Below are 56652 nucleotides of genomic sequence, written 5' to 3'. Positions count from 1 at the left end.
GCGCGGGTATCCGGATCGGCCGCGATCACATCGCGTCGGTCGTCAACACGCTCGTCCTGGCGTACGCGGGAGCCGCGCTGCCGCTGCTGTTGCTCTTCTCGATCGCGCAGAGCAGCGTCGGCGCGGTCGCCAACAGCGAACTGGTCGCCGAGGAGATCGTGCGGACCCTGGTCGGTTCGATCGGCCTGGTCGCCTCGGTCCCGGTCACCACCGCGCTGGCGGCCCTGGTGGTCTCCGCGGACCGCACCGGGACTCCGGGCGTCCCCACGACGGCCACAGGGCCCGTGGCGCCCGTACAGGAGCCCGTGGGGGCCCGGGGACCGGTCCGGGGCGGCAAGGGCCGTCGTCGCAAGCACTGAAGCCACCGCACGCCCGCCCCGGGCGTGCAGAAGCGTTCCTCCACGGAGTGAGGAAGCGTTCCTCCGCGAAGGTGCGGGAACGTTCAGCCCGCGCTCTGCTCCTCCGCGAGGATGCGGTCCAGCGCCTCGTCGAGATGGGTGTCGAAATCCGCGAGGGAACGCTCCTGCCCCAGCGGTACGAGCTTGTCGGTGCGGTCGAGGAAGGCCACCAACGGCGCCGCGCCGGACCGGAACAGAGCGTGGTCGCCGCCCACCTGAAGCCGGATCAGCACCTCCCCGAACGCGTCCGGATCGGCGGGCGCGATGTGCACATCGCCGTCGCCGCACGGCCGGCCCACGCCGTCGATCAGCAACTCCCGCCCGAAGGCCCAGGTCACGGGCGCGTCTCCGGGCAAGTGGAAGGTCAGCCGCACGGCGTACGGATCACAGGTCTCGTAGCGCAGCTCCACCGGGATGCGGAAGGACAGCTCCTCCGACACGAGGAAGCTCATCATGACCTCTGCCTGTACCGACTCGCGCATCGCCTACCCCGTCGTTTGCCGTCGACTGGCCAGGAATCGTCCCCCTGACACTGCTGGAATCTTGCTCAACGTACACAAGAGATCACAAGGAGTGAGTTTTCAGATGCTGATAGAGATCGCGAGTGTCCCCAGTAGTCTTCCGATCTCACCTTGCAATTGTCGTGCCGCCGGTAGCAGTCGATCGGCCTGGTGGACAGGGAGAGAAATGGCCATTGTCGCGGCGGTCGCACCCGCGGTGATGGGCAGTGCGGCACACACCGTGCCCAGCGCGTACTCCTGGCGCTCGGTGACGGGATCCATCCGTCCCGTCCGCTCCAGACGCCGCAGCAGGCCGGCGTTGTCGCGCACCGTGTACGGAGTGAGCGACTGCACCGGATAGCGGTCGAGGTGATCCCGGCGGGCCCTCTCGTCGAGCTGCGACAGCAGACACTTGCCGATCGCGTGGGCGTGCCCGGTCTCCCTGAAGTCGGCCCACTCCTCCACCGCCGGGTTCCCGGGGGTGTCCGCGACGCACATGACCTCGATCTCACCGTCGCGGTAGACCGCGTAGTACACGGGCGCACCGATCGCGTCGCGCCACCGGGCGAGCGCGTCGCTCAATGTGCTGCGACGTTTCTGCTGGGCTCCGCTGCTGCTCAGCCGCTCGGCGGCCTCGCCGAGGAAGAACAGGCCCTTCTCCCGGCACAGATAGCCCTCGTGGACCAGGGTGCGCAGCAGGTGGTAGGCCGTGGGCAACGCGAGTCCCGCCTCCCGGGCGAGCTGTTTCGCGGGGGCCCCGTGTTCGCGCGCGGCGACGGCCTCCAGGAGCCGCATCGCCCGTTGCACGGAGCCGATCAGGGTTGTCGGGTGAGATTCCGGGGGCGCGGTCTCCAGCCCGTCGGTGCGCGCGGCCGGCAGGGGGGCACGGATCTCCGCGGGTGAGGAACGCGGCTGGGCCGGCGGTGCGTAGGACGCGGCGGAGGCACTGGACCGCTGGAGGGGTGGCGTGAGTGATTCTGTGGGTGCGGTGTCAACCGTGGCCAAGGGGCACTCCCGAAGCGCGAGGGGGACCGCCCGTGCGGGGGGACACGGGAGGGGGCTGTGCGCTGCCCGCGGGGAGTCAGCCCCGCGTCGAATTCCGGACTTTAACCGCCTGCCACCGCTCGCAGACCGCCCCGCCGGAAAACTTCCCTCGGGCGAGGGAACCTGAGGTTCCCTTTGCCCACCCGCCCGTTACCCGCGACTCACCCGGTTGTGCGTCACCAGTCGCCGCGGGAGGACGAACTCGACGTGAACTTCCGCACCACGTAGATCAGGCCGCCGACGAGCGCGACGAAGACCAGCGCCTTGAAGAGCAGGCCGATCACCACCGTGAGCACACTGACTATCACCGTGCCGAACACGAACAGGGCGATGACCGGCACCGCGATCCACTTCACCCACCACGGCATCCCGTTGAAGATCTCTCGCATCGCCGTTGTCCTTGCCTCTCTTCGCCCGTCGGTCCCAAGTCCGGGACTCCGATTCCGGGTTCTCCGACTGTCCTGCGTTCGATGCTAGGGCCCAGGAGGGGGACTGCGGGCGTCTCGCACCCCTTGTCCTCCCCTGACCGTTCCCCTAGGGAACCCTGAGACCGGGGTCAGCTCTCCGGCGGAGAGAACACCACCAGCACCCGCAGGTCCTCGGTGATGTGGTGGAACTTGTGAGCGACGTCCGCGGGGACGTAAATGACGCTGCCGCGCGCCACCTGCGTGGTCTCCAGGCCGACCGTGATCGCGGCCCGGCCGCTCACCACGAAGTACACCTCGTCCTGTCGGTGGGGCTGCTGGGAATCGCGCTCACCCGCGTCGAGGGCGTACAGGCCGACCGACATGTTCCGCTCGCGCAGGAACTGCAGATAGGCACCGTCGTTGGCGGCGCGCTCCGCCTCCAGTTCGTCCAGCCGGAATGCCTTCATCGCCTCGTCCGCTCCCGTGCTCCGCGGGCTGTCCACAGCCCTGCTCGCCAGTCGATCTCTTCTGCCACGATCAGACACATGAAGAATTTCGTAGTCAAGACGATCGCCAACGCCGGGGCCCTGGCCGTGGCCGTATGGGTACTCGACAAGATCACCCTGACAGGCGACAGCACCGGCAAGAAGATCGGCACGCTGTTGCTCGTCGCACTGGTCTTCGGGCTGGTGAACTTCCTGGTCAAGCCGGTGGTGAAGGTCCTGACCTTCCCGCTGTTCATTCTGACACTCGGGCTGATCACGCTCGTGGTCAACGCCCTGATGCTGCTGCTCACCTCATGGCTTGCCGACAAGCTGGACCTGAGCTTCCACGTCGAGGGCTTCTGGACGGCCGTCCTGGGCGGCCTGATCATCTCGGTGGTGTCCTGGGCGCTCAATGTGGTCCTCCCCGACGGCGACAACGACTGAGAGAGCCCTATGTCCTATCGCGTCTGCTTCGTCTGCACCGGCAACATCTGCCGCTCCCCCATGGCCGAGTCCGTCTTCCGTGCTCGCATAGAGGAGGCCGGACTCGACGGTGTGGTCGAGGTCGACAGCGCGGGCACGGGCGGCTGGCACGAGGGCGACGGTGCGGACTCCCGCACCGTCGCCGTGCTGGAGGCCGGCGGCTACGGGAGTGACCACACGGCCCGCCGCTTCCACGCCGCGTGGTTCTCCCGGCTCGACCTCGTCATCGCCCTCGACTCCGGCCACCTGCGGGACCTGCGCCGTCTCGCGCCCACCCCCGAGGACGCGGACAAGGTCCGCCTGCTGCGGTCGTACGACCCCGCGGCGGGCGACGATCCGGACGTCCCTGATCCGTATTACGGACGTCTGGACGATTTCGAGGAGTGTCTTGAGATGGTGGAGGCGGCGAGCCATGGACTGCTCGCCGCTGTTCAGCAGGAACTGGAGGGACGGGCGGCATGACGTCAGGGGATTTCGTCACGGGAAGCGGTGACGGCACACGCGCGGTACGGGCAGGTCTGCCCGAACCCGTCAAACACGAGCCGACCCTGCCCGGGCCGGTGTTCGCCGCGCACTTCCATCTGCCGGGCGATCCGACCGGTCCGTACACCTATGGCCGTGACGAGAACCCGACCTGGACGCTTCTGGAGCGTGCCATCGGCGAACTGGAGGCACCGGGGAAGGAGGACGTGACCACGCTCGCCTTCCCCTCCGGGATGGCCGCCATCTCGGCGGTGCTCTTCTCGCAACTGCGGGCCGGGGACGTGGTGGTCCTGCCCGACGACGGCTACCAGGCGCTGCCGCTGGTGCGTGAGCAGCTCACCGCGTACGGCATCGAGGTGCGCACCGCGCCGACCGCCGGTGACGCGCAGCTCGACGTCCTCGACGGCGCGAAGCTGCTGTGGATCGAGACCCCCTCGAATCCGGGGCTCGACGTGTGCGACGTACGGCGGCTCGTCGACGCGGCCCATGCTCAGGGCACCCTCGTCGCCGTCGACAACACCCTGGCCACCCCGCTCGGGCAGCGTCCGCTGGAACTGGGGGCCGACTTCTCGGTGGCCAGCGGGACCAAGATGCTCACCGGGCACGGCGACATCCTCCTGGGATACGTCACCGCGCTCGACGCCGGCGCGATGGCGCCCGTGCGGCGCTGGCGGAAGATCGTCGGAGCGATCCCCGGCCCCATGGAGGCCTGGCTGGCCCACCGCTCTCTGGCCACGCTCCAGTTGCGCGCCGACCGGCAGAACGCCAACGCCCTGGTCATCGCCGAGGCACTGCGGGGCAGGCCCGAGGTGACGGGCCTGCGCTATCCGGGTCTGCCCGACGACCCCTCGCACAAGATCGCCTCGCAGCAGATGCGGCGCTTCGGCTGTGTGGTCTCCTTCACGCTGTCCACGCGCGCGCGTGCCGACCGGTTCCTCGACGCGCTGCGTCTGGTGGACGACGCGACGAGCTTCGGAGGGGTGCGGTCCACCGCCGAGCGGCGCGGCCGATGGGGCGGCGACGCGGTGCCGGAGGGCTTCATCCGCCTCTCGGCCGGCGCCGAGGACCCGGAGGACCTGGTGGCGGACATTCTCCGCGCGCTCGACGAGTCCGCGGAGTGACCTCTTGCTGAGCGGCCGGTGAGTAAGCTGCGCCCTGCGTCCGACCGTCCGCTCGGCACCTCGCTTCGCACGACGGACGGTCCGAGCCTCCCCCCTCGTGGCTCGGACCGTCCCGGTTCTTTGCGCTAAGAACCGCGCGAACAAGGCTAGTTGACTCTGTGTCAGTGTCCAATCACAGTAGCGACAGCGACCTATCGACTTATTTATAGTTGAGGCCCGATCGAGGGTGCTGGGAGAGGAGGGGCACCATGGATTTGGCCCTGCTGCGGACGTTCGTGACCGTGCACCGGGCCGGTTCCTTCACTCGCGCCGCCGCGCTGCTCGGTCTCTCCCAGCCTGCCGTCACCTCGCAGATCCGAACCCTGGAGCGGCAGTTGGGGAGGCCGCTCTTTCTGCGTCAGGCCCGTGGGGTGACGCCCACGACGATCGGCGACGAGCTCGCGCACAAGGCCGCGCCTCATCTCGACGCCCTGGTGGAGATCGCCGAGGCCGGGCTCGACGAGGACTCGTCGCTGCGTACCCTGCATCTCGCCGGGCCGCCGGAGTTCACCGCCGAGCGGGCGCTGCCCGCCCTGACCGAGCTGACGGGTGACGACGGACAGGGGTTCGCGCTGCGCGCCTCGTTCGGCAACGCCGAGGAGACCTTGGAGGGGCTGGCCGCCGGACACCATGATCTGGCCATCACCACGGCCCGTCCGCGCGGCGCCCTGCTCACCGCGACCCCGCTCTGCGACGAGGAGCACGTCCTGGTGGCGGCTCCACGCTGGGCCGCCCGCATCGGTCCCGGAAAGCTCCGCCGCAAGGGCTCGCCGGTCCTGGACGACTTCCCCGTGGTCGAGGTCCACGAGTCACTGCCGCTCGTCGCCCGCTACTGGGCCTCTGTCTTCGACTCCCGTCCGGCCGCCTCGGGCACCGTGGTCGTCCCCGACCTGCGCGCGGTGCTCGCCTGTGCCGCCACGGGCGCGGGGCTCGCGGTGCTCCCTCGGTATCTGTGCGCCGAGGCCCTGGAGCGCGGTGACGTCGTGGCGCTCCTCGACCCGGTGGTACCTCCACTGCGTACGTACTTTCTCGTGGTCCGGACCGGCACGCTGGCCATGCCGCACATCGCGCGGGCATACGAATGGCTGCTGCATGCCGCGGCGGACTGGACCTGAAGACCGTCCCGGGCAACTCCCCAGGTACTCGTGGAGACCCTCTCCGAGAGCCCTCCTGGGGTCCTCGGGGCTCCACGATGTTTCACGTGGAACCTGTCGGGCCACATTCCTCCCATGACCGTCCGACCCGTGGTCAAGCGCACCGCCCGTGCCATCCTGCTCGATGGCGACGACCTGATTCTGATCAAACGCACCAAGCCTGGTGTCGATCCCTACTGGCTCACCCCGGGTGGCGGGGTCGAACCGGAGGACACGACTGTCGTCGACGCACTGCACCGCGAGGTCCACGAGGAACTCGGCGCCAAGATCTCCGATGTGGTGCCCTGCTTCGTCGACACCGTCGAGCACATCGGCGATGACGGCGGTGCCACCGGCGTGAAAGTGCAGCACTTCTTCGTCTGCCACCTGGAATCCATGGATCCGGCCCTGCGCCACGGACCCGAGATGGACGAGCCCTGCGGCGAGTACGAGATCGTCCGGGTGCCCTTCACCCGAGTCGGTATCGCCTCCGTGCACCTCGTCCCGCTGTCCCTGCGCCACTATCTCGACGGGAACATCGAAGGCGTACGGGCGATGCACGCGCCCGACCTGGGCTGACGCCCTGCAGTCCTACGGCTCTCGCACTCACCCCGGCAGTGTGTGGCCTGGATCAGTCCCCGGCCCCGACGAGCTCCTCGACCGAGTCGTGCCGGATGCGGTCCGACGGGATGCCGGCGTCCCTCAGGACGTCCATCCCGCTGCGGATCATGCCCGGCGGCCCGGAGAGATAGGCGTCGTACTCGTTCCACGGCCCGTACTCACGCACGGCGTCGGGCAGGTGAAGATGGGCCTGGTGGTCGACGACCGGACGCACGGCGAGCCATGGATGGCTCTGCTGAAGCCGCAGCATCGTGTCGATGTCATACAGGTCGTGATCGGTGCGGGCACCGTAGAAGACCTCGACCGGGCGCCGCTCCCCGTGCTCGGCGACATCCTCGACCAGTGCCTTGATGGGTGCGATGCCGGTGCCCCCGCCCAGACAGAGGAGTCCACTGTCGCTGCTGTGGTCGACGGTCATCGATCCGGCCGGCGGCCCGAGACGGATGATGTCGCCGGGGCGGGCCCGGTGCACCAGGGCGTTGGACACCCACCCCGCCGGAATCGCCTTCACATGGAAGGACAGCAGTCCGTCGGACCGGGGCGCGGAGGCGAACGAGTAGTGGCGCCAGACGCGGGGCCACCACGGCGTCTCCAGGCTCGTGTACTGCCCGGCGAGGAAAGGATACGGCTGGTCGGGTCGGACGGTGATGACGGCGACGTCAGGGGTCCTGAGATCGTGCGCGACCACCTCGGCGTACCACCACGCAGGGGCACGCAGTTCGTCCGAGGACGCCGCGTCGATCATGACCTGGGAGATGGTCGTGTACGCGCGCACCCAGGCCGCCTCGGTCTCGGCGTCCCAGATCGCCGAGGCGAACCGGCTGAGCGAGCCGATGAGGCACTCGCCGACGGCCGGATAGTGCTCGGGACGGGTGCCGTACTTGCGGTGACCACGACCGAGGTTCTGCAGATAGTCGACGAGGACCGGGGTGTTGTCGATGTGCTCGGCGGCGGTGAGCAGCGCCTTGAGCAGCCGGTCCCGCTGGGTGTCCATCGCGGCGGGGAACAGCGACCGAAGATCCGGGTGCCGTACGAAGAGCAGCGCGTAGAAGTACGAGGTGACCTTGTCGGCGACGGGGCCGACCTCGGCCATGGTCCGACGGATGAGCGCGGCGTCGGGGGACGGTTCCGCGACGGCGGCGGGCCTTCCCGCGGGCACCGCCGGACGGATCGGTCCCGATTGCGTGGGGACGGGGTTCCGGTGCGCGGGAAGCACCGAGGGCGGCATGGTCCGCGGTTCCGGCTTCGTCGGCGCCTGGACCGCCGGTGTGGGGAAGGGCGGTGCCTGGAAGGGCGGAAGAGCGTCCCGGGCGGCCTCGGGCGCTTCCTGGGGCGCGGCCGTGGGCACCACGTCCTCAAGAGCGGATATTCGTGTCTGCGCGCCAGTCTCCTCGCCCACCGGACGCCCGTGCCTCACGGGGCTTCCTTCGGCCGGCCCGGCCTCCGTGGAGCGGCCCACGGGGCGCAACGCGGCCAGTCGGCTGGCCCCTTCGGCCTCCCGCTCTCTGTCGGCGGGCGCCGGCGCCGGTTCCTTGCGTGGCGTGAACCAGCCGCTCCCGCCATTTCCTCCGGAAGTGCCGTTGTCGGCCGACGTGGTGGTCGGAGCGTCCATACTGTGCCTCGCCTCGAACATCTTTCGGTCGGTCTATGCACTTCCGCGTTCGGAAAATGCCTGCTTTCCCCCGTAGACGGCTTGCTCCCCTGCCCCGTTCAGTCCCCTTACCCATGCGGCCACATTCAAGCCGGGCTTCCGCTCAGCACGGACAAGTAAGGCGAGAGTGTGACATTGACCGCATCGCCCTCACGGCAGCATCCCACTCCGCGTCAACGCCCGTCCGCATAACGGAAAATTCGGGTCTCGATCTCCCCGTCCCGTTACGCTGCATTGGCCTGCGTTCACGCCCCACGACCTGCCCGCACATCCTGGTGACGCGAACCGGAGTCGACCATACCGGCAGTCGCCCCACTGACAAGTCCACTCTTCCTTCGATGTGATCGAACGAGGGACAGCCCATCAATTCCTTTGATTACAGGGCCGGTCGGACCACTTCATAGGCCTCCCACAGGCTCCGGCCCACGTAGGAGTGCGTGGCGATACCCGCCAGGTGCCGGTCCGCGTTGATGGCCACGGACACCGGCACGGTCTCGAACAGGTCCTTGTCCGAGAGCGAGTCACCGTAGGCGACACAGTCGGCCCGTCTCACCCCGAACTCTTCACAGAGCCGGTTCGCGATCTGCACCTTCGCGGCAGCGCTGAGAATGCCGGCGAGATCAACGGGCTCGGCGAAGGGCAGGGCCGGGAAGCGCGAGCCGTATGCCGCGTGTGCGCCCCACCTCGTCAGCCGCTCGACGAAGAAGGAGGGCGAGAGCGAGATGACGGCGCAGTAGTCACCATTGCCTCTGATCTCGGCCCAGACATCTTCGATACCGGACAGCCAGGGCGCTTGTTCGAATGCCGCGGCCACATGCGCATCCGTGAGCTGCGCCCACAAGGCGTACACCCGCGTGGCGTATTCCGGCGGGCCGATGCGTCCTGCCGAGATTGCCTGCTCGATCGCGATGGTCTCGGCCTCCAGACCGATCTGCCGCGAGATCTCCAGAGGCGCGGAACTCCCGTACAACAGTGTTCCGTCGAGATCGAAGAGATGAAGGCGTGTCATACGAGCCGAGGCTAGTGGCATGAGCGGTCTTCGCTGTTTCACGTGAAACGCCTGCAGGCACCCGTTACCGAGGGGGACCGTATGGCCAAAAGCGCATGTGTCCCCGGGCAAACAGGTGGACGTCAGGGGTATGTGTCGGACAGCCTGACCTGCGTGTCGACACCTTCTCTCCTTGCTCTGCCCATCCGTCGTCTGACGCTCCGCGATCTCACCGCGTGCGCCGACCTGTCCGAGGACCGGGGGTGGGCCCGCGAAGAACACAAATGGGGTCTGCTTCTGACAGCGGGGAAGGGATACGGCATCGACGCCCCGGACGGCGGCCTCGTCACCGCGTGCGTCGTGACCGAGTACGGAACGCCAAGCCGGCCCGAACTCGCGGCGATCGGCATGGTGCTGGTGGCAAAGCGGTACGCCCGCCAAGGCGTCGGCCGGCGGCTGATGCGGCATGTGGTGGCCGAGAAGGGCCTCACCCCACTGACCCTGCACGCGACCCCTTATGGGCGGCCGCTCTACGAGGAACTCGGCTTCAAGGTCACGGGTCACACCGAGATGGTCAGTGGACACTTCGTCCCCCGCGGGCCGGAACCGGAGATCTCCACACGGCCGGCCGGCGCCGAGGATCTCCCCGGGATCCTCCGGCTCGACTCGGAGATCTTCGGCCTCGACCGCACGCATGTGATCACGCGGCTGCCCGCCTTCTCCGACCAGCTGCGCGTGGCCGAGGAGAACGGCCGGATCATCGGCTACGCGGCTGCCTGGCCCAACATGGACACCCATGTCGTAGGTCCCCTGATCGCCCGCGACACGGAGACCGCGAAGGCACTCGTCAGCTCGCTGGCCGCCCGCACCGACCGTCCACTGCGCACGGACATCGACGTACGGCACCAGGAGCTGCTGTCCTGGGTGAAGGAGTGCGGCCTGGAATCCGTCGGGTTCAATGCCGTGATGGCGTACGGGATCTCGGAGCTGCCCGGCGACTGGACGCGGCGCTTCGCCCCGCTGACGGTGGCGGCGGGCTGAGGGCCGGCTGACCCGGTGAGGCCTCCCCAGCACGAAAGTGCCGTCCCGGCATCTGCTGGGACGGCACTTCGGCGGAGGGGCCCGATCAGACGAGGGTGTCCACGGCGGCGACGGCGAAGGAGTGGTCCTGCTCCGGCGCTCCACCGCCGACACCGACGGCGCCGATCAGACGGCCGCCACGGTGGACCGGCACACCGCCCGCGATGAACAGCAACGGGCGGTCGAGCGCGGTGGGCAGCGTGTGGAAGGGGGCGCCGGGCTGGACCGCGTCGACGAGGTCGGCGGTGGCGGAGTCCAGCTGGAGGGCGGTGTATGCCTTGCGGGTGCTGGTCTCGCCGGAGATCAGGACAGCCCGGTCGTCTCGCCGGAAGGCGAGCAGATGACCGCCCGCGTCGAGGACGGTGACGCTGACCGCGACTCCGGATGCCTCGGCCGCCTGGCGGGCCGCGGAGAGGAGAACCTCGGCGTCCTCGGTGCTCAGCGGGGTGACAGCGGTGGCAGTGGTGCTCATGAAGGGTGTTCTCCTTGTGGGGCCTGTACTCGGCCGGGGCCGGCCATGGGGGACCGGGTCGGTCGTCGCGAGGGGGGCGTCTGACGGTCGGGCAGATGAGTGGGCGAGCCGGTGGGCTCAGTGGTGGACAGCGGTCCGCTGCTCGGCGGACACGCCTTCGGTGACGACGGCCCCCGGGGCATCGGTCCGGCGCTCCAGAGCGGCCGAGAAGACGGCGAGGACCAGTGCCCCTGCGGCCAGGGCGGCACCGACCCAGTTGGGTGCCGTGTAGCCCAGGCCCCCTGCGATGACGATTCCGCCGAGCCAGGCCGAGAGGGCGTTGCCGAGGTTGAACGCGCCGATGTTCACGGCCGAGGCCAGGGTGGGGGCGCCGTGGGCCTGGTCGAGGACGCGCTTCTGGAGCGGTGGCACGGTCGCGAACCCCAGCGCGCCGATCAGGGCGATCGTGACCGCCGCGAGGATCTTGTTGTGCGCCGTCACGGTGAACAGTGCGAGGACGACGGCCAGGCCACCCAGGGACGTGTACAGCATCGGCATCAGCGCCCGGTCGGCGAACCTGCCGCCGATGAGGTTCCCGCCGACCATGCCGAGGCCGAAGAGGACCAGCAGCCAGGTGACGGAACTGTCGGCGAAGCCGGTCACGTGGGTCATCATCGGCGCGATGTAGGTGATGGCCGCGAAGACGCCGCCGAAGCCGAGCACGGTCATCGCCATGGCCAGCAGGACCTGGACGTTCTTGAAGGCGGCGAGTTCATGGCGGAGGTGGACGCCTTCGGGCTTCGGCATCTCGGGGACCAGCTTGGCGACGCCCAGCAGACCGATCACGCCGAGGGCGGCCACACCCGCGAAGGTGACCCGCCAGCCCGCGGACTGACCGACCAGCGTGCCCAGGGGGACACCCACCACGTTGGCGATGGTGAGTCCGCTGAACATCATGGCGATCGCGCCCGCCTTCTTCTCGGGCGCGACCAGCTCGGCGGCGACGACCGATCCGATGCCGAAGAACGCGCCATGGGCGAGCGATGCCACGATCCGGCCCACCAGCATCAGTCCGAAGACCGGCGCCACGGCGGAGAGCAGGTTGCCGAGGACGAAGAGCCCCATCAGCAGCATCAGCATCCGCTTGCGGGACACCTTCGTGCCGAGCGCGGTCATGATCGGGGCGCCGATCACGACGCCCAGGGCGTAACCGGTCACCAGGAGCCCGGCCGTGGGGATGGAGACACCGAAATCGCCGGCGACCTCAGGCAGCACACCCATGATCACGAACTCGGTGGTTCCGATTCCGAAGGCCCCGATCGCGAGGGCCAGAAGCGCGAGAGGCATGGTGGGATACACCTTCCCAAAAGATTGCAGGAGCGCTTTGCTTGCGTTCACAATAGTTGCAGGCGCGGGTTAAACGCAAGAGCGGTCTATTGCGCCTGTGCCCTACCCTGGTGTCAGCCACTCCGGGACGGAGGAACACGCCATGACTGCCACGGACCCCGCGCTCACTGCCCTCGCACAAGGGTGGTGCGCCCTCTCCCTGCTGCACGGGAGGATCGAGGCCCACATCGAACGCGCCCTGCAGGCCGGGCACGACCTGAGCGTGCGGGAGTACTCCCTGCTCGATGTGCTCAGCCGACAGCACGACGGCGAGGGCGGTCATCTGCAGATGAAGCAGGTCGCGGACGCGGTCGTGCTCAGCCAGAGCGCCACCACCCGACTGGTCACCCGGCTCGAGGACCGCGGGCTGCTGTCCCGCTACCTCTGCCCTACCGACCGCCGCGGCATCTACACGAACGTCAGCGAGGCGGGCCTCGCACTGCTCGACGAGGCACGGCCCACCAATGACGCCGCCCTGCGCGAGGCACTCGACGAAGCGGCCGAGAACCCGGCGCTGGCACCCCTGGTCCGTGTCGTGGAGTCGGCGAGCGTACCCGCATAGGCCCTGCACAGACGGGTTTCCACCGCTGTATAGGCTGCGGCCATGGGAGATCTTGAGATCCGACCGGCCGTCGCGGATGACGTTCCCGCCATCGTCGCGATGCTCGCCGACGATGCGCTCGGTGCCCAGCGGGAGTCGCCGGACGATCTGACTCCCTATCTGGCCGCGCTCGAACGGCTCAGCGGGGACCCCAACCAGCACCTGGTCGTCGCCGTTCGCGCCGGGCAGGTCGTCGGCACTCTGCAACTCACCGTCATTCCCGGACTGTCCCGCAGAGGCTCGACCCGCGCTCTCATCGAAGGGGTCCGGGTGCGTACCGACGAGCGCGGCAGCGGCCTCGGCACCCGGATCATCGAGTGGGCGGTCGATGAATCCCGGCGCCAGGGCTGCCGGCTGGTCGAGCTGACCTCCGACGCGAGTCGCACGGACGCCCACCGCTTCTATGAGCGGCTCGGCTTCACCGCCTCGCACGTGGGTTTCAAACTGGCGCTCTGAGCGCACCCGACCGCAACAGTGCGATGAACCCCATCCACGCCAAGGCGTCCTGTTTCACGTGAAACAGGACGCCTCTCCCCGCATCGACGCCTATGCGATGCCGCGCCAGCCCTCGGGGTCCACCCCACCGGGCACAGGAGCGCTCTGGTCGTACGGCTGACGCGTGAAGACGAACGACCCGAGGTCCAGGTGGCTCAGGGACCCGTCGGGGCGCCGTACGGCCCGCAGCAGCTCCCCCGTGTAGTAGCCGTCCAGTCCCGTCCAGGTCCCGTCGTCGTTCGGCCTGAAACGTGAACGGCGGCCGGCACCCGCCATCGGGCCCAGCTCGACCATGCCGTGGGCGGTGAGGCGCAGCGCACACCCCTGAGTACCCCAGTACCAGGGTCCCGCCAACTCCAGTACGGACGGCTCGATCCCAGGGGCCGGACGCCATGGTTCGGGGATCCGCGGCTCGGCCTCGGCGACGATGCGTACGAGATCGGCTGCCACCGACAACGGTTGCGGGCCGGAGGTGCAGTTGGTCAGGACCACGGCCGACACGTCGTCCCGTACGCCGATGACGAGGGCTGCCATGAAGCCGGGCAGGGACCCCGAGTGGCCCGCGAGAATCCGGCCCGAACGGCGCAGCACCTGCAGTCCCAGGCCGTAGGCGTCGCCCGACGCCAGCTCCTCGGCGTCCAGAGGAGCCGCGGGCGTCCGCATCTCCCGGAGGGACTCCGCGCTGAGCACCCGGTCGTCCCCCTCCACCAGGAAGACCGCGAAGCGCGCCAGGTCGCCCGTGGTGGACCACAGTTGCCCGGCGGGGGCCATCCGGCCGAGGTCCTCCGCGGGCTCCGGCATCATGACGTCCGCCCACGGGTGCACGGCCCAGCCGCCCGCGTGAGGGGCCTGCGGGAGCCCACTCGTGCGGTGCAGGCCCAGGGGTTCGAGTACCTCGCGTCGCAGGACCTCCTCCCACGGAGCCCCGCGCACCTCCTCGACCAGAGCACCGAGCAGGGTGTAGCCCGGGTTCGAGTAGTGATGAAGCCGCCCGACCGGGTGAAGAAAAGGCTGCTCGCCGAGGACATCGGCCAGCTCGGGCCGCAACGACGCGGGGCTACGTTCCCACCAGGGGCCCGGTGTCTCGGCCGCCAGGCCGGCGGTGTGCGAGAGGAGTTGGGCGATGGTCGCCTCCCCCGCGCCCGTTCCCGGCAGATGCTTCTCCAGTGGGTCGCCCAGATCCAGCAGCCCTTCGTCGCGCAGCCGCAGCACCAGCACGGCGGTGAAGGTCTTGGTGATCGAGCCGATCCGGTACTGCACGTTCTCGTCCGGTCCGTGCCCGTCCACCGAGGTCCGCGATCCGTGCCACACCGTCTGCCCACCCCGGACCACCGCGGCGACCAGCGACGGTGCCCGTCCGTCGGCCTGAGCGGCTGCGATCCGGTGCGACAGAGCCCGGCGTGTGGCGGGAAGCAGCTCTTCCTGAGGTGTTGTCATACCCCCAGTCCACCCGGACCGCCGCCACACGTCGAGTCCATTTCCTCGGCGGAACGACGAGTCCACGGCCGAGCCACCGAGAACGAGAGCCAGATGCGAGTTCAGATCGCGCACCGATGAGTTTCCCGTGCCGCGCCGGTCTGTACGCGTGAGACCTACTCACGGAGGGCCCGCGCCATGCGGAAACTGATCTACGGCATGAACCTGACCCTGGACGGCTACATCGCCGCGCCCGGCGACGACATCGGCTGGAGTGTGCCGAGCGACGAGCTGTTCCAGTTCTGGTCCGACCAGTTGCTGGCGACCGACCTGTCGCTGTACGGGCGCAAGCTGTGGCACACGATGAGCTCCTACTGGCCCACCGGCGACCAGCAGCCCGACGCCACCCCGGCGGAGGCCGAGTTCGCGCGCCGTTGGCGGGACATGTCGAAGGTGGTGTTCTCCTCGACGATCGACAAGGTCGACTGGAACACCCGCCTGGTCACCGGCGACGCGGTCGCCGAGATCACCCGGCTCAAGGCCGAGGACGGCGGCCCGATGGACATCGGCGGCGCGACGCTCGCCGGGGCGGCCATGCGGGCCGGGCTGATCGACGAGTACGTGCTGGCCACCGCGCCGGTCCTGGTGGGCGGCGGCACGCCGTTCTTCACCGCGCTGGACAGCTGGGTGAACCTGAACCTGGTGGAGACGCGGACGCTTCCCGGCGGCGTGATCCTGACCAGGTACGAGAGGAGGCGCTGAGCAGCAGCAGCCACGCGCTCGTCTCATGGCAGTGGCATTTCTGCCATCCGTCTGCCAGTTGCCGTGAGATTCCGCCACGGCCTTTGAGAGCCTGCGGAGCCGCCCCGGATCAGGTCTGTGCCATGTCCACGAAGCGGGAGTAGTGGCCCTGGAACGCCACCGTGATCGTGGCCGTCGGGCCGTTACGGTGCTTGCCGACGATGATGTCCGCCTCGCCCGCCCGTGGTGACTCCTTCTCGTACGCGTCCTCGCGGTGCAGCAGGATCACCATGTCCGCGTCCTGCTCGATCGAGCCGGATTCACGCAGGTCGGAGACCATGGGCTTCTTGTCCGTGCGCTGTTCGGGACCACGGTTGAGCTGCGACAGCGCGATCACCGGCAGCTCCAGCTCCTTGGCCAGCAGCTTCAGGTTTCGCGACATGTCGGAGACCTCCTGTTGCCGGCTCTCGGACCGTTTGCCGCCCGACTGCATCAGCTGCAGATAGTCGATCACGACGAGCTTCAGGTCGCTGCGCTGCTTGAGGCGGCGGCACTTGGCGCGGATCTCCATCATCGACAGGTTCGGAGAGTCGTCGATGTAGAGCGGCGCTGCCGAGACGTCCGGCATGCGGCGCGCGAGCCGGGTCCAGTCCTCGTCGGTCATCGTGCCGGACCGCATGTGGTGCAGTGCCACGCGCGCCTCGGCGGAGAGCAGACGCATCGCGATCTCGTTGCGCCCCATCTCGAGGGAGAAGATCACGCTGGGCATGTTGTGCTTGATGGAGCAGGCCCGTGCGAAGTCCAGTGCGAGCGTGGACTTACCCATGGCGGGACGGGCCGCGATGATGATCATCTGGCCTGGATGCAGCCCGTTGGTGAGCGAGTCGAGGTCCGTGAAGCCGGTCGGTACACCGGTCATCTCCCCCGACCGCGAACCGATCGCCTCGATCTCGTCGAGGGCGCCCTCCATGATGTCGCCGAGCGGCAGGTAGTCCTCGGTGGTGCGCTGCTCGGTGACCGCGTAGATCTCGGCCTGGGCGCTGTTGACGATCTCGTCGACGTCACCGTCGGCCGCGTATCCCATCTGTGTGATGCGCGTGCCGGCCTCGACCAGACGGCGCAGCACCGCGCGCTCGTGGACGATCTCCGCGTAGTACTCCGCGTTGGCCGCGGTCGGGACCGTCTGGACGAGGGTGTGGAGGTACGACGCGCCGCCGACCTTGGTGATCTCGCCCCGCCTGGTGAGCTCGGCCGCGACGGTGATCGGGTCGGCCGGCTCGCCCTTGGCGTACAGGTCGAGGATCGCCGTGTAGACCGTCTCGTGCGCGGGCCGGTAGAAGTCGTGGCCCTTGAGCACCTCGACGACGTCGGCGATCGCGTCCTTGGACAGGAGCATGCCACCGAGGACGGACTGTTCGGCGTCCAGGTCCTGGGGGGGCACGCGCTCGAAGGACGAACCTCCGCCTTCCCACGCGCCGCTGTCCCGGTCCCGGTCGTGCTGCTCGTCACGGGATCGCCCGGTGTCGCGGCGCTGACGGGAAGCGGGCAGACGATCACTGGGACCGCTGTCGGCCCACGGGTCGTCCAAGGGCTCGGAAATACTCACCGAGCCACCTCCTCCCGTCCGCCGAGCGGACCTAGCCGTGCCCAATATTTCTACGGCACGGCACTGACAAATAAGGAGCCCAACTCCGGTTCTGACGCGTCGGTTTTGCGAGGTTTCCGAGGGCGGTGGAGAGAGCGGGCGCCGCACCACGTTAGGCCCGCGGGCACCGTCAGCCAATCTGGTTATCCACAGGCCATGTGGACGACGGCCCAGATGCTGTGGAGAACCCCACAAAACCTGTGCACGACCCGGTGGACAGCCCTGTGAACAAGCCCTCAGCGAGGACTCATCAACACTTCTGACCTGGCCTTTCACCGTCCACCGGCTGTGCAGAAGAAAAACTTTCCCGGCCGGACCAAGATCCCTTCAAACGGTGCGCGCCGACACGCCCGGCGGCCTGGTCAGTAAGGGTCACGAATACTTTGCATCTCTTACCTGTGGAAGATTAGATTGGTGCCCATGACACAGGCTCCCCCGGCGCCCAAGGCCGCCCGACGCCGGCACGACCGAGAGATCGTCGCGCTGGCCGTCCCGGCCTTCGGCGCACTCGTCGCCGAGCCTCTTTTCGTGTTGGCGGACAGCGCCATCGTCGGCCATCTCGGCACCGCGCAACTGGCCGGCCTCGGTATCGCCTCGGCCCTCCTCGTGACGGCCGTCAGCGTCTTCGTCTTCCTCGCCTACGCCACCACCGCCGCCGTTGCCCGCCGGGTCGGCGCGGGTGATCTGCGAGCCGCGATCCGCCAGGGCATGGACGGCATCTGGCTCGCGCTGCTGCTCGGCACCGTCGTCATCGTCACCGTCCTGCCCACGGCCCCCGCCTTGGTGGGGCTCTTCGGCGCCTCCCCGACGGCCGCCCCCTACGCGACGACGTATCTGCGCATCTCCTCCCTCGGCATCCCCGCGATGCTCATCGTCCTCGCATCCACCGGTGTCCTGCGAGGTCTGCAGGACACGAGGACTCCCCTCTATGTCGCCGTCGCCGGCTTCGTGGCCAACGCCGCGCTCAACGCCGGGCTCGTCTACGGCGCCGGACTGGGTATCGCTGGCTCAGCCTGGGGAACCGTCATCGCCCAGTTCGGCATGGCCGCGGCCTATCTGTTCGTGGTCGTACGCGGAGCCCGGCGGCACGGGGCCTCGCTACGACCGGACGCCGCCGGTATCCGGGCCTGCGCCCAGGCCGGCGCCCCCCTGCTGGTGCGGACACTGTCACTACGGGCGATCCTCATGATCGCCACTGCCGTAGCGGCCCGTCTCGGGGACGCGGACATCGCCGCCCACCAGATCATCATGAGCCTGTGGAGTCTGCTCGCCTTCGCGCTCGACGCGATCGCCATCGCCGGGCAGGCCATCATCGGACGCTACCTCGGCGCGAACGACGCTGAGGGTGCCCGCGAGGCGTGCCGACGCATGGTCCAGTGGGGCATCGCCTCGGGCGTCGTCCTCGGCCTGCTGGTCTTCGTCGCCCGGCCGCTGTTCCTCCCGTTGTTCACCGGCGATCCGGCCGTCCAGCACACCGCGCTTCCCGCACTGATTCTGGTGGCCGTCTCCCAACCCATCAGCGGAATCGTCTTCGTCCTGGACGGAGTCCTCATGGGCGCGGGGGACGGACGGTATCTGGCGTGGGCCATGCTGTTGACCCTCGCTGTCTTCGCACCCGTCGCACTGCTGGTGCCCGCGTTCGGCGGTGGGCTCACGGCACTGTGGGGGGCGATGACGTTGATGATGGCGCTGAGAATGCTGACCCTCTGGCTTCGTTCCCGTTCGGGACTCTGGATCGTCACGGGCGCCACACGCTGATCGAGCGAGCGACCACACCGACGCACACATGCGTGAACCCGTCCGGCCCGTCGCCCGTTTCACGTGAAACGGGCGGCACACGAAACCTGCGTTTCACGTGAAACCCCTGATTCCGGGGAAGTCTCTCGTTTCACGTGAAACGAAGAAGGGCCGTACCCCAGGAGGTACGGCCCTTCTCTCGGCTATGCCGAGCGCTGCACTCAGGCAGCGACGACCTCGATGTTGACCTTGGCGGCAACTTCGGGGTGCAGACGCACGGACGTCTCGTGGGCGCCCAGGGTCTTGATGGGCGAGCCCAGCTCGATGCGGCGCTTGTCGACCTCGGGGCCACCGGAAGCCTTGATCGCCGAAGCGATGTCGGCCGGGGTGACGGAGCCGAAGAGACGACCGGCGTCGCCGGAGCGAACGGCCAGGCGGACCCTGACGCCCTCGAGGCGGGCCTTGATCTCGTTGGCCTGCTCGATGGTCGCGATCTCGTGGATCTTGCGAGCACGACGGATCTGCTCGACGTCCTTCTCGCCGCCCTTGGTCCAGCGGATCGCAAAGTTCCGCGGGATCAGGTAGTTGCGAGCGTAGCCGTCCTTGACGTCGACGACGTCGCCCGCGGCACCGAGGCCGGAGACCTCGTGGGTGAGGATGATCTTCATGTCTCGGTCACCCTTCCCTTATCGCGCAGTGGAGGTGTAGGGCAGCAGCGCCATCTCACGGCTGTTCTTCACGGCCGTGGCGACGTCACGCTGGTGCTGCGTGCAGTTGCCGGTCACGCGGCGGGCACGGATCTTGCCGCGGTCGGAAATGAACTTCCGCAGCATGTTCGTGTCCTTGTAGTCCACGTACGTGACCTTGTCCTTGCAGAAAGCGCAGACCTTCTTCTTAGGCTTGCGCACAGGCGGCTTCGCCATGGTGTTTCTCCTGTGTGATCAAGAAGTGGGGGTACGACCCACCCTCGGCCGGAAGGCCTAGAAGGGGGGCTCGTCCGAGTAGCCGCCGCCAGAACCGCCGGAACCGCCGGAACCGCCGGAGCTTCCGCCCCAGCCGCCACCGCCGCCCTGGTTGCCACCACCGGCGGGAGTGCCGGTGGCCCAGGGGTCGTCCGCGGGGGCACCGCCGCCGCCCTGCTGGCCGCCGCCGGAGCCTCCGCCCCAGCCGCCGCCCTGCTGGCCGCCGCCACCGCCGCCGTAACCACCCTGACCGCCGCGGCCGGTGGTCTTGGTGACCTTGGCCGTGGCGTTCTTCAGGCTGGCGCCGACTTCCTCCACGTCCAGTTCGTAGACCGTGCGCTTGACGCCCTCACGGTCCTCGTAGGACCGCTGCTTCAGCCGGCCCTGCACGATGACGCGCATGCCTCGCTGGAGCGACTCGGCGACGTTCTCCGCCGCCTGACGCCAGACCGAGCAGGTCAGGAACAGGCTCTCGCCGTCCTTCCACTCATTGGTCTGACGGTCGAAGGTGCGGGGGGTGGACGCGACACGGAACTTCGCGACCGCCGCACCGGAAGGGGTGAAGCGCAGCTCGGGGTCGTCTACAAGATTGCCGACGACCGTGATGACGGTCTCGCCTGCCATGGGGGAACCTCTCGGCGGGTTTGCTGCTGGCTGCTGGTGCTGCTACTCGATGCCCGAGATCAGCTGAGCTGGAGAGCTCAGTGGGTCTCGGGACGGAGGACCTTGGTCCGGAGGACCGACTCGTTCAGGTTCATCTGGCGGTCGAGCTCCTTGACGACCGCAGGCTCGGCCTGCAGGTCGATGACCGAGTAGATGCCCTCGGGCTTCTTCTTGATCTCGTACGAGAGACGACGACGGCCCCAGGTGTCGACCTTCTCGACCTTTCCGTTGCCCTCACGGACGACGGAGAGGAAGTTCTCGATCAGGGGGGCGACAGCGCGCTCCTCCAGATCGGGGTCGAGGATGACCATCACTTCGTAGTGACGCATGTGGAACCCACCTCCTTTGGACTCAACGGCCACGGTCGTTCCGTGGCAGGAGGGTTGTGATGCGTACGCAACGGTATCGGCCGCCACTGACAATCGGGCTCCGTTCGATGTACCGAGTGCTCGGCGGATCGAAGGGAGTCCTTGTCGTGACCTGGCCGCGGCCTGGGCAGACACCGGTGCAGAGGGTACAGAGTACCTGCATACCTGCTTCGGGTTGAAATCCGGCCGGGGTCACCGTCAATCTGTACACATCGGGTGTGTATGGCGCTACGATGCGCCGCCTTCCGCAGGAGGTGCCCTATGGCACAGACAGTGCGAACCAACACCGCCGGATCCCTGCTCGCCACCGACCACAAGCCCCATCCGCTCCAGGACACCCTGCTCGCCGTGACCCTGGTGCTCGGAGTGACGGCGTTCATCACGGCACAGTTCGACAGCCTGCACCTGATCAGCTCCTGGACGGGACTGATCGGCATCTTCACCGGTGCGAGCGGGCAGTTCATCTCGGAGACGACCAGGCAGCGCTTCGGGTTGATCCTGGGGCTCGGCGCCTCCGCGGTCGGCTTCTTCCTCGGCATGGCACACGGCGGCCTCTTCGGCGGCATCATCGGCTGAGGGGCGCAGCGGCCGGGCGGCCCGGACCCGCTCCGCGGCCGCCGGCACGGTCCCCGACAGGTGACACAACACCCCATATCGTCCCGACCGGGCACCGGTCAGGACGCAGGTTCCATACGGCCAGACGGGGCGCTCGCAGGGCGCAGTAGGCTTCGGCGCGAGAGCCGGAGCCCCTGTACCCATGGGGACACACCAGCCCGAGGAGCGCCCCGAATGAGCCTGACCCTGAGGACCATCAGCCGAGAGCAGCATCTGGCATACATCCAGAGCCTGCCCTCGGCCAGCCACATGCAGGTCCCGGCCTGGGCCGACGTGAAGGCCGAATGGCGCTCGGAGAGCCTGGGCTGGTTCGACGGCAGGAGCGGCCAGATGGTGGGCGCCGGGCTGGTGCTGTACCGCCAGCTGCCCAAGATCAAGCGCTACCTCGCCTATCTGCCCGAGGGTCCGGTCATCAACTGGTACGCGCCGAATCTCGACGAGTGGCTGCAGCCGATGCTCGCGCACCTCAAGCAGCAGGGCGCCTTCTCCGTGAAGATGGGTCCGCCGGTGATCATCCGGCGCTGGGAGGCCACCTCCATCAAGGGCGGCATCCAGAACCCGGACGTGAAGCGTCTGCGCGACATCGAGGCCGACTTCATCGAGCCGCGCGCCTTCGAGGTGGCCGACAAGCTGCGCCGCATGGGCTGGCAGCAGGGCGAGGACGGCGGCGCGGGCTTCGGCGACGTACAGCCCCGCTACGTCTTCCAGGTGCCGCTGGCCAACCGCTCCCTCGAAGAGGTCCACAAGAACTTCAACCAGCTGTGGCGCCGCAACATCAAGAAGGCCGAGAAGGAGGGCGTCGAGGTCGTACAGGGCGGCTACCACGACCTCGAGGAGTGGCAGCGGCTGTACGAGATCACGGCGATCCGCGACCACTTCCGGCCTCGACCGCTGTCGTACTTCCAGCGCATGTGGACGGCCCTCAACACCGAGGACCCCAACCGGATGCGGCTCTACTTCGCCCGGCGCGACGGCGTGAACCTGTCGGCGGCGACGATGCTGGTGGTCGGCGGTCACGTCTGGTACTCGTACGGCGCCTCGGACAACATCGGCCGTGAGTTCCGTCCCTCGAACGCGATGCAGTGGCGGATGCTGCGTGACTCGTACGCCCTGGGCGCGACGGTGTACGACCTGCGCGGCATCTCCGACTCGCTGGACGAGACCGACCACCTCTTCGGTCTGATCCAGTTCAAGGTGGGCACCGGCGGCCAGGCGGCCGAGTACCTCGGAGAGTGGGACTTCCCGCTCAACAAGCTGCTGCACAAGGCGCTCGACATCTACATGTCCCGCCGCTGAGGGGCACGCCGCCGAGCCGGCCCGAACAGCATGCCGAGCCGCTGATCCGGCCCGGTGTCGCTCCGTCGGTCCGGCGCATCAGCCACACTTTCCTTCCATACCTCTGATACACCGCAGCCACGAGAAAGGTTCCGGGACCGGCCATGGCGCTCACGCTCTACGTCGACACCGCGCGCTGGCGGGCACACCACAAGCAGGTGTCCGAGCAGTTCCCGGGGCTCGTCCCCGTCTGCAAGGGCAACGGCTACGGCTTCGGCCACGAACGGCTCGCGGACGAGGCCACCCGCCTCGGCTCCGACATCCTCGCCGTCGGCACCACGTACGAGGCCGCCCGGATCAAGGACTGGTTCGGCGGCGATCTGCTGGTCCTGACGCCGTTCAGGCGGGGCGAGGAGCCCGTACCGCTGCCCGACCGTGTCATCCGCTCGGTGTCGTCCATCGACGGCGTGTACGGCCTCGTGGGCGCCCGTGTCGTCATCGAGGTGATGTCCTCGATGAAGCGGCACGGTGTCAGCGAGCAGGATCTGCCGCATCTGCACTCCGCCATCGAGAACGTGCGGCTGGAGGGCTTCGCCATCCACCTGCCGCTGGACCGTACCGACGGCTCGGACGCCGTCGAGGAGGTCATCGGCTGGATGGACCGCCTGCGTGCGGCCCGCCTGCCGCTGCACACGATGTTCGTCAGCCATCTGAAGGCCCAGGAACTCGCGCGGCTGCAGCAGCAGTTCCCGCAGACCCGGTTCCGCGCGCGTATCGGCACGCGGCTGTGGCTGGGCGACCACGAGGCGACCGAGTACCGCGGGGCCGTCCTGGACGTCACGCCCGTGGCCAAGGGCGACCGTTTCGGCTACCGGCAGCAGAAGGCGGCCTCGGACGGCTGGCTCGTCGTCGTGGCGGGCGGTACGTCGCACGGGGTGGGCCTGGAGGCTCCGAAGGCGCTGCACGGCGTCATGCCGCGCGCCAAGGGCGTCGCCAGGGCCGGCCTGGCGACGGTCAACCGGAACCTCTCCCCGTTCGTCTGGGCGGGCAAGCAGCGTTGGTTCGCCGAGCCCCCGCACATGCAGGTCTCGATCCTCTTCGTGCCCTCCGACGCCACGGAGCCGAGGGTGGGCGACGAGCTGGTGGCCCACCTGCGGCACACGACCACGCAGTTCGACCGCGTAGTCGAGCGCTGACGCCGGGCCGCCGCCCTCCCTCACCGGAGCGCGCGGGGCCAGGGGGCCGGGGTGCCGGGGGCCGTGAGCAACCGAAAGGCCGTACACGATCACCGTGTACGGCCTTTTCGCATGCCCCCGGGGCGTGCTGTTCGCTCAGGGCGAACGGTCCTCCACGGCCGCGCCTCCGTTGCCCCATTGCACGGGCGGCCCGTCGAAGTGCGCCGCGTGCCGGGGCGGATGGGCCGCGGTCCCGAGGACGAAGGCGTCCTCCGCCCCGTCGAGGACTCCGCCCGAGGGGTCGTCGTCGCCCGCCTTGCGGACCATGTCCCGCTCCGGCATGAAGATGTCGCGGACCACCACGGCGCACAGGTACAGCGTGCCCAGGAGGTGGACGGCGATGGCGACCTGGTAGCCCTGCGAGGAGAGGCCCTTGTGGGCCTCCCCGCTGGTCGTGTACGCGAGGTACATCCAGATCCCCAGGAAGTACGCGACCTCGCACGCCTGCCAGATCAGGAAGTCCCGCCAGCGCGGCCGGGCCAGCGCGGCGAGGGGGACCAGCCACAGTACGTACTGGGGCGAGTAGACCTTGTTGGTGAGGACGAACGCCGCGACGATCAGGAACGCGAGCTGGGCGAGGCGGGGGCGGCGCGGGGCGGTGAGGGCGAGCGCGGCCATGCCCACGCAGACGAGCACCATCAGGACCAGCGCCCAGGCGTTCGCCGTGTCGGCGGTGATCGTGATCTTGAACCAGGTCGAGAGGAACAGGAAGACCGAACCGAAGTCGACCCCCCGGTCGTGGCTGAAGCTGTAGAACTTCGCCCAGCCCTCCGGGGCGAGGTACATGACCGGAAGGTTCACGACCAGCCAGGCGCCCACCGCGCCCATCAGCGCGACCCCGAACTCGCGCCACTTGCCGGCCCGCCAGCACAGCACGAGCAGCGGACCCATCACCAGGAACGGGTAGAACTTGGCGGCGGTGGCGAGTCCGATCAGGATGCCGAAGGCGAGGGCACGGCCCCGTGACCACATGAGCATCGCGGCGGCCAGCAGGGCCACGGCGAGGAGATCCCAGTTGATGGTGGCCGTGAGCGCGAAGGCGGGCGCCAGGGCCACCAGGAGGCCGTCCCAGGGGCGCCTGCGGTGGGTGCGCGCGGTGCTCACGGCGATGACCGCCGCGCACACCATGAGCATCCCGGCGTTGACCATCCAGTAGATCTGCTCCTGGTCCTGGATGCTGCCGCCGCCCGGCGTGAGCCAGGCCGCGACCTCCATGAACACACCGGTGAGCACGGGGTACTCGAGGTAGTCCATGTCGCCGGGGAGCTTGTCGAAGTACGGCACCAGACCGTCGGCGAAACCGCGTCCCTGGTAGAGGTGCGGGATGTCCGAGTAGCACGCGTGCGTGTACTGGGTGCTGGCCCCGAAGAACCAGCCGCCGTCGTAGCAGGGCAGCTTCTGGACCATGCCGAGGGCGAACATGGCGATCGCGACGAGCGCGACGACCCGTACGGGCGTCCACCAGGACGTCCCCAGCAGGGCCCTTCGTCCGATGGGGCCGCCGATCAGCTCGCTGCCGGCCGCGGCGACCTCGTCCTCCTTGGTCGGCCGCACCGGCTCCGGCTCGCGCACGCTCGCTCGCGTCGTCTCTGCACTGGGCATGGCGCACATCCTGCCGTACGGACCTGAGAGCGCGGTGGCCGACGACGGATGCCGCTTCCCCTCCCGCCCGCTTGTGATCAACGACACATAGGGTGCCGCCACACGAAAGAGGGCCGACGGCATGTGCCGTCGGCCCTCTTTCGTCAGGCTCGCGTCTGTCGCTCGGCCCGGTTGTCCCTCACTCAGCCGGTCTGGCCTCGGATGAAGCCACCGCCGTTGCCATTGCCGTTGCCTCCGCCGTTGCCGGCGGTATTGGTGGCCGTGGGACTGTTGGTGACGCCTCCGTCCGTCCCGCCGTTGCCGGTGCCACCCGCGTCCGTCCCGCCGTTGTTACCGCAGGTCCAGTCGAACTTGCCGCAGGTCTCGCTCGTCGTGGGGGAGGGAGAGTTGCTGATCGTCGGGCTGGGGGTGTCGCTCGGCGTCGGGGTCGACGACGGCGTCGAGGTGGCCGACGGGGTGGCACTCGGGGTCGGGCTCGCGTTGAGGATCTCACCGAGCTTCTCGGCCGGCGGGAAGTCCTCGTGCTTGGAGTTCTTCAGTGCCTCGGCCATGTAGTCCCGCCAGACCTGGGCCGGGATGTCACCACCGTGGACGGAGGGCACACCGCCGGTGCCGTTCATCGAGAGCAGCTTGCCCTTGTCCGGCTCGGTCCTGAACAGGGTGACGGACGTGGTCAGCTCCCGGGTGTAGCCCACGAACCACGCCGACTTGTTCTCGTCGGTCGTACCCGTCTTACCGGCCACGGGGAATCCCATGTCCTTGACCTTCTGGCCGGTTCCGTTCTGGACGACGTTCCTCAGGACGTCCGTCACGTTGTTGGCGACGTTCGCGTCCAGCGCCTCCAGCTTCGCCGGTGGCTTGAACTGCGGGAACGTCTTGCTGTCCCTGACCACCTTGGTGACCGAGTACGGGTCGTAGTGCGTCCCCGAAGCGGCGAAGGTGCTGTACGCGTCGGCCATGCGGATGGCGCTGGGGGTGGAGGTACCGAGCGAGAAGGAGACGTTGTTCAGATTCCCCTTGTCGAACGAGTCCGGCAGGATGCCGATGGACTCCGCGACCTTCCGGGTCTTGGAGAGGCCCACGTCGACGCCCAGCTGGGCGAACGGCGAGTTGATGGACTGCTCCATGGCCTTCTTGAGCGACACCATGCCCCAGGCCTTGGTGCCCTCGTTCTTCTGGCGGAACGGCTTCCCGTTGTTACCCATGATCGGGTCGCCGTTCTGGTCCTTGATCACCAGAAGGTCGTCGCCGTTGTACCGGCTCATCGGCGAGAGCGGCTGCCCCTCGGTCTTGTACGTTCCGTACTTCATCGCGGAGGCCAGCACGATGGGCTTCCAGGTCGAGCCGACCGGCACACCCGTCGTGTTGGCGTTGTTGGAGTAGTGGCCCTTGTCGTAGCCGTCGCCGCCGTAGATCGCCACGATCGCGCCGCTGTTCGGGTCGACCGACGCCGCGCCGAACTGCACGTTCTTGTCGGTCTTGGGGCGCTTCTTGGCGTTGAGGAAGCTCTTCTTCGTCGCCTCGACGGCCTTCTCCAGCTGGGTGACCTTCGTCTTGTCGAAGGTCGTGTAGATCCGGTAGCCGCCCTGCTCCAGTTGCTCCGGAGTGGTGCCGATCTTCTTCGCGACGAATTCCTTCGCGATGTCGACGAGGTAACCGGTCTGTCCGGACAGGGACGAGGTCTGCTTCTTGATGTCGGGGAACTTGGTGACCTTGTCCCGATCGGTCTGGGTCATCTTCCCGACCTTGACCTCACGGTCCAGGATCCACGTCCACCGTTCCTTGACCCGCTTGGTGTTGGCGTCCTGCGTGGCCAGCGCGCCGACACCGCCGTCGGGGTTGTACAGGTTCGGTCCCTTGAGGACGGACGCGAGGAAGACGCACTGTCCGGCGGTGAGCTTGCGGGCGTCCCGGCCGAAGTAGGCCTGGGCCGCGGCCTGGATGCCGTAGGCGTTGCGCCCGTAGTAGGCGGTGTTGAGGTAGCCGGCGAGGATCTGGTCCTTGCTCAGCTTCGAGTTCACCTTGATGGAGATGAACAGCTCTTTGAACTTGCGGGAGACGGTCTGGTCCTGGCTCAGGTAGGTGTTCTTCACGTACTGCTGGGTGATGGTCGAACCACCCTGTGTCTCACCGCCCCGCGCCATGTTGACGAAGGCTCGGGCGATACCCGTCGGGTCGACACCCTTGTCCTGGTAGAAGGACGCGTTCTCGGCCGAGACCACCGCGTTCTTCATGGCGCTCGGGATCTCCTCCGGCCCCACGATCTGGCGGTTCGTCTGGCCGCCGGTGGCTGCCATCTGTGTGCCGTCGGCCCAGTAGAAGACGTTGTTCTGGGCCAGGGCCGTGTCATTCACGCTCGGGATGCCGACCATGGCGTACCCGATCCCCGCGGCCACCATCAGTCCGCCGAGGAAGCCGAGGAACGTGCCCGTCACCAGCTTCCAGGACGGCACCCACCGGGCACCCCCCGACCGGCCCGCGCGCGGGTAGTCGATGAAGCGTTTCTTGACGGGTCCCGAGGGACGGCCACGGCCTGGCCCGTTCGGGCCGCCGGGACCACCGCGGCGGCCGCCGGATCCGGCTGCTTCCGTGCCTCTGCGGCGTCCGCCGCCACTGCTTCTCTGTGCCGCGCGCCGGGCCTCGGCGCGGCCACTGTACGGGCGCTCCTCCTCACCCCCTGACCCACCGGAGCCGGAGGGTGACTCATAGGAGTCGGAAGGTGACCCGGTGGCGCCTCGCGGTGTCGCGCGGCGGTCGGCGGACGGGCCGGGCTGGCCGCGCCGGGCCGCGGCACGTCCGCCGCCCTGCTGCTGCGGCGGTTTGCGACGGTGCTCGCTCATCGAACGACTACTCCTAGGGCAGGCGCACCCTTGCGCGCCTGGAAACGGCGGCTGGTTTCCGGTCCCCCCGAAGTACGGATGCGGTCGATCACACATTCACCCGTACTGCACCGAGGACGAAGACGTCCTCAGGCGTCACTCGGTTCCCGGTGGTTTTGCATGGCGCACAGACTACGCACCGTCAAAACCCACCTAGCTCCGAAGTTCACCTCAAATCAGGCAACTTGCTTCGTATGAATCGGTGATGTGACGCCGTTCACCGTGGCCCCTCTTGTCGCAGACGGATGGCCGTTCTATCGTGCTGATGTATCGAGTCGATACATCAGCTCGGCATAAAGAACGTGCCGAGGAGGCCGCGACAGACAGGAGGCGACATGAGCCGGCGCTCCGGGATCCTCGAGTTCGCCGTTCTCGGTCTGCTCCGCGAGTCCCCGATGCACGGCTATGAGCTGCGCAAACGACTCAATACGTCACTCGGTGTGTTCCGGGCGTTCAGCTACGGGACGCTCTACCCCTGCCTCAAGACGCTGGTCGCCAACGGCTGGTTGATCGAGGAATCGGGGAACACCCCGGAGGACGCCCTGGCCGTCCCTCTCGCAGGGCGTCGCGCCAAGATCGTCTACCGGTTGACGGCCGAAGGTAAGGAACACTTCGAGGAGCTGCTCTCGCAGACGGGTCCCGACGCGTACGAGGACGAACACTTCGCCGCTCGTTTCGCCTTCTTCGGGCAGACGTCACGCGACGTACGCATGCGCGTACTGGAGGGCCGCCGCAGCCGGCTCGAGGAGCGCCTGGAGAAGATGCGCGCCTCTCTGGCACGCACCCGGGAGCGCCTCGACGACTACACCCTTGAGCTCCAGCGCCACGGAATGGAGTCCGTGGAGCGCGAAGTGCGCTGGCTGAACGAGCTCATCGAAAGCGAGCGGGCGGGCCGGGACGTCAAGGGTCCCGCCACCGAAGACACCTCCCGAGGTGCCTCCGACGGTCCCGCTCCGCAGCACAGCACATCTGGAGAGACGGGCGGCCTGCCCCGGCACCGGGATGACTCCCGACCGGATCCGTCCGACGACACCACCACGTGAGGTCCAGTCGGGGCTTCACCTCGTACACACAGGGAGCAACCGGAATGGGTTCGGTTCGCGTAGCCATCGTCGGCGTGGGCAACTGCGCCGCCTCGCTGGTTCAGGGCGTCGAGTACTACAAGGACGCCGACCCGGCGACCAAGGTCCCCGGCCTGATGCACGTCAAGTTCGGCGACTACCACGTCGGTGACGTCGAGTTCGTCGCCGCGTTCGACGTCGACGCGAAGAAGGTCGGCCTCGACCTCTCCGACGCCATCGGTGCCAGCGAGAACAACACCATCAAGATCTGCGACGTCCCGAACAAGGGCGTCACGGTCCAGCGCGGTCACACCCTGGACGGTCTCGGTAAGTACTACCGCATGACCATCGAGGAGTCCGCCGAGGCGCCGGTCGACATCGTCCAGGTCCTCAAGGACAAGCAGGTCGACGTCCTCATCTGCTACCTGCCCGTCGGTTCCGAGGCCGCGGCGAAGTTCTACGCCCAGTGCGCCATCGACGCCAAGGTCGCCTTCGTCAACGCCCTCCCGGTCTTCATCGCCGGCACCAAGGAGTGGGCGGACAAGTTCACCGAGGCCGGTGTCCCGATCGTCGGCGACGACATCAAGTCGCAGGTCGGCGCGACCATCACGCACCGTGTGATGGCGAAGCTGTTCGAGGACCGCGGTGTCCGTCTTGAGCGCACCATGCAGCTCAACGTCGGCGGCAACATGGACTTCAAGAACATGCTGGAGCGCGACCGCCTCGAGTCCAAGAAGATCTCGAAGACGCAGGCCGTCACCTCGCAGATCCCCGACCGCGACCTGGGCGAGAAGAACGTCCACATCGGTCCCTCGGACTACGTGGCCTGGCTCGACGACCGCAAGTGGGCGTACGTCCGTCTCGAGGGCCGTGCCTTCGGTGACGTTCCGCTGAACCTGGAGTACAAGCTCGAGGTCTGGGACTCCCCGAACTCGGCGGGTGTCATCATCGACGCCCTGCGCGCCGCGAAGATCGCCAAGGACCGCGGCATCGGCGGCCCGATCCTGTCGGCGTCGTCCTACTTCATGAAGTCCCCGCCGGTCCAGTACTTCGACGACGAGGCCTTCGCCAACGTCGAGAAGTTCATCCAGGGCGAGGTCGAGCGCTAGAAAGACAGGCGCCGAACGCCGGCCGACACGGTCCGCAGTGCCCGTACGACAAGGCACCGCGGGCCGACGGGACGCCGCGCGCGCAGCGTCGAGGGGCTCTTCGCTCCTGCCCGTCGAGGGTCCCCGGGTCACTCACCCGGGGACCTTCCTCGTATGTGAGGCTGTGCCCCATGGCCGTCGTGCGTGACCTGCGCGTCCTCCTGCGCCTCGAGAACTTCAGACGTCTGCTCGGAATCCGCCTGCTGTCCCAGGGCGCCGACGGGGTCTTCCAGATCGCGCTCGCCACCTACGTCGTCTTCTCCCCGGAGAAACAGACCTCGGCTGCCTCGATCGCCTCGGCCATGGCCGTCCTGCTCCTCCCGTACTCCCTCATCGGCCCCTTCGCGGGCGTCCTGTTGGACCGCTGGCGCCGCCGCCAGGTCTTCCTGTACGGCAATCTGCTGCGAGCCGCGCTGGCGTGTGTGACGGCCGTTCTGATGCTGAGCCACGTCCCCTCCTGGCTCTTCTACGCCTCCGCGCTGTGCGTCACCGCGGTCAACCGCTTCGTCCTCGCGGGGCTCTCGGCCGCCCTGCCCCGCGTCGTCGACTCCGACCGGCTGGTGATCGCCAACTCCCTCTCGCCCACCGCCGGGACACTCGCCGCGACCGCGGGCGGTGGCCTCGCCTTCGTCGTGCGGCTGGTCGCCTCGGACTCGGACGCGGCGGTCGTGCTCGTCGGGGCGGCCCTCTACCTGGCCGCGGCGCTCGCCTCCCTGCGCATCTCCCCGGAACTGCTCGGCCCGGAGCAGCGGTGGGTGCGGCCGAGCCTGCGCACGGCGCTCGCCGGTACCGCGCGCGGACTGGTGGCGGGCGTGCGCCATCTCGCCGGGCCCGCGCGACGAGAAGCCGCCTGTGCGCTCCTGGCCATGACGTTGATGCGCTTCTGCTACGGCGCCCTGACGGTCATGATGTTGATGCTCTGCCGGTATGCCTGGTCGTCCGGCTCGGACGACGGGCTCGCCCTGCTGGGGCTGGCCGTGGGCATATCGGGGGCCGGCTTCTTCGCCGCGGCCGTGGTGACGCCCTGGGCGGTGGGGCGACTGGGCCCCGGGGGCTGGATCGTCATGTGCGCCGGCACGGCCGCGGTCCTGGAGCCCGCTCTCGGTCTGTCCTTCACCCCGCCCCCCGTGCTGGCCGCCGCCTTCGTCCTGGGCCTGACCACACAAGGCGCGAAGATCGCCACCGACACCGTGGTGCAGTCCTCGGTCGACGACGGCTACCGCGGCCGGATCTTCTCCGTCTACGACGTCCTGTTCAACGTCGCCTTCGTCGGCGCGGCCGCGGTGGCCGCCCTGATACTGCCTCCTGACGGACGCTCGGTTCCGCTCGTGGCCACCGTTGCCCTGGTCTACGCGGCGATTGCTGTTTCTCTGGCCCGTTTTGAGCGCCGGCCAGTGTCACATCAATGACACAGAGCCCCTCCCGACTACTGCGTTGTCACAGGCTCCGGATAACTTACGTGCGTCTTATCTCGCGCCACGCGCCTACGTCCCAGGGGGGACCCCAATGGCTACTCCGCCGCCCCACGGCCAGAACCCGTACGCCCAGCAGCCCACCGCTCCGATGGGGCAGCAGCCCGCACAGCCGGGGGTTCCGCCGCAGCAGCCCTACGCGCCGTTCCCCAACCAGGGCGCCCCGGTGCCTCCGCCGGCCCCGGCCCCGGCCCCGGCCAAGCGTGTCGGCAAGAAGGCCCTGCGGATCGTCGTCCTGATAGTCGTCGCCCTGGGCCTGTACGGGGTGAAGTGGTACCTCGGCCAGAGCGACGCGGAAACCGCGTCCGTCGGCAACTGCATGCACAACGACGGCACGGACTCCAAGGCCGACCTCAAGAAGGTCGACTGTTCCTCGGGTGACGCGCAGTTCAAGGTCGTCGCGAAGTTCGACAACACCAGCGACGACACCAAGTGCAAGGACGTCGCCGACGCGACGATCTCCTACATTCAGTCGGGTGGCGGCCACGACGTGGTGCTGTGCCTGAAGGAGAACAAGTAACGGCACCGTTTACACGCGGCGAGGGGTGGTGTTTCACGTGAAACACCACCCCTCGCCGCTCTCCGTCGCATGCGTGTAGGTCATGTTTCACGTGAAACATGACCTACACGCATGACCCTCAGCCTTGCTCGGCCCACCACTCCTTGAGCGCGGTCACTGCGGCATCGTGTTCCGTCGGGCCGTTCTCCAGCCGCAGCTCCAGCAGGAACTTGTACGCCTGGCCGATCGCCGGACCCGGTCCGATGCCCAGGATCTCCATGATCTGGTTGCCGTCGAGGTCGGGCCGGATCGCGTCGAGCTCCTCCTGCTCCTGGAGCTGGGCGATGCGCTCCTCCAGGCCGTCGTACGCGTGCGAGAGCGCGGTCGCCTTGCGCTTGTTACGGGTGGTGCAGTCGGAGCGGGTCAGCTTGTGCAGGCGGTCGAGGAGCGGTCCCGCGTCCCGTACATAGCGCCGTACCGCGGAATCGGTCCACTCGCCGGTGCCGTACCCGTGGAACCGAAGATGAAGTTCGACCAGCCGGGACACGTCCTTCACGAGCTCGTTCGAGTACTTGAGCTCCGACATCCGCTTCTTGGTCATCTTCGCGCCGACCATCTCGTGGTGGTGGAAGGAGACCCGTCCGTCGTTCTCGAAACGCCGCGTCCTCGGCTTGCCGATGTCATGCAGCAGTGCGGCCAGCCTCAGGGTCAGGTCGGGGCCGTTCTCCTCCAGCGCCATGGCCTGTTCCAGGACGATCAGGGTGTGATCGTAGACATCCTTGTGCCGGTGGTGTTCATCACGCTCCAGCCGCAGGGCCGGCAGCTCGGGCAGCACATGGGCCGAGAGACCGGTGTCGACGAGCAGCGTCAGGCCCTTGCGCGGGTGCGCGGAGAGAACGAGCTTGTTGAGCTCGTCCCGTACCCGTTCCGCCGAGACGATCTCGATACGTCCTGCCATGTCCGTCATCGCCGCGACGACGTCCGGGGCCACCTCGAAGTCGAGCTGAGCCGCGAACCGGGCGGCCCGCATCATCCGCAGCGGATCGTCGGAGAAGGACTGCTCGGGCGTTCCCGGGGTGCGCAGCACCCGGGCGGCCAGATCCTCCCGGCCGCCGTGCGGGTCGATGAACTTCTTCTCCGGCAGCGCGACAGCCATCGCGTTCACGGTGAAGTCGCGGCGCACGAGGTCTTCCTCGATCGAGTCGCCGTAGGACACCTCGGGTTTGCGGGACGTCCGGTCGTACGCCTCGGACCGGTATGTCGTGATCTCGATCTGGAAGGACTGCTGTACGCCGTCCACGAGGGCGTCCTTCTGCGCGCCGACGGTGCCGAAGGCGATCCCGACCTCCCAGACGGCGTCCGCCCAGGGACGCACGATCTTCAGTACGTCCTCGGGCCGGGCATCCGTGGTGAAGTCCAGGTCGTTGCCGAGCCGGCCGAGGAGCGCGTCCCGGACCGAGCCGCCGACGAGGGCGAGGGAGAACCCCGCCTCCTGGAATCGGAGAGCGAGGTCGTCGGCGACAGGGGACACCCGCAGCAGTTCACTCACCGCGCGGTGCTGCACCTGGCTCAGGGCACTGGGGTTGTCTTCGTTGGCGTTCGGCACAACAGAAAAGGGTACGTGGCCGGGGCACCCCGGGGCGCCTCCATAAAACGTGCACAGGCCTTCTCCCCTTTTACACGGCCCTCAATACACGCACATACGGGACAGTCGACCCAGTCTGCCGATCTTGTGGAGCACTCCGCGGCACTTCCCCTCAGCGCGCATCGTTACCATGCGTGGACGCACATTCCGACGACCACTGACGACGACGAGGGACGGGCGAGCGCGTGGCCGAGGCGGCAGACTTCCAAGGGACGAGTCCCTCACCTGCCCACCGGTGGTTGCGGCGCACCGGCGCACTGCTGGCCGGGGCGCCCCTCCTGGCCGGACTGCTCCAGCTGTCCGCCTCTCCGGCCGCGCACGCCGCGGAAACGGCCTCTGCGGCCGCCGCGAGCGGGTCCCGGACGGTCGACGTCTCCCTGGACTCCCTGAGCCCCAGCGCCCCCACGGACGGCGACACGGTCACCGTCTCCGGCTCGATCACCAACAAGGGCAAGCAGACGGTCACCGACGCCCACGTGGGGCTGCGGGTGGGCCCCTCCCTCGATGGTCGGGTGGCCATCGACGACGCCGCCGAGCGCACCGGGTTCCAGCCGGGGCTCGACCCCCTGGAGGTCGGTGGCAAGTACGTCCAGAAGTTCTCCTCGCTCCCCGCCGGCGTCTCGCAGCGATTCAGTGTCTCGGTGCCTGTCAAGGAGCTCGACCTCGGATCCGACGGGGTGTACCAGCTGGGCGTCTCCCTCTCGGGTCAGACCTCCGCGGAACCGTGGGAGCACGTGCTGGGGATCGAGCGGACGTTCCTGCCCTGGCAGCCCGAGGCCGCGGGCACCCGGACGAAGACGGCGTATCTCTGGCCGCTGATCTCGACGGTCCACCTCAGCGCGGAGACCGGCTCGGACGCCCAGCAGACCCCCGTCTTCCAGAACGACGAGCTGGCCGAGGAGATCGCCCCCGGTGGCCGCCTCGACCAGCTGCTGACGCTGGGCGGCGATCTCGACGTCACCTGGGTCCTCGACCCGGACCTGCTGGCCTCGGTCGACGCCATGACGGGCAACTACCGGATCCAGGACGGCGACACCACGACGGCCGGCAAGAATCAGGCCGTCGCCAAGGAGTGGCTCGACAAGCTCGAGAAGACGGTCTCCGACAAGGAAGTCGTGGCACTCCCCTTCGCCGACCCCGACCTCGCGTCGCTGGCGCACCGGGGCAAGGACGTCGCCGACTCCCTGAACCACCTCAAGGACGCCACCGACGTGGCCTCCGACACCGTGGACACGATCATCCACGTGAAGCCGGAGACGGACTTCGCGTGGCCCGTGAACGGCGCCGTCGACCCGTCGATCGTCAAGGTCGCGACCTCCGCGGGCGCACACAAGGTGATCGCCCGTAGCGACAGCCTCCGTGAGACCGGCGATCTGACGTACACCCCCAGTGCCGCCCGCCCCATCGGTGGCGGCACGACGGCGGTGGTCTCGGACTACCGGCTGTCGACGGAGTTCCAGGGCGACATGACGAAGGCCGACAGCTCCACGCTGGCCGTGCAGGAATTCCTGGCACAGGCCCTCGCGCTCAACCTCCAGGAGCCGAATCACCAGCGCAACATCGTCGTCGCCCCGCAGCGCATGCCGTCGGTGAGCCAGGCGCAGGCGATGGCGACGGCCGTGAAGGCGCTCCAGAACGGAAACTGGTCCGACGCCGAGGGCCTGTCCGCGGCCGCCAAGGCCAAACCGGATCCGGACGCCACGACAACCATCCGCCCCGTGTCCTCGTACCCGCTCTCCCTGAAGAATCAGGAGCTGACGCGGTCGGACTTCGAGACGATCCAGGCCACGCAGCACACCCTCGACAGGTTCAAGGTCATCCTCACCGACAAGTCCCGCGTGGTGACTCCCTTCGGGCGGGCCATAGACCGGGGGATGTCGACGTCCTGGCGCGGCCGCGCCGCTCAGGGGGAGACCTTCCGCGACGGGGTGGACACGTACCTCAACAACCTCACCGGTCTCGTCAAGCTGATCGACAAGTCCGACGCGAAGCTGTCGGGCCGCAGTGCCACGATCCCGGTGACGGTGCAGAACAACCTCGTGCAGGGCGTCCACCACCTGGTACTGCGCCTCACGTCGAAGCAGCCCACCCGCCTCAAGATCGGTAACGCCGCGTACCACGAGCAGCCGATCCAGGTCGCGGGCGAGCACAGCCAGTCGGTGAAGTTCACGACCTCCTCGAAGGCCAACGGCCCGGTGACAGTGACCGCCCAGCTGTTCACCGAGGACGGCCAGGCGTACGGTCCCGCCGTGCCGTTCGAGGTGAAGGTCACCGAGATCACCCCCACCGTCATGCTGGTCATCGGTGGTGGCGTGCTGCTCCTCGTGCTCGCCGGATTCCGGATGTACACGCAGCGCAAGCGCGCGGCGGCCCGGCAGGCCGAGGAGGCACGGGAGAACGCCCCGGACGCCGAGGACGGAACCGACGGCGAGGCTACGGGCGTGCACGGGGTGAACGGCGTGAACGGCGTGAACAAGGACGCCGCAGGCGCCGTAGACACTGTTGAGGACACCGAGCGCTCCAAGGACGGTCCCGACGGGGATTCCACGACGGAGCCCGGGGCGGACGCCCCCGAGCAGCCGAGTGACCCCGCACCGGACACCGCACCGGAAAGCACCGACCCGTCCGGCACGGGTGAGAGAGTGGACCGTTGAGCGATGTCGTGGCCGGTGGGCCCGGGGACGATGAGGTGGGGTAACCATGAACGCGCCGTACGACGGTGACCGCGGTCAGGGCGCGGGCAGCTCGGGCTACCCCGAGGGCCGCCCCGAGCAGGGCGCGGGGAACTCCGGCTACCCCGAGGGCTACCCGGAGGGGCCTCCGGCCGAGCCCGGCCAGGTGCCTCCGGGGCACTACCCGGACATGTACTTCCAGGACGCCTACGACCAGGACCCCTACCGGGCGCAGGATCTCGCCGCCCAGGATCCGGTGACCGAGGCGCTCTACGACCGTGCGGCGCACCCCCCGCCGCCCGGGGGACCGCAGTACCCGCAGCAGCCGCTCTACGCCCAGCCGCCCACCGCGCAGCACGCCCCCGACCCTCGTGTGTGGGCCCAGACGCCTCCGCCGGAGCCGGCGGGTCCCAGCCGCCACCTGCCGTACGGCGAGGACGCGCGCACGACCCAGTTCGTCGGCGTCGACGATCTCGTCACGCAGGCCGCCGAGCAGCAGCCCGAGACCGATGCGTTCGCCCACCTCTTCCGTGACCAGCGGCAGGGCGGCGTCCGGCCGTCCATGGAGGCCACGGCCGCCCCGGCACAGGCACAGGCACCGTCCGTGCGCCGGGGCCCGGCGGCTCAGCCTCCCGGCCCGCTGTCCGAGCAGACGATGCAGCTCACCCCCACGGCGCCGCCCACCGCCGCGGCCGCCCCGAAGAAGGGCGGTCGTGCGTCGGGTCTGCTGAAGTCGAGCGCCGTCATGGCGGCCGGCACCCTGGTGTCCCGGCTCACCGGCTTCATCCGCTCCGCGCTGATCGTCTCCGCGCTGGGGCTCGGTTTCCTGGGCGACTCCTTCCAGGTCGCGTACCAGCTCCCCACGATGATCTACATCCTGACCGTGGGCGGTGGTCTCAACTCCGTCTTCGTGCCGCAGCTCGTGCGGGCGATGAAGGACGACGACGACGGTGGCGAGGCCTTCGCCAACCGCCTGCTGACCCTGGTCATGGTGGCGCTCGGCCTGCTGACCGCGCTCGCGATGCTGGCCGCTCCCCTTCTGGTCCGCATGCTGTCGAACCCCGTGGCCACCAACCCCGCCGCCAACGAGGTGGCCGTCACCTTCACCCGCTACTTCCTGCCCTCGATCTTCTTCATGGGCATCCACGTGGTGATGGGGCAGGTTCTCAACGCCCGGGGCAAGTTCGGCGCGATGATGTGGACCCCGGTCCTGAACAACATCGTCATCATCGTGACGCTCGGCATGTTCATCTGGGTGTACGGCACCGCCGCGCACTCGGACATGTCCGTCGAGAACATCCCGCCGGAGGGCCAGCGGCTCCTCGGCGTCGGCGTGCTCCTCGGTCTCGTCGTCCAGTCCCTGGCGATGATCCCGTATCTGCGGGAGACCGGCTTCAGACTGCGGCTGCGTTTCGACTGGAAGGGTCACGGCCTCGGCAAGGCCGCGATGCTCGCCAAGTGGACCGTGCTCTTCGTCCTCGCCAACCAGGCGGGTGCGATGGTCGTCACCCAGCTGTCCACCGCCGCGGGCCAGCACTCCGTCAAGGGAACCGGCTTCGCCGCCTACGCCAACGCCCAGCTGATCTGGGGTCTGCCGCAGGCGATCATCACGGTCTCCCTGATGGCCGCCCTGCTGCCGCGTATCTCCCGGTCGGCTCACGAGGGGGACAGCGGCGCGGTGCGCGACGACATCTCCCAGGGGCTGCGGACGACGGCCGTCGCGATCGTGCCGATCGCCTTCGGCTTCCTCTCCCTCGGCATTCCGATGTGCACCCTGATCTTCGGGTCCTCGGGCATCGCGCCGGCCACCAACATGGGCTACATGCTGATGGCCTTCGGCCTCGGTCTCATCCCGTTCTCCGTGCAGTACGTCGTGCTCCGCGCCTTCTACGCGTACGAGGACACCCGGACCCCCTTCTACAACACGGTCATCGTGGCGGTCTTCAACGCCGTGGCCTCGGCCGTGTGCTACTTCGTACTCCCCGCCCGCTGGGCCGTCGTCGGCATGGCCGCCTCCTACGGCCTCGCCTACGCGATCGGCGTCGGGGTCGCCTGGAACAGGCTGCGCAAGAGGCTCGGCGGCGACCTTGACGGGGCCCGAGTCCTGCGCACCTACGCCAGGCTCGGTATCGCCGCCGTTCCGGCGGCGCTGCTGAGCGGCGCCGCCTGCTACGGGATCGCACAGACGCTGGGACAGGGGGTCGGCGGCTCGTTCGCCGCCCTGCTCGGCGGCAGCATCGTGCTGTTCGGCGTCTTCTACGTCGCCGCGCGGAAGATGCGCATCGAAGAACTCAACTCAATGGTCGGAATGGTCCGCGGGCGCCTGGGGCGCTGAGGCGGGGGTACGAGCACAACCATCGTCCGTCGCCGTGTGTCGTGCATAGCGCCGGACTGTGGGCACAATTGGTTTCTGCGTCGGACAGCGCGCAATGGATGGGGAGGCGGGTACGACGGTGGCGGAACGGAGCACGGCTGCCGTCGACGTGGCAGACAACAGTGGCGATGAGCCGCTGACCGCCAAGGCGGGCCAGTCCACGTCCGACGGGGTGGCCCAGAACCGGGAGCGGGAGACGGACAGCGACGAGGCACAGGGGAGCGGCGGGACCGAGAGTCCCGGGAAGGTCTCACCGCCAGAACTGCACAGCGGCCACAAGCTGGCCAGGAGGTATCGCCTCGAGGAGTGCGTCACCCGTCTGGACGGCTTCAGCAGTTGGCGCGCGGTGGACGAGAAGCTGCGCCGGGCCGTCGGCGTGCATCTGCTGCCCGCCGACCATCCGCGGGCCCGCTCGGTACTGGCGGCGGCCCGATCCTCCGCCCTGCTGGGCGACCCCCGCTTCGTCCAGGTCCTGGACGCGGTCGAGGAGAACGACCTCGTCTATGTGGTCCACGAATGGCTGCCGGACGCCACGGAGCTGACGGCGCTCCTGGCCGCGGGCCCGCTGGAGGTCCACGATGCCTACCAGATGGTCACGCAGGTCTCCCAGGCCATGGCTGCCGCACACCGTGAGGGCCTCGCGCATTTGCGGCTGACCCCGAGCGCCGTGCTGCGCACGTCGAGCGGCCAGTGGCGCATCCGTGGGCTCGCGGTGAACGCCGCGCTGCGCGGCATCAGCTCCAACACCCCCCAGCGCACGGACACCGAGGCGATCGGCGCACTCCTGTACGCCGCACTCACTCAGCGGTGGCCGTACGAGAACGACGCGTACGGCCTGTCGGGGCTGCCCAAGGGAGTCGGCCTGATCGCACCGGACCAGGTGCGGGCCGGCGTCCACCGTGGCCTGTCCGAGCTCGCCATGCGCGCGCTCGCCAACGACGGCGCGACCGCCTCTCGACACGAGTCGCCGTGCACGACGCCGGAGGAACTGGTCAAGGCGATCGCCGAGATGCCCCGCATCCGGCCGCCGGAGCCCGCGTTCACCGCTCCGCCGGAGTACCAGCGCACCTCGTACCAGCAGGGCAGCTACGGCCGCCCTGTGCCGCACGCCACGCAGCCGGTGCCGGCCCCCCCGCCCCCGCTGCAGAGCCGCACCGGCAAGGCCCTCAAGTGGACGGTGTCGGCGCTCCTCATCGCCGCCCTGGGCCTCGGCAGCTGGCAGCTCGCGGACGCCCTGATGGACCGCGCCAAGTCAGACGACACCCAGCCGACGCGCACGACGGACGGCAACGACAAGAACAGCGAGAAGACCAAGCCGGTCAAGCCGATCGGCATCAAGGGTGCGCAGGAGTACGTCGCCAAGGGCTCCCCCCAGGCTGCCAGGGACGTCGACAAGACGTACGACGGGGACAGCTCGACGTACTGGCGGAGCAAGAGCTTCGTGGACGGTCCCGACATGAATCCGGCCTTCAAGCCGGGTGTCGGCGTCGTCTACGACCTCGGCTCGCAGCAGACCGTCACGGCGGCTTCCATAGGGCTCCGGTACCCCGGTGACCACACCACGATCGGCCTGTACGCAACCGACTCGACGAGTTCTTCGACGCCCGTGGATTCGATGACGAGGATCGGGTCCATCACCACAAGCGGCACGACCGCGAAGATCACGGTCAGCAAGAAGGTGAAGAGTCGGTACGTACTGCTCTGGATCACGGCGATGCCCTACGCGTCCGGTGACCAGTACAGCAACGCCGGCTACAAGCAGGCCATCACTGACGTGAAGTTCACCGGCTGACGCTCGCGTAAAAACAGGGGGAGGGGGTCCGATGGCCGATGAGGCCGCATACGCCGATGCAAGCGATCAGGACCTCCTCGCCCGTCACGTCGACGGCGATCCGGAGGCCTTCGGTGAGCTCGTACGGCGTCACCGTGATCGGCTCTGGGCGGTGGCCCTGCGCACGCTGGGAGACCGCGAGGAGGCCGCTGACGCCGTCCAGGACGCACTGGTCTCCGCCTATCGGGCCGCCCATACCTTCCGTGGCCAGTCGGCCGTCACGACCTGGCTGCACCGCATCACCGTGAACGCCTGCCTGGACCGTGCCCGCAAGGCCGCTTCCAGGAAGACCTCCCCCGTCGATGACACCGAACGCCTGGAACAGCTCCTAGAGCCCCACGAGTCAGCCTCCGCTCCCGCGGAGCGCAACGACCTTCACCGCGAACTGGTGACGGCCCTGAGCACCCTCCCGGCCGACCAGCGCGCCGCCCTCGTCCTCGTGGACATGCAGGGCTACCCCGTCGCAGAGGCGGCCACCCTCCTCGACGTACCCGTCGGCACGGTGAAGAGCCGCTGCGCCCGGGGCAGAGCCAGACTGCTTCCGCTGCTCACCCACCTCCGGTCGGAGGACAGAAGCAGCACGGGCAGCAACAAATCGGAGGGTGGAAGGAACCGGACGCAGGGGGCATCCGTCCCACCGGCAGCGGGACCGCACGACGCGGGTCCCCGTGACGCAGGGCCAAGCGATTCAGCTGCTGTGAAGGGCGGAGGTGGGCGAGCGTGACATCCACGACGGATACGGCCGGGCACCCGGATGTCGCGGAGATCTCCGACCTCACCGAAGGTCTGCTCCCGCTCTCCCGCACCGCGGACGTTCGACGGCATCTGGACGACTGTGCGCTCTGCGCCGACGTGTACGACTCCCTGGAGGAGATCCGTGGGCTGCTCGGCACCCTGCCGGGGCCGACGCGCATGCCCGACGAGGTAGCCGGCCGGATCGATGCCGCACTGGCCGCGGAGGCACTGCTCAGTACCGCGGCACCGGGCCACACGCTCGATGACGACGATCAGAGCGTCGCTGTTTCACGTGAAACATCGGCCACGAGCGTCTCCGGTACGCAGTCCGCCCCCGGCTCCGCTCCTTCCGCGAAACGCCCCTCGGGGCACTCCCACGCGGCCACCGGACCGGGCCGTTCGCATCGGGGCCGTCCAGGACGCCGCAAGGTGGCCCTCCTCGGCACAGCGTTCACCGCCGCCGCCCTGGGGCTGGGCGCGATCCTCTTTCAGACGCTGGGCGATGACGGCACCGGCAAGAGCCCTCAGACGGCAACGCAGCAGGGGTCGAAGAACTCCTACTCCGAAGGAACGCTGCAGACCCAGGTCACCGACCTTCTCGCGAAGAACAAGAACGGCCGGGACCGCTCCGGCGGTTCGAAGCATCCGTGGGGAGTCGAGTCCAACGGCGCGGACGGCGGCTCCGGCGGAGTGGACACCTTGATCACGCCCGCTGTGCAGATCCCCGACTGCATCCAACAGGGGACCGGAAGCACCGGGACCGTTCTCGCCGCGGAAAAAGGCACGTACAACGGAACGAGTGTCTATCTCGTCGTGCTGCCGGACACCTCCGACAGCGCGAAGGTCACGGCGTACCTCGTCGACGCGGCCTGCGAGAAACCCGGGGGAACATCCCCCGGCAAGCTCCTGCTGACCCACTCGTACACCCGCTCCTGAAAGCGTCCCCTCAGAGTCCCCCTTTCCCCAGGAACCCCATGGGATCTCTGTGCCGCGTCCCATCTCCGTGTGCCCGGACACAGCGGGAATGCACGCCCCTTAGGATCCGTTGGGTGGGGTGAGAGTTCTGAGAGAGGCTCCCACCGGCAGTACGCAGCAGTTCTCCAGAAACGAGGAATGAAGCCGTGAGCGACGTCCGTAACGTGATCATCATCGGGTCCGGGCCTGCCGGCTACACGGCAGCGCTCTACACCGCGCGCGCGTCGCTGAAGCCGCTGGTCTTCGAGGGCGCCGTCACCGCGGGTGGCGCGCTGATGAACACCACCGAGGTGGAGAACTTCCCCGGCTTCCAGGACGGCATCATGGGCCCTGAGCTCATGGACAACATGCGCGCCCAGGCCGAGCGCTTCGGTGCTGAGCTGGTGCCGGACGACATCGTCGCCGTCGACCTGTCGGGCGAGATCAAGACCGTCACGGACACCGCCGGGACCGTGCACCGCGCCAAGGCCGTCATCGTCACCACGGGCTCGCAGCACCGCAAGCTGGGCCTGCCCAGGGAGGACGCCCTCTCCGGACGCGGCGTCTCCTGGTGTGCCACCTGTGACGGCTTCTTCTTCAAGGACCAGGACATCGCCGTGATCGGCGGCGGTGACACCGCGATGGAGGAGGCCACCTTCCTCTCGCGTTTCGCCAAGTCCGTGACGATCGTCCACCGCCGTGACAGCCTGCGTGCCTCCAAGGCCATGCAGGAGCGGGCCTTCGCCGACCCGAAGATCAAGTTCGTCTGGGACAGCGAAGTCGCCGAGATCGAGGGTGACCCCAAGCTCTCCGGCCTGAAGCTGCGGAACCTGAAGACGGGCGAGATCTCCGACCTGGCGGTGACCGGTCTGTTCATCGCCATCGGCCACGACCCGCGCACCGAGCTCTTCAAGGGCCAGCTCAACCTGGACGACGAGGGCTACCTCAAGGTCGAGGCGCCCTCGACCCGCACGAACCTGACCGGTGTCTTCGGCGCCGGTGACGTCGTCGACCACACCTACCGCCAGGCCATCACCGCGGCCGGCACCGGCTGTTCCGCCGCCCTCGACGCCGAGCGCTACCTCGCCGCCCTCTCGGACAGCGAGACCGCCGCGGCTGCCACCGTCTGACCTCCGTCCGCCCCACCGCACCAACCAGCTAAGGAGCCCGCCGTGGCCGGCACCCTCAAGAACGTGACCGACGATTCCTTCGAACAGGACGTCCTCAAGAGCGACAAGCCCGTCCTGGTGGACTTCTGGGCCGCCTGGTGCGGTCCGTGCCGCCAGATCGCGCCGTCCCTCGAGGCGATCGCGGCCGAGTACGGCGACAAGATCGAGATCGTCAAGCTCAACATCGACGAGAACCCGGGTACGGCCGCCAAGTACGGCGTCATGTCCATCCCGACCCTGAACGTCTACCAGGGTGGCGAGGTCGCGAAGACCATCGTCGGTGCCAAGCCGAAGGCCGCGCTCGTGCGGGACCTCGAGGACTTCATCGCCGAGTAGGCAGTAGGCAGTAGGTGAGAACCGCACCCAAGCGGCGCGTGTTTCACGTGAAACACGAATGGGCCAGCCTTCCGGGCTGGCCCATTCGCTTTGTCGTCTCAGGCACCGATCGCAGGTACAGAGCCCCGACCACCCGACCACGGGCCGCGCCACTGGCTACAGCGGGCGAAGCGCCGGTTCCTTCTGGACCACCCCGAGGAGACGGTCCAACGCCATCTCCACGTCTTCCTTCCAGGAGAGCGTCGTTCGCAGCTCCAGCCTCAGACGTGGATAGGCGGGGTGGGGCCGCACGGTCTTGAAGCCCACCGCCAGGAGATGGTCTGCCGGCAGTAGACAGGCCGGTTCCCTCCAACGTGCGTCCCCGAAAGCCTCGATCGCCTTGAAGCCCCGGCGCAGCAGATCCTTGGCGACCGTCTGGACCATCACCCGGCCCAGTCCCTGGCCCTGGTAGCCGGGCAGGATGAAAGCGGTCATCAGCTGGACGGCGTCCGGTGAGACCGGACTGGTGGGGAACGCGGTGGCGCGGGGGACATACGCCGGGGGCGCGTACAGCACGAAGCCGACCGGCACGTCGTCCACATAGACCACGCGGCCGCAGGATCCCCATTCCAGCAGGACGGCGGAGATCCACGACTCCTTCTCCAGCTCGGACGTCCCCGCCTTCAGCGCGGCTTCCCCACTGACTGGGTCCAGCTCCCAGAAGACGCACGCCCGACAGCGCTGGGGAAGATCTGGAAGGTTGTCCAGCGTGAGCGGTACGAGCCGACGCCCCATGAAGGATGTTCCTCGCTTCCTTCGCCCGCGGCGCCGCGGGCGGCAGTCAGAGCGCTTCGCTCCCTGAGCAGGCTACCGACGAACCCGCCGACCGCCCCCAGGCCCAGACCCGCGGTCACCAGTCCGGTACGGCTCACGCTGTGCATGGCCCCCGCCTCCCCGATGAAGGTGCCCCAGGTGAATGCGTCGTACCCGATCGCATCGTATCCACGATGCGATTCCATCGATACCGTCAGAAAGCAAAGAGCGGGCCGTGTTCCGGTACACACCGGACATGACCCGCTCTTGCGGTCGGTGGATCCGAGATCTCCGACCAGGACGCTCAGTCCTCCGTGTCCTCCGTGTCCTCAGAGTCGCCGTCCAGGAGGCTCCTCTGCAGGACGGGCCCCTCGCCCGGGGCCAGTGAGCCGAGGATCCGCTCAAGATCGTCCATCGAGGCGAACTCGACGGTGATCTTCCCCTTCTTCTGTCCCAGGTCGACCTTCACCCGTGTCTCGAAGCGGTCCGAGAGACGCGTGGCAAGATCGCTGAGCGCCGGGGAGAGCCGAGCACCGGCCCGGGGCCCCTTGGAGCGTGGAGCGGTCTGCGGACGGGATCCCATCAGGGTGACGATCTCCTCGACGGCCCGCACCGACAGCCCTTCGGCCACGATGCGGTGGGCCAGCCGGTCCTGCTCCTCCGAGTCAGCCACGGAGAGCAGGGCCCGTGCGTGACCCGCGGAGAGAACTCCGGCGGCGACACGACGCTGGACCGCCGGCGAGAGCTTCAGCAGACGCAGGGTGTTGGAGACCTGGGGGCGCGAGCGTCCGATACGGTCCGCCAGCTGATCGTGCGTGCAGTTGAAGTCCTGGAGCAGCTGGTCGTAGGCCGCCGCCTCTTCCAGCGGGTTCAGCTGAGCGCGGTGCAGGTTCTCCAGCAGGGCGTCCAGGAGGAGCTTCTCGTCCTCGGTGGCGCGCACGATCGCCGGAATGGCGTCCAGCCCGGCTTCACGGCAGGCCCGGAAGCGCCGCTCACCCATGATGAGCTCGTAGCGCGTCGGCCCCACCTGACGCACGACGACGGGCTGGAGGAGCCCGACTTCCTTGATGGAGGTGACGAGCTCGGACAGAGCGTCCTCGTCGAAGACCTCACGGGGCTGACGCGGGTTGGGAGTGATGAAGTCGAGCGGCAGCTCCGCGAAGTGCGCACCGACCGGCGCGGCCGGCGTCTCCGGGCCTCCGCTCGCCGCGAACTCCTCAGCTTCCTGTGACACGGGCGGCAGCGTGGTCACCTTCGCCGCCGCCACTCCCCGTTCCGCGGTGAGCACGGGCCCGCCGGTCGGTGAGGTGGAGAGTCCACCTCCCGGCGAGGGGACCGTCTTCTCCCCTGTCGGGGCCGCGGGAATCAGTGCGCCGAGGCCTCGCCCCAGCCCTCGTCGTCGCTCGCTCACTGGATCCCCTCCACAATGTTCTGACTGTTCTGTGCGCCCACATGGGCGTTCTGCGCGTCGTACGCCACACCGACTCCTCGGAGAGCGATTTCTCGTGCGGCCTCAAGATACGAGAGGGCACCGCTCGACCCTGGATCGTAGGTCAGCACCGTCTGCCCGTAACTGGGGGCCTCGGAGATACGGACCGAGCGAGGAATGCTCGTCCGCAGCACCTCCTCGCCGAAGTGGCTGCGCACCTCGTCCGCGACCTGGGACGCCAGGCGGGTCCGGCCGTCGTACATGGTGAGCAGGATCGTCGAGACATGAAGGTCGGGGTTGAGATGCCCCCGTACCAGATCGACGTTGCGCAGGAGCTGTCCCAGCCCTTCCAGCGCGTAGTACTCGCACTGGATGGGGATGAGGACCTCCGCACCCGCGACCAACGCGTTGACCGTCAGGAGACCGAGCGACGGCGGGCAGTCGATGAGGATGTAGTCCAGCGGCTGCTCGTATGCCTGGATCGCTCGTTCCAGTCGGCTCTCCCGCGCGACCAGGGACACCAGCTCGATCTCCGCACCGGCGAGATCGATCGTGGCAGGCGCGCAGAAGAGTCCCTCCACATCGGGGACCGGCTGGACGACCTCGGAGAGCGGTCTGCTGTCGATCAGCACGTCATAGATGGAAGGAACCTCAGCGTGGTGATCGATACCCAGCGCGGTGGAGGCGTTGCCCTGCGGGTCGAGGTCGATCACGAGGACACGACTGCCATGCAGGGCCAGCGAGGCGGCAAGATTGACCGTGGTCGTGGTCTTACCGACCCCGCCCTTCTGGTTGGCGACCACCATGACGCGGGTTTGCTCAGGCCGGGGCAGGCCCTCGCCGGCGCGACCTAGCGCCTCCACCGCCAATTGGGCAGCACGACCGATGGGAGTGTCGTCCATCGGAGGCGGTGTTTCACGTGAAACATCCGCTCCCATCGACTCGGTACGGGGACCGGGGACCGGATCGGTCATCGGTCCCGCGATGTTGGCGTCGGACCGCAAGGATTCACTCTCCTCGACTTCAGGCTCGCAATGAACAGAGCCTCCCATGCCTTCGGGGTCGTGAACCAGCGAGGCCCGTGCTTCTGTGGAGAAATCCACCTCTGTGGACACCTCCACCCCCTCTCGGAGTGAACCGAGAGGCTGCCGGTCGCGGGGTTCGGCCGCGGCTCGGCCGCGACTGATGATGCCGTGCAACAGTGAGCGACGTTTCACGTGAAACACGATGCAAGGCCGCCACGGCCACGAAGGCGCGACACTCCGAGCGACATGGTGGGGCAGCTTGTGTGGAGTACGACTCGTGGTCAGGACGGATCAGCCGCAGTGACAAAAACTCCCGGCTCCGTCGTGCGGAGCCGGGAGTCCAGGTCGACCAGTCTCACGGGATCAGCGGCGGCGCCGCGTTCGCCCCGTCCGCGCCGCCTTGGCCCGCTTGGCCGCGAAGCGCACACCACCCGGGCTCTCCCCGACCTCGACGCGCACAACGGTGGAGAGGGGATCGACCACTCCCTCGCCGACGTGAAGGACGGAGGTCTTCACCGCACCCAGCTTGCTGAGAGCCGTTGTGGCGCTCTTCAGCTCCTCCTCCGCCGTATCCCCCTTCAGCGCGAGCATCTCGCCGTACGGGCGCAGCAGGGGGATCCCCCACGTGGCCAGACGGTCCAGAGGCGCCACGGCCCGCGCCGTCACCACGTGGACGGGGGGAAGCTTGCCCATGACCTCCTCCGCACGGCCACGGACAACCGTCACATGGTCGAGTCCGAGGAGCTCCACGACCTCGGTGAGGAAGTTCGTGCGCCGCAGCAGCGGCTCAAGGAGCGTGATCTTGATGTCCTCACGGACGAGCGCCAGCGGAATGCCGGGGAGCCCGGCGCCCGAGCCGACATCGCACACCGTCACGCCCTCGGGTACGACCTCCGAGAGCACCGCGCAGTTCAGCAGGTGCCGCTCCCACAGGCGGGGCACTTCGCGCGGGCCGATCAGCCCTCGCTCCACTCCGGCCTCCGCCAGGAGCTCCGCGTACCGGACCGCGTCCGCGAAGCGATCGCCGAATACCTCGCGCGCCTGCTCGGGCGCGGGAGGAAGCTCCGCTGCCTCCGTCACGGGGGACCGTCCTTCCGTACCGCATAAGCGCACTGAGCGCTGACCACCAGGACTATCAGGCTGACAAAGTTCGGCCCCGCCTGCTCAACAGACGGGGCCGGAGGAACATACGTACCGATCAGGCGGGGAGTACGACGACGAAGCGCTCCGGCTCCTCGCCCTCGGACTCGCTGCGCAGCCCCGCGGCCTTCACCGCGTCGTGGACCACCTTGCGCTCGAAGGGTGTCATCGCCTTCATCTTCACCGGCTCGCCGGAGCTCTTGACCTCGGCCGCGGCCTTGGCGCCGAGCTCGGAGAGCTCCTCGCGCTTCTTGGCCCGGTAGCCCGCGATGTCCAGCATCAGCCGGCTGCGGTCCCCGGTCTCCCGGTGGACGGCCAGGCGCGTGAGCTCCTGGAGGGCCTCGAGCACCTCGCCGTCACGGCCGACGAGCTTCTGCAGATCACGGCCGGCGACGTCGCTGATGATCGAGACAGCGGCGCGATCGGCTTCGACGTCCATGTCGATGTCGCCGTCGAGGTCGGCGATGTCCAGCAGACCCTCGAGGTAGTCCGCCGCGATCTCGCCTTCCTGCTCCAGGCGGGTCAGGGTGTCGCCCTCGGCGGCGGCGGAGGTGGTGCCTTCCGTCACGGGATGGACTCCTTCTTACTTCTTGGACGGGGACTTGGGCCGCTGCGGGCCCTTGCGCTGTCCGGACTGGGCTTTGCTGCGGGTACCGGCGCCCGGCTTGCTGCCGCCGCCTGCCGGCTTGGGGGCGGTGCTGGCGTCCTGCGGCTCGTCGGACTTGATCAGCGAGGTCTTCGGCTCGGACTCGTCCACCGTCTTCGCCGTACTGGTCGTCGTGCCCGACTGGCGCTGGGACTTGGACTGGCGCTTCGGCTGCTGGCGCTTGGGAGCGCCGCCGGTGGTGATCGTGGTGCCGTCCTCGGTCTCGACGACCGTCGCGTTCTCGCCCTTCACCACGAGGCCGTCGGGCTGGGCGACGAGGCCCGCCTTGGTCAGACCGTTGATGAACTTGCGCTCGAACTCGTTGCGGTCGCGGCCCTTGCCGACGATCGTCTTGATGATGGTCTTCTCGCGCCGGTTGCGGGTCTTGCCGTGGTGCGTGACGTGCTTCTGCAGGCGCTCCAGGTAAGCGGCCTGGGCCTTGCTGCCCGGAGTCGGGTTGTTGCGGATGACGTACATCTGCTGGCCCATGGTCCACACGTTGGTGGTGAGCCAGTAGACAAGGACACCCACCGGGAAGTTGATGCCGAAGACGGCGAACATGACCGGGAAGACGTACATCAGCATCTTCTGCTGCTGCATGAAGGGCGTCTTCACCGTGGTGTCGACGTTCTTCGTCATCAGCTGACGCTGGGTGTAGAACTGCGATCCCGACATCAGCACGATCATGATCGCGGTGACGACACGGACGTCCGTGATCTGAGCGCCGAGCTGGGCGACCTTGTCGGCGCTGTCGGTGAACTTCGCGGCGAGCGGGGCACCGAAGATGTGCGCGTTACGGGCGCTGGCGAGCAGCCGATCGTCGATGACGCCGATCGTCTTGCCCGTCGCGATGCCGTTGAGCACGTGGTACAGAGCGAAGAAGAACGGGGACTGCGCCAGGATGGGAAGGCACGAGGAGAGCGGGTTGGTGCCCGACTCCTTGTACAGCTTCATCATCTCTTCGGACTGGCGCTGCTTGTCGTTCTTGTAGCGCTCCTGGATCTTCTTCATCTCGGGCTGCAGGGTCTGCATGGCCCGAGTGGCCTTGATCTGCTTCACGAAGAGCGGGATCAGGCAGATACGGATCAGGATCACCAAGGACACGATCGACAGGCCCCAGGCCCAGCCCGTATCGGGACCGAAGATCTTCCCGTACACGGAGTGGAACTGGACGATGACCCAGGAAACGGGTGTCGTGATGAAGCTGAAAAAACCGGCAATCGTGTCCACTAATCAGGCTCCTTGAGCATGGGACGGAGTCTCGGCGGCCGGGCCCGGGGCAGTGGTCTCCCCGGTGGCCGGTTCGGCGGCGGAGGTTCCGCCCTTGCGTGCGCGCCAGGCGTCGCGCACCATCTCGTGCCATCGCGGACGCTTGCGCGGCGGAACATGGTCCACACCGCCCAGCGACCACGGATTGCACCGGAGGATGCGCCAGGCGGTGAGTGCCGTTCCCTTGATCGCGCCGTGGCGGTCGATGGCCTGGTAGCCGTAGTGGGAGCACGACGGGTAGTACTTGCACACCGGCCCCAGCAGCGGGCTGATCGTCCACTGGTACAGCTTGATGAGAGCCAGCAGCGGGTACTTCATCGCGCGCCCCCTCCCAGCAGCCGCTGAAGAGCGGCATCCAGGTCTTGGGCCAGCTGTTCATGGTCGGCGTCGCCCGCACCGGGCAGCGCTCGTACGACTACCAGGCTACCGGGGGCCAGCAGGCCGACCCGGTCACGCATCAGATGGCGAAGCCTGCGCTTCACCGCGTTGCGTATGACGGCTCCACCCACGGCTTTGCTCACGACGAAACCCGCACGCGTCGGGGGAGCGCTCTCCCCAGGCGCGTGCGGGTCCGTTGCACCGCTACGAAGGTGGACGACGAGGAGCGGGCGTCCGGCCCGGCGTCCTCGGCGTACCGCGGTCGCGAAGTCCTCGCGCCGCCTCAGCCGATGCTCGGAAGGCAGCACGTCATGACCTGTAAATGATCAGGCGGACAGGCTCGCGCGACCCTTGCCACGGCGGTTCGCGAGAATCGCGCGGCCGGCACGGGTGCGCATCCGCAGGCGGAAGCCGTGGGTCTTGGCGCGACGACGGTTGTTCGGCTGGAAGGTGCGCTTGCTCACTCGGGGGCTCCAGAAAGAATCGGTGATGGCGGGGTGCCGTCCTGGCTGTCACCGTGCGCCCACGAGTAGCTCGCATTACGCCCGAGTGCACCGCTTCCCGATCACTTTTCGCGATCTGTGCCCATCGGAGGCAGGCGGCAGCAGCCATCGACAACTCGACCTGGTTACGGTACGCGCGGCTGCGCCATTCGGTCAAACCAGCACCCGGCGAGAGACACTGTCCACAGGCTGGGGACAACAACTTGAACCACAGCGGTCGCCCTGACTACCGTGGCTGAACTCCGATTCGTTCCCTTCCCCCCGCCCCAGCGGTTTTGTTCCCCGTCCCACCCGACTGACTTCCCAACCTGTTCCCAGAACCACACGTTCGTGGGACCCGTGAGAGAGCGTGCCCTGTGGCTGACGTACCTGCCGATCTTGCCGCAGTGTGGCCACGCGTACTGGAACAACTCCTCGGTGAGGGCCGCGGGCAGGGTGTCGAGGTGAAGGACGAGCACTGGATCAAACGTTGCCAGCCCCTGGCCCTGGTCGCGGACACCGCCCTGCTCGCCGTCCCGAACGAGTTCGCGAAGGGCGTACTGGAAGGGCGCCTCGCGCCGATCGTCAGCGAGACGCTGAGCCGTGAGTGCGGGCGTCCGATCCGCATCGCGATCACCGTCGACGACTCGGCGGGCGAGCCCCCGCCGCCTCCCGTCCAGCCCCGGTACGACGAGCTCGACCCCTCCTCGGCCGCGGGCCAGGGCCGTGACCCGTACGACGGCCAGAGCGTCGACGACCGCAACTCCTACGGCGGCCAGGGCCGCGACGAGCGCACTGGTTACGACGCTCAGGGGCGTGACGACCGCAACGGCTACGACTCGGGCCGTGAGGACCGCAACACCTACGACGCGCCGCGCCGCGAAGGGTACGAGGGGTACGGTCGCCACCGCGCCGACGACCGCCGTGACGAACGGCGTGAAGATCACCGCGGTGACCACCGGGGCGATCACCGGGGAGGCCGTGCCGACCAGCTGCCCGGCGGGCCCGGCGATCAGTTGCCGCCCGGCCGCTCCGACCAGCTGCCGACCGCCCGCCCCGCGTACCCGGACTACCAGCGTCCGGAGCCCGGTGCCTGGCCCCGGCACAGCCAGGACGACTACGGCTGGCAGCAGCAGCGCCTCGGCTTCCCGGAGCGCGACCCGTACGCCTCGCCGTCGCAGGACTACCGACCGCAGTCGCTGGAGCGCCCGCCCTACGAGCAGCAGCGCCAGGACTATGACCAGCCGCGCCCCGACTACGACCAGCGTCCCGACCGCCGTGACCTCCAGGACCCGTCCTCGGGCGGCGGCCCCCTGCACCGCGGCGGCCCGTCGCTGCCGAGTTCCAGCGGTGCCCCGGGTCCGCTGGCCGCCAAGCCCGCGCCGGCCTCCGGTCCCGGTGAGCCCACCGCGCGCCTGAATCCGAAGTACCTCTTCGACACCTTCGTCATCGGCGCCTCGAACCGCTTCGCGCACGCCGCCGCGGTCGCCGTCGCCGAGGCGCCGGCGAAGGCGTACAACCCCCTCTTCATCTACGGGGAGTCGGGTCTCGGCAAGACGCACCTGCTGCACGCGATCGGGCACTACGCCCGCAGCCTCTACCCGGGCACCCGCGTGCGGTACGTGAGCTCCGAGGAGTTCACCAACGAGTTCATCAACTCCATCCGCGACGGCAAGGGCGACAGCTTCCGCAAGCGCTACCGCGAGATGGACATCCTGCTGGTCGACGACATCCAGTTCCTGGCGGACAAGGAGTCGACGCAGGAGGAGTTCTTCCACACCTTCAACACGCTCCACAACGCCAACAAGCAGATCGTGCTCTCCAGCGACCGGCCGCCCAAGCAGCTGGTGACGCTGGAGGACCGGCTGCGGAACCGTTTCGAGTGGGGGCTGATCACGGACGTCCAGCCGCCCGAGCTGGAGACGCGTATCGCGATCCTCCGCAAGAAGGCGGTGCAGGAGCAGCTCAACGCCCCGCCGGAGGTCCTGGAGTTCATCGCGTCGCGGATCTCGCGCAACATCCGCGAGCTGGAGGGCGCGCTGATCCGGGTGACGGCGTTCGCGTCGCTCAACCGGCAGCCGGTGGACCTCGGTCTGACGGAGATCGTCCTGAAGGACCTCATCCCGGGCGGCGAGGACTCGGCTCCGGAGATCACCGCGACCGCGATCATGGCGGCCACCGCCGACTACTTCGGCCTGACGGTGGACGACCTGTGCGGGTCCTCGCGCAGCCGCGTCCTGGTCACGGCGCGCCAGATCGCCATGTACCTGTGCCGTGAACTGACCGACCTGTCACTGCCGAAGATCGGTGCCCAGTTCGGCGGCCGCGACCACACGACGGTCATGCACGCCGACCGCAAGATCCGCGCGCTGATGGCCGAGCGCCGCTCGATCTACAACCAGGTCACCGAGCTCACCAACCGCATCAAGAACGGCTGACGCGGCCCTACGCCGGACAGGGCGCCCCCGGGACACTCTCCCGCGGGCGCCTTCCGTTTCCCCCGACGTCCCGGGCATCCCGACGTCCCCGACATCCCGACGTCCCCGACATCCCGACGTCCCCGGCATCCCGACGCCGCTCCCGCCGTCCCCGCGGGCGGCCCCGATGCCCTGCTCCCACGTCTCCCCGGCCTGCCAACTCCCCGCGCGTCCGCCCCGCGTCCCCTCGGCCTGCCGAGCTCGTGAGGGCCTTGGCGGTGATCCCTCAAGGGGTTCCGAGGCCCGCGCCGGCCCCGCCCCACGCACGTTCCGGCCCCACCCCACGCGCGTTCCGGCTTCGCCCCACGCCCCCGGGAGCGCCGCCCGGCACCGTCCGGAACGCCGTTCCGGCACCCGCCGAGGCACTCCTCGTCCGCTTTCGGAGGCCGTCCCGCGTCGTTCAGAGGTCATGCCCTCGGCACCGTCTGTTCGAATACGCGCGGGGTTACGGCCACCCTCCACAGATTCGGTGACTTTCTGACGTCCACACCCTGGGGACCGCGAAGTTGTCCCGATCGTGTCCACAGGGGGTGCGGTCGTAGGACCATCGGGCCAGGTCAGCCCCCTGTGGATTCGTGGATGAACGCTCTCCACAGACTGTGGACAAAGGAATGATCCACAGGGTGTGCGTGGAGTTGTCCACCGGCAACCCACAGGCCGGCGCCTCTTGTCCCCAGTGAATCCCAGCTTCTCCACACCTCTGTCCACTGTTCGGCAACAAGACGCGCCCTCTCACCGTGTCGAGTGAAAGGCGTCACATCGAGGTGCCGGGTTGGCCTGTGGGGAACGTGGGTAAAGCTGGGGACGGCGCTGGGGAGAAGTGGCCCGAGGCTGTGCATCGTGTGTGCAGAACTTTTCGCCATCCACAGACGCCCCCGGTTTTCCACCGCCTCCACCCACAGGGTCGGTGGACAAAAAATCCACTCTGACCTGCGAAAACAGGGTTATCCACGGTTTCCACAGGGCCTACTACTAAGACCAACTAGAGAGAGCCTGAGAACCGTTTCGAAGTGGGGGCTGTGCACAACTCGCTCCCGGAGCCTCCACTGCCGCTCGGTACGACTTGACCCCGAGGGGCACCGACTGTCAGTGCGGTGCGTCAGACTGTTCCCCGGTGTCCTTCCCCTCGGCGGTCCGAGCGACACCGAGTGAGACGACGAAGGCCAGCAGGGCGAGAGCGCCGGCAACAGACGGAGGCGGCAACGGTGAAGATCCGGGTGGAACGCGACGTACTCGCGGAGGCAGTGGCCTGGGCGGCTCGCAGCCTCCCGGCCCGTCCGCCGGCGCCTGTGCTCGCCGGCCTCCTTCTGAAGGCCGAGGAGGGCGCCCTGAGCCTCTCCAGCTTCGACTACGAGGTCTCGGCGCGTGTCTCCGTCGACGCGGAGGTCGAGGAGGAGGGCACGGTCCTGGTCTCCGGCCGCCTGCTCGCGGACATCTGCCGCGCTCTCCCCAACCGGCCGGTGGAGATCTCCACAGACGGTGTACGGGCGACCGTGGTCTGCGGCTCCTCCCGGTTCACCCTCCACACCCTGCCTGTGGAGGAGTACCCGGCCCTGCCGCAGATGCCGTCGGCGACCGGCACCGTCCCGGGCGAGGTCTTCGCGTCGGCCGCCGCGCAGGTGGCCATCGCCGCCGGGCGCGACGACACGCTCCCCGTCCTCACCGGTGTGCGCATCGAGATCGAGGGCGACACGGTCACGCTGGCCTCCACCGACCGCTACCGCTTCGCGGTCCGCGAGTTCCTGTGGAAGCCGGAGAACCCGGAGGCGTCCGCGGTCGCCCTGGTGCCCGCCAAGACGCTCCTGGACACCGCCAAGGCCCTCACGAGCGGCGACAGCGTGATCCTGGCGCTGTCCGGCTCCGGCGCGGGCGAGGGCCTGATCGGGTTCGAGGGCGCCGGGCGGCGCACGACCACCCGGCTGCTCGAGGGCGACCTCCCGAAGTACCGCTCGCTGTTCCCGACGGAGTTCAACTCCATCGCCGTCATCGAGACCGCCCCCTTCGTGGAGGCCGTCAAGCGTGTGGCCCTGGTCGCCGAGCGCAACACCCCGGTGCGGCTGAGCTTCGAGCAGGGTGTGCTGATCCTGGAAGCCGGCTCCAGCGACGACGCACAGGCTGTGGAAAGGGTCGACGCGCAGCTCGAGGGCGACGACGTCTCGATCGCCTTCAACCCGACGTTCCTGCTCGACGGTCTGAGCGCCATCGACTCCCCGGTCGCGCAGCTGTCGTTCACGACGTCCACGAAGCCCGCGCTGCTCAGCGGCAAGCCCGCCGTGGACGCCGAGGCGGACGAGGCATACAAGTACCTGATCATGCCGGTGCGCCTGTCCGGCTGAGGCCCTGGGCCCGCCGGTCCGAGCCGGTCGGCGGGCGAATCCGCAGGTGGGGCGTAACGCCTGAGCGGCTATGCCCACAGGTGTGCGTGAGCGTCCGGGTTTAGGCTCAGACACAGGTACGAAAGTGCCCTCACGCCACGTCGCAAACCTAAGGAACAACTGATGGAGCTCGGTCTCGTCGGCCTCGGCAAGATGGGCGGCAACATGCGCGAGCGGATCCGCCGCGCAGGCCACACCGTCATCGGATACGACCGCAATCCGGAACTCGCCGATGTCCA

54 protein-coding genes (1 of these 54 only partly in view) are annotated in these 56652 nt (G+C 68.4%); 28 read left to right on the top strand and 26 right to left on the bottom strand.

Features of this window, described 5'->3' with window-relative positions:
• Positions 1-359, top strand: the 3' end of a protein-coding gene (locus ACFVTC_RS23190; RefSeq protein WP_390129893.1) for a YibE/F family protein. Its footprint begins 1210 nt before the window's first position; 359 of the gene's 1569 nt are visible here — the last part of the coding sequence; its start codon lies off the left edge, out of view; its stop codon occupies positions 357-359.
• An 83-nt stretch (positions 360-442) separates the two neighbouring features.
• Here ACFVTC_RS23190 and ACFVTC_RS23185 read toward each other — a convergent pair whose 3' ends face one another.
• From ACFVTC_RS23185 to ACFVTC_RS23170, 4 genes are all read right to left on the bottom strand, one after another.
• The gene (locus tag ACFVTC_RS23185; protein ID WP_168529012.1) at positions 443-880 is read right to left on the bottom strand and encodes an SsgA family sporulation/cell division regulator; all 438 of its coding nucleotides are present in this window, start codon (positions 878-880) and stop codon (positions 443-445) included.
• Positions 881-979: 99 nt separating this feature from the next.
• Complete coding sequence (locus tag ACFVTC_RS23180) at positions 980-1777, bottom strand: IclR family transcriptional regulator (RefSeq protein ID WP_390130163.1); 798 nt, start codon at positions 1775-1777, stop codon at positions 980-982.
• 341 nt (positions 1778-2118) lie between these two features.
• Positions 2119-2331, bottom strand: a complete 213-nt coding sequence (locus tag ACFVTC_RS23175) for a DUF5326 family protein (protein WP_390129891.1) — start codon at positions 2329-2331, stop codon at positions 2119-2121.
• Positions 2332-2498: 167 nt separating this feature from the next.
• A complete protein-coding gene (locus tag ACFVTC_RS23170) occupies positions 2499-2816 on the bottom strand; it encodes a cupin domain-containing protein (protein ID WP_390130161.1) in 318 nt (105 codons plus the stop codon).
• A gap of 78 nt (positions 2817-2894) precedes the next feature.
• Between ACFVTC_RS23170 and ACFVTC_RS23165 the strand changes: the two genes are divergently transcribed.
• The 5 genes from ACFVTC_RS23165 to ACFVTC_RS23145 all read left to right on the top strand — a co-directional run bounded on the left by ACFVTC_RS23165 (position 2895) and on the right by ACFVTC_RS23145 (position 6672).
• Positions 2895-3278 carry a phage holin family protein gene (locus ACFVTC_RS23165; protein WP_390129889.1) on the top strand — a complete coding sequence of 128 codons (384 nt, stop codon included), beginning with the start codon at positions 2895-2897 and terminating at the stop codon, positions 3276-3278.
• A 9-nt stretch (positions 3279-3287) separates the two neighbouring features.
• On the top strand, positions 3288-3779 hold the full coding sequence (locus ACFVTC_RS23160) for a low molecular weight protein-tyrosine-phosphatase (protein WP_390129887.1): 492 nt from the start codon (positions 3288-3290) through the stop codon (positions 3777-3779).
• Entirely contained in the window at positions 3776-4921 is a 1146-nt protein-coding gene (locus ACFVTC_RS23155; protein ID WP_390129885.1) for a cystathionine gamma-lyase, read from the top strand. Before ACFVTC_RS23160 ends, ACFVTC_RS23155 begins: the two co-directional genes overlap by 4 nt.
• Positions 4922-5169: 248 nt before the next feature.
• Positions 5170-6075, top strand: a complete 906-nt coding sequence (locus ACFVTC_RS23150; protein ID WP_390129883.1) for a LysR family transcriptional regulator — start codon at positions 5170-5172, stop codon at positions 6073-6075.
• A gap of 114 nt (positions 6076-6189) precedes the next feature.
• Entirely contained in the window at positions 6190-6672 is a 483-nt protein-coding gene (locus tag ACFVTC_RS23145) for an NUDIX domain-containing protein (protein WP_390129881.1), read from the top strand.
• 52 nt (positions 6673-6724) lie between these two features.
• Here ACFVTC_RS23145 and ACFVTC_RS23140 read toward each other — a convergent pair whose 3' ends face one another.
• Complete coding sequence (locus tag ACFVTC_RS23140; RefSeq protein ID WP_390129879.1) at positions 6725-8326, bottom strand: globin domain-containing protein; 1602 nt, start codon at positions 8324-8326, stop codon at positions 6725-6727.
• 415 nt (positions 8327-8741) lie between these two features.
• Complete coding sequence (locus ACFVTC_RS23135; RefSeq protein WP_390129878.1) at positions 8742-9374, bottom strand: HAD family hydrolase; 633 nt, start codon at positions 9372-9374, stop codon at positions 8742-8744.
• A 153-nt stretch (positions 9375-9527) separates the two neighbouring features.
• Here ACFVTC_RS23135 and ACFVTC_RS23130 point away from each other — a divergent pair, with 153 nt between their 5' ends.
• Complete coding sequence (locus ACFVTC_RS23130) at positions 9528-10394, top strand: GNAT family N-acetyltransferase (RefSeq protein WP_390129875.1); 867 nt, start codon at positions 9528-9530, stop codon at positions 10392-10394.
• 85 nt (positions 10395-10479) lie between these two features.
• On the opposite strand, the gene ACFVTC_RS23125 is transcribed toward ACFVTC_RS23130, so the two are convergent.
• Both ACFVTC_RS23125 and ACFVTC_RS23120 read right to left on the bottom strand, forming a co-directional pair.
• Positions 10480-10905 carry a heme-binding protein gene (locus ACFVTC_RS23125; protein ID WP_390129873.1) on the bottom strand — a complete coding sequence of 142 codons (426 nt, stop codon included), beginning with the start codon at positions 10903-10905 and terminating at the stop codon, positions 10480-10482.
• Positions 10906-11022: 117 nt separating this feature from the next.
• Complete coding sequence (locus ACFVTC_RS23120) at positions 11023-12231, bottom strand: MFS transporter (RefSeq protein WP_390129870.1); 1209 nt, start codon at positions 12229-12231, stop codon at positions 11023-11025.
• 142 nt (positions 12232-12373) lie between these two features.
• Between ACFVTC_RS23120 and ACFVTC_RS23115 the strand changes: the two genes are divergently transcribed.
• Positions 12374-12832 carry a MarR family winged helix-turn-helix transcriptional regulator gene (locus ACFVTC_RS23115; protein WP_168529024.1) on the top strand — a complete coding sequence of 153 codons (459 nt, stop codon included), beginning with the start codon at positions 12374-12376 and terminating at the stop codon, positions 12830-12832.
• A gap of 42 nt (positions 12833-12874) precedes the next feature.
• On the top strand, positions 12875-13327 hold the full coding sequence (locus ACFVTC_RS23110; RefSeq protein ID WP_390129868.1) for a GNAT family N-acetyltransferase: 453 nt from the start codon (positions 12875-12877) through the stop codon (positions 13325-13327).
• 90 nt (positions 13328-13417) lie between these two features.
• On the opposite strand, the gene ACFVTC_RS23105 is transcribed toward ACFVTC_RS23110, so the two are convergent.
• Positions 13418-14803, bottom strand: coding sequence for a serine hydrolase domain-containing protein (locus tag ACFVTC_RS23105; RefSeq protein ID WP_390129866.1), 1386 nt, complete (start codon positions 14801-14803; stop codon positions 13418-13420).
• A gap of 177 nt (positions 14804-14980) precedes the next feature.
• On the opposite strand from ACFVTC_RS23105, the gene ACFVTC_RS23100 reads away from it, so the two are divergent.
• A complete protein-coding gene (locus tag ACFVTC_RS23100; protein ID WP_390129865.1) occupies positions 14981-15544 on the top strand; it encodes a dihydrofolate reductase family protein in 564 nt (187 codons plus the stop codon).
• 109 nt (positions 15545-15653) lie between these two features.
• Here ACFVTC_RS23100 and dnaB read toward each other — a convergent pair whose 3' ends face one another.
• Positions 15654-17129, bottom strand: a complete 1476-nt coding sequence (gene dnaB / locus ACFVTC_RS23095; RefSeq protein ID WP_390129863.1) for a replicative DNA helicase — start codon at positions 17127-17129, stop codon at positions 15654-15656.
• Positions 17130-17588: 459 nt separating this feature from the next.
• Here dnaB and ACFVTC_RS23090 point away from each other — a divergent pair, with 459 nt between their 5' ends.
• Positions 17589-18926: an MATE family efflux transporter gene (locus tag ACFVTC_RS23090; protein ID WP_390129862.1), complete on the top strand. Its 1338-nt coding sequence runs from the start codon at positions 17589-17591 to the stop codon at positions 18924-18926.
• Between the two features lie 200 nt (positions 18927-19126).
• Here ACFVTC_RS23090 and rplI read toward each other — a convergent pair whose 3' ends face one another.
• From rplI to rpsF, 4 genes are all read right to left on the bottom strand, one after another.
• The gene (rplI, locus tag ACFVTC_RS23085; RefSeq protein ID WP_148009270.1) at positions 19127-19573 is read right to left on the bottom strand and encodes a 50S ribosomal protein L9; all 447 of its coding nucleotides are present in this window, start codon (positions 19571-19573) and stop codon (positions 19127-19129) included.
• Between the two features lie 18 nt (positions 19574-19591).
• Complete coding sequence (gene rpsR / locus ACFVTC_RS23080; RefSeq protein WP_003949403.1) at positions 19592-19828, bottom strand: 30S ribosomal protein S18; 237 nt, start codon at positions 19826-19828, stop codon at positions 19592-19594.
• A 57-nt stretch (positions 19829-19885) separates the two neighbouring features.
• On the bottom strand, positions 19886-20491 hold the full coding sequence (locus ACFVTC_RS23075; protein ID WP_390129860.1) for a single-stranded DNA-binding protein: 606 nt from the start codon (positions 20489-20491) through the stop codon (positions 19886-19888).
• A 77-nt stretch (positions 20492-20568) separates the two neighbouring features.
• A complete protein-coding gene (gene rpsF, locus ACFVTC_RS23070; protein WP_005482942.1) occupies positions 20569-20859 on the bottom strand; it encodes a 30S ribosomal protein S6 in 291 nt (96 codons plus the stop codon).
• A gap of 300 nt (positions 20860-21159) precedes the next feature.
• On the opposite strand from rpsF, the gene ACFVTC_RS23065 reads away from it, so the two are divergent.
• The 3 genes from ACFVTC_RS23065 (at position 21160) to ACFVTC_RS23055 (ending at position 23984) form a co-directional block, all read left to right on the top strand.
• Positions 21160-21474, top strand: coding sequence for a hypothetical protein (locus ACFVTC_RS23065; RefSeq protein WP_390129858.1), 315 nt, complete (start codon positions 21160-21162; stop codon positions 21472-21474).
• 213 nt (positions 21475-21687) lie between these two features.
• A complete protein-coding gene (locus tag ACFVTC_RS23060; RefSeq protein ID WP_390129856.1) occupies positions 21688-22809 on the top strand; it encodes a lipid II:glycine glycyltransferase FemX in 1122 nt (373 codons plus the stop codon).
• Between the two features lie 143 nt (positions 22810-22952).
• Positions 22953-23984 (top strand): alanine racemase, encoded by a 1032-nt coding sequence (locus ACFVTC_RS23055; RefSeq protein WP_168529032.1) that lies wholly within the window; start codon positions 22953-22955, stop codon positions 23982-23984.
• Positions 23985-24119: 135 nt separating this feature from the next.
• Here the strand turns inward: ACFVTC_RS23055 and ACFVTC_RS23050 are convergent, their stop codons facing one another.
• Positions 24120-25625: a glycosyltransferase family 87 protein gene (locus ACFVTC_RS23050; protein ID WP_390129855.1), complete on the bottom strand. Its 1506-nt coding sequence runs from the start codon at positions 25623-25625 to the stop codon at positions 24120-24122.
• Positions 25626-25807: 182 nt separating this feature from the next.
• Positions 25808-28465: a transglycosylase domain-containing protein gene (locus ACFVTC_RS23045; protein ID WP_390129852.1), complete on the bottom strand. Its 2658-nt coding sequence runs from the start codon at positions 28463-28465 to the stop codon at positions 25808-25810.
• A 374-nt stretch (positions 28466-28839) separates the two neighbouring features.
• On the opposite strand from ACFVTC_RS23045, the gene ACFVTC_RS23040 reads away from it, so the two are divergent.
• From ACFVTC_RS23040 to ACFVTC_RS23025, 4 genes are all read left to right on the top strand, one after another.
• Positions 28840-29547 (top strand): helix-turn-helix transcriptional regulator, encoded by a 708-nt coding sequence (locus tag ACFVTC_RS23040; RefSeq protein ID WP_390129849.1) that lies wholly within the window; start codon positions 28840-28842, stop codon positions 29545-29547.
• Between the two features lie 44 nt (positions 29548-29591).
• Positions 29592-30674 (top strand): inositol-3-phosphate synthase, encoded by a 1083-nt coding sequence (locus tag ACFVTC_RS23035; RefSeq protein ID WP_390129847.1) that lies wholly within the window; start codon positions 29592-29594, stop codon positions 30672-30674.
• A gap of 170 nt (positions 30675-30844) precedes the next feature.
• Positions 30845-32122 (top strand): MFS transporter, encoded by a 1278-nt coding sequence (locus ACFVTC_RS23030; protein WP_390129845.1) that lies wholly within the window; start codon positions 30845-30847, stop codon positions 32120-32122.
• Positions 32123-32219: 97 nt separating this feature from the next.
• Positions 32220-32705, top strand: a complete 486-nt coding sequence (locus tag ACFVTC_RS23025; protein WP_390129843.1) for a hypothetical protein — start codon at positions 32220-32222, stop codon at positions 32703-32705.
• Positions 32706-32823: 118 nt separating this feature from the next.
• Here the strand turns inward: ACFVTC_RS23025 and ACFVTC_RS23020 are convergent, their stop codons facing one another.
• Complete coding sequence (locus ACFVTC_RS23020; protein ID WP_390129841.1) at positions 32824-34290, bottom strand: CCA tRNA nucleotidyltransferase; 1467 nt, start codon at positions 34288-34290, stop codon at positions 32824-32826.
• 224 nt (positions 34291-34514) lie between these two features.
• On the opposite strand from ACFVTC_RS23020, the gene ACFVTC_RS23015 reads away from it, so the two are divergent.
• The 7 genes from ACFVTC_RS23015 (at position 34515) to trxA (ending at position 44400) form a co-directional block, all read left to right on the top strand.
• On the top strand, positions 34515-36983 hold the full coding sequence (locus ACFVTC_RS23015; RefSeq protein WP_390129839.1) for a DUF6049 family protein: 2469 nt from the start codon (positions 34515-34517) through the stop codon (positions 36981-36983).
• A gap of 46 nt (positions 36984-37029) precedes the next feature.
• A complete protein-coding gene (murJ, locus tag ACFVTC_RS23010; protein WP_390129837.1) occupies positions 37030-39336 on the top strand; it encodes a murein biosynthesis integral membrane protein MurJ in 2307 nt (768 codons plus the stop codon).
• A 118-nt stretch (positions 39337-39454) separates the two neighbouring features.
• Positions 39455-41167, top strand: coding sequence for a serine/threonine protein kinase (locus ACFVTC_RS23005; RefSeq protein ID WP_390129836.1), 1713 nt, complete (start codon positions 39455-39457; stop codon positions 41165-41167).
• A 31-nt stretch (positions 41168-41198) separates the two neighbouring features.
• Positions 41199-41930 carry an RNA polymerase sigma factor SigM gene (gene sigM / locus ACFVTC_RS23000; protein WP_390129834.1) on the top strand — a complete coding sequence of 244 codons (732 nt, stop codon included), beginning with the start codon at positions 41199-41201 and terminating at the stop codon, positions 41928-41930.
• Positions 41927-42877, top strand: coding sequence for a hypothetical protein (locus ACFVTC_RS22995; RefSeq protein ID WP_390129832.1), 951 nt, complete (start codon positions 41927-41929; stop codon positions 42875-42877). The genes sigM and ACFVTC_RS22995 overlap by 4 nt, the downstream gene beginning before the upstream one ends.
• A 185-nt stretch (positions 42878-43062) precedes the next feature.
• Positions 43063-44025 carry a thioredoxin-disulfide reductase gene (trxB, locus tag ACFVTC_RS22990; RefSeq protein WP_390129830.1) on the top strand — a complete coding sequence of 321 codons (963 nt, stop codon included), beginning with the start codon at positions 43063-43065 and terminating at the stop codon, positions 44023-44025.
• Positions 44026-44067: 42 nt separating this feature from the next.
• Positions 44068-44400, top strand: a complete 333-nt coding sequence (trxA, locus tag ACFVTC_RS22985; protein ID WP_390129828.1) for a thioredoxin — start codon at positions 44068-44070, stop codon at positions 44398-44400.
• Between the two features lie 156 nt (positions 44401-44556).
• Here trxA and ACFVTC_RS22980 read toward each other — a convergent pair whose 3' ends face one another.
• The 9 genes from ACFVTC_RS22980 to rpmH all read right to left on the bottom strand — a co-directional run bounded on the left by ACFVTC_RS22980 (position 44557) and on the right by rpmH (position 51543).
• Positions 44557-45174 carry a GNAT family N-acetyltransferase gene (locus ACFVTC_RS22980; protein ID WP_390129826.1) on the bottom strand — a complete coding sequence of 206 codons (618 nt, stop codon included), beginning with the start codon at positions 45172-45174 and terminating at the stop codon, positions 44557-44559.
• Positions 45175-45496: 322 nt separating this feature from the next.
• Positions 45497-46603: a ParB/RepB/Spo0J family partition protein gene (locus tag ACFVTC_RS22975; RefSeq protein WP_390129824.1), complete on the bottom strand. Its 1107-nt coding sequence runs from the start codon at positions 46601-46603 to the stop codon at positions 45497-45499.
• A complete protein-coding gene (locus tag ACFVTC_RS22970; RefSeq protein ID WP_390130160.1) occupies positions 46600-47673 on the bottom strand; it encodes a ParA family protein in 1074 nt (357 codons plus the stop codon). The genes ACFVTC_RS22975 and ACFVTC_RS22970 overlap by 4 nt, the downstream gene beginning before the upstream one ends.
• Before the next feature lie 336 nt (positions 47674-48009).
• Positions 48010-48726, bottom strand: a complete 717-nt coding sequence (rsmG, locus tag ACFVTC_RS22965; RefSeq protein ID WP_390129822.1) for a 16S rRNA (guanine(527)-N(7))-methyltransferase RsmG — start codon at positions 48724-48726, stop codon at positions 48010-48012.
• 118 nt (positions 48727-48844) lie between these two features.
• The gene (locus ACFVTC_RS22960; RefSeq protein ID WP_390129819.1) at positions 48845-49354 is read right to left on the bottom strand and encodes a protein jag; all 510 of its coding nucleotides are present in this window, start codon (positions 49352-49354) and stop codon (positions 48845-48847) included.
• A gap of 15 nt (positions 49355-49369) precedes the next feature.
• A complete protein-coding gene (yidC, locus tag ACFVTC_RS22955; protein WP_390129816.1) occupies positions 49370-50662 on the bottom strand; it encodes a membrane protein insertase YidC in 1293 nt (430 codons plus the stop codon).
• A 3-nt stretch (positions 50663-50665) separates the two neighbouring features.
• Positions 50666-51019, bottom strand: a complete 354-nt coding sequence (gene yidD, locus ACFVTC_RS22950) for a membrane protein insertion efficiency factor YidD (protein WP_168529051.1) — start codon at positions 51017-51019, stop codon at positions 50666-50668.
• Positions 51016-51387, bottom strand: coding sequence for a ribonuclease P protein component (rnpA, locus tag ACFVTC_RS22945; RefSeq protein WP_390129814.1), 372 nt, complete (start codon positions 51385-51387; stop codon positions 51016-51018). The genes yidD and rnpA overlap by 4 nt, the downstream gene beginning before the upstream one ends.
• An 18-nt stretch (positions 51388-51405) precedes the next feature.
• Entirely contained in the window at positions 51406-51543 is a 138-nt protein-coding gene (gene rpmH, locus ACFVTC_RS22940) for a 50S ribosomal protein L34 (protein WP_006381191.1), read from the bottom strand.
• A 395-nt stretch (positions 51544-51938) separates the two neighbouring features.
• Between rpmH and dnaA the strand changes: the two genes are divergently transcribed.
• The 3 genes from dnaA to ACFVTC_RS22925 all read left to right on the top strand — a co-directional run.
• Positions 51939-53999 (top strand): chromosomal replication initiator protein DnaA, encoded by a 2061-nt coding sequence (dnaA, locus tag ACFVTC_RS22935; protein WP_390129812.1) that lies wholly within the window; start codon positions 51939-51941, stop codon positions 53997-53999.
• A gap of 1244 nt (positions 54000-55243) precedes the next feature.
• Complete coding sequence (gene dnaN / locus ACFVTC_RS22930; protein ID WP_153289618.1) at positions 55244-56374, top strand: DNA polymerase III subunit beta; 1131 nt, start codon at positions 55244-55246, stop codon at positions 56372-56374.
• A gap of 162 nt (positions 56375-56536) precedes the next feature.
• Positions 56537-56652: NAD(P)-binding domain-containing protein (locus ACFVTC_RS22925; protein ID WP_381235709.1), on the top strand; the 116-nt coding region annotated here is incomplete at its 3' end.

It is taken from the genome of Streptomyces sp. NPDC057950 (assembly GCF_042887295.1).
Classification (GTDB): Bacteria; Actinomycetota; Actinomycetes; order Streptomycetales; family Streptomycetaceae; genus Streptomyces; species Streptomyces kaempferi.
The sequence above is the reverse complement of the archived record's forward strand: the minus strand, read 5'-3'. Positions and strand labels throughout refer to the sequence as shown.

Excerpts from the sequence above, each read along its gene's own strand:
- sigM (WP_390129834.1), top strand. The coding sequence starts at position 41,199 with ATGGCCGATGAGGCCGCATACGCCGATGCAAGCGATCAGGACCTCCTC.
- ACFVTC_RS22980 (WP_390129826.1), bottom strand. The coding sequence starts at position 45,174 with ATGGGGCGTCGGCTCGTACCGCTCACGCTGGACAACCTTCCAGATCTT.
- ACFVTC_RS23035 (WP_390129847.1), top strand. The coding sequence starts at position 29,592 with ATGGGTTCGGTTCGCGTAGCCATCGTCGGCGTGGGCAACTGCGCCGCC.
- ACFVTC_RS23135 (WP_390129878.1), bottom strand. The coding sequence starts at position 9,374 with ATGACACGCCTTCATCTCTTCGATCTCGACGGAACACTGTTGTACGGG.
- ACFVTC_RS23090 (WP_390129862.1), top strand. The coding sequence starts at position 17,589 with ATGACACAGGCTCCCCCGGCGCCCAAGGCCGCCCGACGCCGGCACGAC.
- ACFVTC_RS23045 (WP_390129852.1), bottom strand. The coding sequence starts at position 28,465 with ATGAGCGAGCACCGTCGCAAACCGCCGCAGCAGCAGGGCGGCGGACGT.
- ACFVTC_RS23155 (WP_390129885.1), top strand. The coding sequence starts at position 3,776 with ATGACGTCAGGGGATTTCGTCACGGGAAGCGGTGACGGCACACGCGCG.
- ACFVTC_RS23145 (WP_390129881.1), top strand. The coding sequence starts at position 6,190 with ATGACCGTCCGACCCGTGGTCAAGCGCACCGCCCGTGCCATCCTGCTC.
- ACFVTC_RS23120 (WP_390129870.1), bottom strand. The coding sequence starts at position 12,231 with ATGCCTCTCGCGCTTCTGGCCCTCGCGATCGGGGCCTTCGGAATCGGA.
- murJ (WP_390129837.1), top strand. The coding sequence starts at position 37,030 with ATGAACGCGCCGTACGACGGTGACCGCGGTCAGGGCGCGGGCAGCTCG.
- ACFVTC_RS23115 (WP_168529024.1), top strand. The coding sequence starts at position 12,374 with ATGACTGCCACGGACCCCGCGCTCACTGCCCTCGCACAAGGGTGGTGC.
- rpsR (WP_003949403.1), bottom strand. The coding sequence starts at position 19,828 with ATGGCGAAGCCGCCTGTGCGCAAGCCTAAGAAGAAGGTCTGCGCTTTC.
- ACFVTC_RS22970 (WP_390130160.1), bottom strand. The coding sequence starts at position 47,673 with ATGGGAGGCTCTGTTCATTGCGAGCCTGAAGTCGAGGAGAGTGAATCC.
- ACFVTC_RS23150 (WP_390129883.1), top strand. The coding sequence starts at position 5,170 with ATGGATTTGGCCCTGCTGCGGACGTTCGTGACCGTGCACCGGGCCGGT.
- ACFVTC_RS23030 (WP_390129845.1), top strand. The coding sequence starts at position 30,845 with ATGGCCGTCGTGCGTGACCTGCGCGTCCTCCTGCGCCTCGAGAACTTC.
- ACFVTC_RS23160 (WP_390129887.1), top strand. The coding sequence starts at position 3,288 with ATGTCCTATCGCGTCTGCTTCGTCTGCACCGGCAACATCTGCCGCTCC.
- ACFVTC_RS23040 (WP_390129849.1), top strand. The coding sequence starts at position 28,840 with ATGAGCCGGCGCTCCGGGATCCTCGAGTTCGCCGTTCTCGGTCTGCTC.
- ACFVTC_RS23165 (WP_390129889.1), top strand. The coding sequence starts at position 2,895 with ATGAAGAATTTCGTAGTCAAGACGATCGCCAACGCCGGGGCCCTGGCC.
- ACFVTC_RS23185 (WP_168529012.1), bottom strand. The coding sequence starts at position 880 with ATGCGCGAGTCGGTACAGGCAGAGGTCATGATGAGCTTCCTCGTGTCG.
- ACFVTC_RS23175 (WP_390129891.1), bottom strand. The coding sequence starts at position 2,331 with ATGCGAGAGATCTTCAACGGGATGCCGTGGTGGGTGAAGTGGATCGCG.
- ACFVTC_RS23140 (WP_390129879.1), bottom strand. The coding sequence starts at position 8,326 with ATGGACGCTCCGACCACCACGTCGGCCGACAACGGCACTTCCGGAGGA.
- ACFVTC_RS23075 (WP_390129860.1), bottom strand. The coding sequence starts at position 20,491 with ATGGCAGGCGAGACCGTCATCACGGTCGTCGGCAATCTTGTAGACGAC.
- yidD (WP_168529051.1), bottom strand. The coding sequence starts at position 51,019 with ATGAAGTACCCGCTGCTGGCTCTCATCAAGCTGTACCAGTGGACGATC.
- rpsF (WP_005482942.1), bottom strand. The coding sequence starts at position 20,859 with ATGCGTCACTACGAAGTGATGGTCATCCTCGACCCCGATCTGGAGGAG.
- ACFVTC_RS23100 (WP_390129865.1), top strand. The coding sequence starts at position 14,981 with ATGCGGAAACTGATCTACGGCATGAACCTGACCCTGGACGGCTACATC.
- ACFVTC_RS23170 (WP_390130161.1), bottom strand. The coding sequence starts at position 2,816 with ATGAAGGCATTCCGGCTGGACGAACTGGAGGCGGAGCGCGCCGCCAAC.
- ACFVTC_RS23125 (WP_390129873.1), bottom strand. The coding sequence starts at position 10,905 with ATGAGCACCACTGCCACCGCTGTCACCCCGCTGAGCACCGAGGACGCC.
- ACFVTC_RS23055 (WP_168529032.1), top strand. The coding sequence starts at position 22,953 with ATGGCGCTCACGCTCTACGTCGACACCGCGCGCTGGCGGGCACACCAC.
- ACFVTC_RS23025 (WP_390129843.1), top strand. The coding sequence starts at position 32,220 with ATGGCTACTCCGCCGCCCCACGGCCAGAACCCGTACGCCCAGCAGCCC.
- rplI (WP_148009270.1), bottom strand. The coding sequence starts at position 19,573 with ATGAAGATCATCCTCACCCACGAGGTCTCCGGCCTCGGTGCCGCGGGC.
- ACFVTC_RS23105 (WP_390129866.1), bottom strand. The coding sequence starts at position 14,803 with ATGACAACACCTCAGGAAGAGCTGCTTCCCGCCACACGCCGGGCTCTG.
- ACFVTC_RS23060 (WP_390129856.1), top strand. The coding sequence starts at position 21,688 with ATGAGCCTGACCCTGAGGACCATCAGCCGAGAGCAGCATCTGGCATAC.
- ACFVTC_RS23065 (WP_390129858.1), top strand. The coding sequence starts at position 21,160 with ATGGCACAGACAGTGCGAACCAACACCGCCGGATCCCTGCTCGCCACC.
- ACFVTC_RS23110 (WP_390129868.1), top strand. The coding sequence starts at position 12,875 with ATGGGAGATCTTGAGATCCGACCGGCCGTCGCGGATGACGTTCCCGCC.
- ACFVTC_RS23050 (WP_390129855.1), bottom strand. The coding sequence starts at position 25,625 with ATGCCCAGTGCAGAGACGACGCGAGCGAGCGTGCGCGAGCCGGAGCCG.